This window comes from Galbibacter kalidii, from assembly GCF_026241135.1.
GTDB lineage: Bacteria > Bacteroidota > Bacteroidia > Flavobacteriales > Flavobacteriaceae > Galbibacter.
This window is the reverse complement of sequence record NZ_JAPFGA010000013.1, coordinates 1-57,671: the sequence shown is the minus strand read 5'-3', so window position 1 is coordinate 57,671 and position 57,671 is coordinate 1. Positions and strand designations below refer to the sequence as shown.

The window sequence follows — 57,671 nt, the reverse complement described above, 5'->3', positions numbered from 1 at the left end:
GTTGTTTATAAGTAGCGAGTATATAAGAAGATGTTAAATCCAGTGTCCGGGGCGAGACCGCTTGCGCCAATAGGCTTTTAATTCTTCTGGCTTCACACCTAATCTTTCCTCTGCCAATCGTATTGCGCGATCAGTCAAATAGTTAGTTTCATTTTTTAATGTTTCCACAACCTTGGATTTGCCGTAGTAACGAAGCATTTCTTCCCATTCTTCCTCGTTCCCTCTTTCTACTACACGGCCAATAACTGTCCGATAAGCCTTAACCCAATCCATTTTTTCGTAGCGGAACTCCCAAAACAACCGCCGAGGCAGATTTGGTCCTTTCTTATCTGAAGATTCTTGTGTCATAATCTTTGTTCTACAAAAGATTTCTCTATTTCGTTCTTGATTACAGATCAAAAAACTTGGTTGTCAAGCCTTGGTTTAACACTAATCAAATTAGCCAAGAGCATTAATTCTTCAATGAATTGGTTCGACAATAGTCCGGGGAGCTCCATGTTCAAATCCAGTGTCCAGGTCGAGATCGTTTTACCCTAATGGGATGGTCTTCTGGGCTAATCTTTCCCCCACCATCATCTTACATATAGTGTTAAAAGGTCGTAGTTTGAGGATCAAGCAAGCCTGCTAGAAGTGCCAATTCCTCAAAAAGTTGGTTCGATTTTTGTAACGTTGACTCTACTTTAAAATCATCATTTGGTTGATAGGGGACATTTTTTATAGATTTAAGCTTCCACTTGCTAAATGATCTAAAAAAATATTCTTCAATTCTAATTTTTTTGAATTCATTCAATTTGAGATAATTGTTGTGGATTCTTCAATCGATTATCTGCGATATTAAAATGAATTTATTTTCTTACATATAGTGTTCTAAATCCCTGTTAATGGACATGCCGTTTGTGGTTTGTGACCAGAACACAATAGCATATAACATTGTTTTTTTACTGAAAAATGATAGAGCTGTTCTATCGATATATAAGGATTTTTTCTCATTCAAAATTTATTTAAAGGTAAAATATACTTTTTATTTATATAACAATTTTAACATTAAAAAATTAAAAAAAATACATTTTTAGTTTAGTCATCTTTATAATTTCATATATATTTGGGAAAATTTAACATTTTGATATTGTTTTTTAACCAAAAATTAAGTCAACTAAAAATGGTTGAAACATAGAGTAAATGTTGAATAATACTAACTATAAACTAACATATATGAAGAACACCTTACCTAAAAGTTTGTTGTTCCTGTGTGCACTATTGTGTATAGGAATGACGCAAGCTCAAACTGTTAGCGGAAATGTTTCCGAAGCAAATGGACCACTGCCTGGAGCAAGTGTAGTGGTAAAAGGAACAACTAATGGAACACAAACCGACTTCGACGGAAATTACACATTAAACAACGTCCCGTCTGATGCTGTGCTTGTATTTAGTTATGTAGGAATGTCAACTCAAGAAATTCCTGTAGACGGCAGATCCACGATCGATGTGGTTATGCAAGAAGACGCCCAAGCCTTAGATGAGGTTATAGTGGTAGGTTATGGAACACAAACAAGAGGGGACGTTACCGGTTCTGTTGCCTCTGTAGATGTGGACGAAGCCACCAAAGTCCCTATGGTTAATGCAGCTGAAGCCCTTCAAGGACGGGTTTCCGGGGTCACAATAACAAATAATGGAACGCCAGGAGCCTCCCCTGTAGTACGTATAAGGGGTTATGGAACTGGTAACAGCAATGATCCTCTTTACATCATTGATGGTGTGCAAACGGATGATCCTAGTATCCTAAACTCCATAAATCCTGCGGATATCCAGCAAATGAACGTGCTTAAGGACGGTGCCGCGGCCATTTACGGCGCCCGGGCATCCAACGGTGTTGTGATCATCACCACCAAAAGTGGCGGCTATAACATGGATACGGCAAAAGTATCGTTCGATATGTACACAGGGTTTTCAACACCGACCAATGTACCTGAGCTACTCGATACACAACAGCATGGGGAAATGCTATGGCAAAGTATTTTAAATGATGACGGAACCCCTTCACATGCCCAATATGGCAATGGTGCAAGCCCGGTTGTTCCCTCAAAAATACAAAGCGTTCCTGTAAGCATGACCGTTAAGCCAAATGGAGGAACCGATTGGTTGGATGAAATTTACAGAACTGCAATTACCCAAAATGCTTCCATTACCTTGGAAAATGGTAATGAAAAATCTAAATTCCTTTTTTCTGCAGGTTTTCTAAACCGTGAAGGTATTCAAATTAAGACTGGATTTAAAAGAGGTTCGGCTAGATTGAATTCCGAATTTAAAATTGGGGATAAAATCCGGATCGGGGAACACACCAACATTTCTTATGACAGAAGAGGCGGAGGGCAATCTTGGTTTAATTTTGCAACAAGGATGTCTCCTTTGGTTCCCGTATATGACGATGAAGGTAATTTTGGAGGTAACTACAGTAATGATACTGGTCTTTCCAACCCGAACAACCCGGTGGCGGAAGCTACCCGACAAGCTGATGATTTCAGGAAAACCTTAAGGGTGTTCGGTGATATCTATGCCACATGGGATATTTTGGATGGACTACAGTTAAAAACATCCCTGGGTGGTTCCATCCGGGCGTACAACGATAGACGCTTTAGGGCATTGATACCTGAGTCTTCTGAGCCCATTGCGACCAACACCCTAACCGAAGCCGATCAAGACATATACGAATGGGTATGGACCAATACGTTAAGCTACAATAAGTCGTTTGGTGATCACAATATCAATGCGCTTGTTGGTATTGAGGCGTTGGAGGTACATAGTAAGGGTAAGGAAATTTCCAGAACAGATTATTTCTTCGAAACACCCGACTACTACTTATTGAGCAATGGAGGTGGTGCAGCCAATGTGGCATACGCCTTTGACAATGCATCGTCTTTGTTCTCTTTGTTTGGAACGGTGAATTACAATTATGATGGTCGTTACTTTTTAACGGCAACTGTTCGACAAGATGAATCATCCAGGTTCGTTGGTGACAACAAGAATGATATTTTCCCCTCATTCAGTGCAGGATGGGTAGTGAGCAATGAAGCCTTTTGGCCTGAAGATTCTTTTGTTAGTAGATTGAAGTTCAAAGGGTCTTGGGGGCAGATGGGCAACCAAACACTCCCCGTGGATAACCCTACCATCAATATATCAACTTTAAGCGAGCAATATGCTAATTACGTATACAGTGGTAGTGGGGGAGCCACCCAAGGAGCGATTTTATCGGCTGCGGGTAACCCAAATTTAAAATGGGAAACCAGTGAAACCACTAACTTTGGTGTTGAACTCGGTTTCTTTGATAATAAACTGAATCTTGCTGCGGAATATTTTACGATCACCACAAAAGATTTGATCAACCAAGACGAATCTTTGTTTAGTTCAACATCCATTGATGCCGCACCTCCCTATGTGAACCTGGGTTCTATTGAGAACAAAGGTGTGGATGCTATCTTAAGTTATGCAGACCAGACAGATTCAGGCTTCAGCTATGGTATAGATGTTAATTTTTCCAGTTACAAAAATGAGGTGATTGACCTAATCAGTGCCTTCCAGGGCGGATTCGACAACTTCAGAACTACGGGTACCGTTACCAGAACGCAAGAGGGGCAACCTATATCATCTTTCTATGGTAGAGTGGTTGAAGGCATTTTTGCTTCTGAAGCTGAAGTATCAGCTGCCGCAGACCAAGGATTTGCTACCCCGGCCGACGGGGTTGGAAGATTCCAATACAGGGATTTGAACAACGATGGCGTGATCAATGATGACGATAGGACCTTTATCGGTTCACCCCACCCGGATTTCACTTATGGGGTCAATTTAACCTTGGGCTACAAAGGTTTCGACATGTCGGCATTTTTTCAAGGTTCCCAAGGAAATGAAATATTTAATAACGATAAGGTGTATACCGACTTTCCATCCTTCTTCAATGCCAATAGAAGTGTAAGGGTATTGGATTCTTGGACACCGGACAATCTAGATGCCGAATTACCGGCTCTGAGCCAAAGTATAACGAACAATGAGGGTAATGCAAATTCATTTTTTGTTGAAGATGGATCGTATATGAGGTTAAAAAACCTACAGATTGGTTACACCCTTAATGAAGAAGTTTCTAGCTATTTAGGTATGGATAGTGTGCGGTTCTACCTTCAAGGGACCAATCTATTCACGATAACCGGTTATGATGGAGTAGATCCTGAACTACAGCCAAGATTTTTAGATAATGGGGCAATAGATAACCTTACCATAGGGGTTTCTGATAACAACTATCCTTTAGCTTCAATTTATTCCTTCGGAATTAATTTAAAATTTTAAAAAATGAAAAAGAAAATAATATATTCAATAATACTGGTAGGTCTATTACTATGGGCCTGTAGTGATGATTTCACGGAAAAAGCAGCGACAGGAAATATTCCTGATGCAGATTTGCAGACTGCTGTAGGTGTTGACCTTAAGTTGACAGCGGCTTATTCTGCTATGGATGGAGAGCGTGTGAATAGACAAGGAGAAGCTGTCGCAGCCGGGGGAGATAATTGGTGGACCGATGTGGTCTCCGATGATGCCCACAGGGGAAGTACCGATGGAGATAACACGGAATTATTTCAAATTGAAACTTTGGACTGGCAAACCGGTAACGGATGGTTTATGGCAAGGTGGAGTGCAATCTTCGGTGGAGTGAACCGATGTAACGCCGTTCTTGATTTGATCAATCAAATTCCTGAGGGTGATTTTACCCAACAGGAAGGCGAGGCTCTTTTTCTAAGAGGGTATTATAATTTTGAGCTTCAAAAGTTTTATGGGAATGTGCCGTTTATTTCTGTTGAAAATTTGGTGAACGAAGAATTTAACCAACCCAATCCAGGTCCAATCTGGGATAAGATTGAGGAAGATTTTCAGGCAGCGATTGATAGATTAGATGATGAAAAAGTTCCAGGCAGGGCCAATTCTTGGGTAGCCAAAGCTTTTTTGGGCAAAGCCTATTTGTACCAAGGAAAATATGACGAAGCGCTTCCACTGTTCAACGATGTAATTAATAACGGACCCTATTCGCTAAATGCTGAATTTGTAGACAATTTTAATCTAAAAGGTGAAAATGGACCAGAGTCCATATTTGCCATTCAATTTTCTGCAGATGATGGACGTTCTTTTAACGGAAATGGTGCTGGTACCTTAAACTTTCCCGGGGGTGGACCTTTGGGTACGTGTTGTGGTTTTTACCAACCTACCCAAGATTTAGTGAATGCTTTTCAAACCGATGGTTCCGGACTACCGTTGTTGGACTCATATACTGCAACTGATGTAACCAGCGATTATGGTATAAATTCGTATTATGATCATGATGGAGATGAAGAGACCCCCGAAATCCCAACTGATTATACACCTCATACAGGGCCCTTAGATCCTAGATTGGATTATACTGTTGGGAGAAGGGGAATTGATTACAACGGTTTTGGGCTAAATCCCGGAAAAGAGTGGATAAGGGCAACTTTTACCGATATTTCAGGGCCGTATCTTCCTAAAAAGAACATGTATCAAGTTGATGAAGTTGATGGCAACCGCGGCACAGGAGGTTGGGGCTCCGACTGGTCGGGGATCAACTATAACATTATGCGGTTTGCCGATGTATTGTTGATGGCTGCCGAGGCTGCTGTTGAAAAATCTACCCCGGATTTGGCTTTGGCCTTGGATTACGTAAACCGTGTTCGTAATAGGGCAAAGAATATGACTTACGAACAAGCACTTGATGAAGATAATAACCCTATTCCGGATACAGATGCTGCCAATTATCAAATTGAGCCCTATGATTCTTTTGGAAGTCAGGATTTTGCCAGAAAGGCAATCCGTTTTGAGCGTCGTTTAGAATTTGGTATGGAAGGACATAGGTTATTTGATTTAAGAAGATGGGGTATAACAACAGAAACCATTAATACCTATATCCAAAACGAAGGAGAAGATTTAAATCAATCCGGTTATGATACAAAATTTGGTGCTTATCAAGAGAAGCATAATTTATTTCCGATTCCAATCAACGCAATAGACCAAAGCGGTGGTATACTTGAACAAAATCCTGGATTTTAAATTTAAATTCATTTGATTTTTTCTATAACAGGGCGCTTTAAACGCCCTGTTTTTTTCATTAACACTCACAATTCATACCTTAGTTCACTCAATCAATGACTATGAAGTTAAAATATCCAATTGTCTTTTTTCTCGCATTATTATTAATAACTGCCTGTGAGAAGCAAACAGAGGAAAACACAGTTGCCAATACTGAGATTTTCAAAAAATCCTCTCCTTCTGAAACAGGTATAAACTTTATCAATAAGCTTACAGAAAACGACTCCCTCAATTATCACACCTATGGTTATATATATATGGGTGGTGGGGTTGCCGTAGGGGATATCAACAACGACGGACTCGTTGATCTCTACTTTACTGGAAATATGGTGCCCAACAAACTATACCTCAACAAGGGCAATATGGAGTTTGAAGACATTACCGAATCTGCAGGGGTTACCGGGGATTCGAGGTGGTACACCGGCGTCACTATGGCCGATGTGAACAATGATGGCTATTTGGATATCTATTGTTCGGTAGGTGGAAAATTTGACCCAAAAGAAAATCAATTGTTTATCAATAATGGTGATAACACTTTTACCGAACAAGCAGAAGAATACGGCATAGCTCTAAAGTCCAATAGCGTACAAGCTACTTTTTTTGATTATGACCTTGATGGCGATTTAGACTTGTACGTAGCCAATTATCCCCCAACATCTTTTAAAGCACCAAACCAATTTTATGCCTTTAAACAAAAATTCCCTAAAGAACTAGAAACAGATAGGCTTTTTAAAAATGAAAGCGGAAAATTCATCGATGTGACCGAAGAGGCCGGAATCAAAAATTTCGGGCTTTCCTTAAGCGCCACAGTAAGTGATCTTAACAAAGATGGCTGGCCGGATGTTTATGTGTCTAACGACTTCAGTAGTCCGGATTATATGTACATCAACAATAAAAACGGAACCTTTACCGATCATGTAAAACTAGCTACCAAAAACGTCTCTTTTTATGGGATGGGGGCTGACATAGCAGATTTTAACAACGATAATTTACCGGATATTTTTCAAGTGGATATGTCGCCCGAAAGTAACCGAAGGGCAAAAGCCAATATGGCAAGTATGAATCCTGATCTTTTTTGGAGCACGGTTAATTCCGGTTTCCATTATCAGTATATGCAAAACAGTTTGCAGTTGAACAACGGGAACTTGTTGGACAGTTTACCGGACTTTAGCAATATTTCCCGATTGGCAGGGGTTTCTTCTACAGATTGGAGTTGGGGCCCTTTATTTGCTGATCTGGATAACGATGGCTGGAAGGATATTTTTGTCACCAATGGTACCAGACGGGAGATTAACAACAGAGATTATTTTAAAAAGCTGGGAAAAGGCAAAATTCCCAAGGATAGTCTGTTGATAAAATCCTTGGAGATTCCTTCAGAACCTATAGATAACTACGTTTTAAAAAACAATCGTGACCTTACATTTACCCGAAAGAACAAAGAATGGGGTATCGAACATATAGGGTTTTCAAATGGAGGGGTTTATGCAGATCTGGATAATGATGGCGATTTGGATATTGTGACCAATAATATTGATGATATAGCTTCCGTTTTTGAAAATAAAAGCAGTGAATTTAACAACTATTTGATGTTTTCTTTCAAAGGCCCTGAAAAAAACCCCTTCGGCATTGGTGTTAAAACGACCGTTTATACAGATGGAAATCAACAATATCAAGAATTGACCACCACCCGGGGATTTCAATCTTCTGTGGCTCCACAATTGCATTTTGGTGTTGAAAAAAGTGAAGTCATTGATTCTGTAAAAGTGATCTGGCCGGATAGAAAAACACAAACCTTAAAAAAAATAAAGGCCAATACTTCACTTACAGTAAATTATCAAGAGGCTAAGCAATCAAAAGATATAGCAATGCTAAAAGAAAATATGCTTTTCCATACCGAAACAGACACCACCACTATTGTCCGACATCAGCACATTGAAAACTATTATGACGATTATGAAAAAGAAGTCCTCCTGCCCCACCAAACTTCTATGTTTGGACCGAATGTAGCTGTAGGAGACCTGAACGGTGATGGCAAAGATGATTTGGTAACCGGGGGATCATCCCGGAAAACCACAGCTGTCTATTTTCAACAGGAAAATGGTTTTGTAAAAAGTGATTCTAAAGCGTTTGAAGCAGATATTATGTCTGAGGACATGGGTATTCATATTTTTGATGCTGATGGTGACGGAGATAATGACATCTATATTGCCAGCGGGGGTAATGAATTTTCCCCCGATGCTAAAGAGTTACAGGACCGACTCTACATAAATGATGGAAAGGGAAGTTTTGAAAAATCCGTAGCAGCATTACCAGAAATGATTACCAGCAGTTCAAGGGTACAAAGTCACGACTTTGATAAAGACGGAGATCTGGATCTTTTTGTATGTGGTAGACTTGTTCCCGGGAATTACCCGCTGCCTGCAAACAGTTATTTGCTTGAAAACAGGAGTACAAAAGATAATGTTGAGTTTGTAGATGTTACTTCAGAAGCAGCTCCGTTTTTAAATAAGATTGGAATGGCGACCGATGTACTATGGACCGACTTTGATCAAGACGGGTGGACTGATCTGATTGTAGTAGGGGAATGGATGCCGATTACCTTGTTGAAGAATGATGAAGGTGAATTCTCGGATGTTTCAAATGAATATGGCCTTGATGAAGACACCCGTGGTTGGTGGTTCAGTATTGAAAAAGGTGATTTTGACGGAGATGGAGATATGGATTATCTGGTGGGAAATCTGGGACTTAACTACAAATACAAAGCCAGTGAAAATGAGACTTTCGATGTTTATTTCAATGATTTTGACAAAAATAATTCCGGAGATATTGTACTGAGCTATTTCAACGATGGTAAAAAATTTCCGGTAAGAGGTAGGGAATGCTCTTCTCAGCAAGTACCTGCGATCAAGAAAAAGTTTGAAGATTATGAATCTTTTTCTACCGCCACTATAACCGATATTTATACGGAAAAAGGTTTGGAAAATGCTTTACACTATCAGGTGAAATCGTTTGCCAGTGTTTATATGGAGAACAAAGGAGGGAGTTTTGTATTGCATCAACTTCCCAACCCGGCACAATTATCTTCCATAAACCAAATTTTGGTTGAGGATTTTGATAAAGACGGGCATTTGGATGCACTGATAGCCGGTAACCTTCATGCTTCAGAAGTGGAAACCCCAAGAAATGATGCCAGTAACGGACTCTTTTTTAAAGGGAATGGCAAAGGAAATCTTCAACCTGTCATCAGTCGTGAAAGTGGTTTCTATGCTCCGGGAGATGTCAAGGATATGACCACAATAAATATCAAAGGAAATGATTATATTGTTGTAGCGAAAAATTCGGATTATCTCCAATTTATAGCAATAGAAAAGTAGAGAAATTGTTAAAAAGTTAAGATGAGTTCATTAATAAAAGACCGTCTCAAAAACCTTGAGACGGTCTTCAATATGAAAAAGTCAATATGAGTTCATCATAAACTTACCCTAATGGCACCGTTCCTAAGAAAAAGTTCGGCGTCCAATCTAATTGGGCTTCGGGTTCTTCTTGAATAATACACATCATCTTCATAGTAATAATCATCGTTGTGATAAAACCCGTGATCACACCATTCACAATCGTGTAAGTGTTCCATGCGTGCTTTTCTCATTTCTCTGTAATACTCATGATCCATTTTAGCCATTTCACGACGGTATTCCCTTTCGTCCTTACGCATTTCCCTATAATACTCAGCCCTGTCTTTATCTCGTTCTTTGTGCCATTTCATCTGCTCTTTGTGCCATTTCTTTTCTTTCTTATACATTTTTTTCTGATGCTTCCACGCTTTATCATTTCCGCGTTGAGCCATTGAAAAAGTAAAGGCAAACAATACAAAAGCTATAAATAATACTCTCGTTTTCATCTGTTTAAAATTTTTAGTTAACTGAATGATTTTTAAATTCACCTAACTAGAGCCAAAAGCTGTGCCAAAAATGAGAAAAAGACAAAAATCAGGCTCAAAAAGAGCAATTTTATAGCCAATAAAGGAAAGTTTAAATCACTTCAATAAAAAGATTGTTATTTCTATCAACTCTACTATCTTTGAAATCGGATAAAATATTTGTCATTGAAAGTCATTAAATACATATTGTTACTTGCGGGTTGTTTTTTTCTTATCAATTGCGGAAACAAAAGTGATAAAGAGCAGGTAGAAGAAGAGGAAACCCAAGAGACCAGCTATGAAAAATTGCCCGATATCGTGGAGATCAGTGATGAAAAATTGATTACAATAAACAAATGGGCAAAATTCAAGGAACTTTCTGAATTGATGGTGAAATTTCAACGTCAAACTAGGGGTGATCTTAGCTACTTTTCAGAAGAATTCATCCGTTTGGATAAAGAAATGGATTCCGTACCACCCAAATTTGACATTCCCGAAGTAAAAAGCAGAATGGTGGTCTTTAAAACTTTCGCTTATCAGTTAGGATCTCGATTAAACGAAAACGCACCGGTCGATTCCATCAATGTGTCCCGTGCCCGGGTTTTTAATGCCTACAATGCTATCAGGATTCAACTTTCAGAATCGCTTAAAAGCAAAATATACCAAGAATTCCTAGAGGAAAATTGATGTTTTTCCCAGAACTTTCCATTGATGACGGTAATTTCTTAAAAAAAAGTTAATTAATTGAGTCGTTCCAAGTGCAGTGTGCATTTTATTTTAAATTGCGTTGAACTAATTCATAACTAAAACAATCAAAGATGAAGTTAACTATTAATCAGCCTGTACTGTACGGGCTATTTTCAGTTATTGCAATTATTTCATGTAAGACTGAAGAAAAAAAAGAGGTTGCCGAGGTAGTGGAAATCCCCGGAATTAACCTTGAATATATGGACACAACCGTGAGTCCGAAAGAAGATTTTTTCAGATTTGTAAATGGAAAATGGTTGGATAGCACTGAAATTCCGGACGACAAAACCACCTGGGGAAGTTTTAACGAACTAAGGGATCGTACCGATGCCGATGCACTTGCTATTTTAAATGCGGCAAAAGATGATTCAACATTGGATCCGAATTCAGACCAAGCAAAAGCAGTACGTTTGTTTGAGAGCATTATGGATGTTGATTCCAGAGACAAACAAGGCGTAGCACCTCTAAAATCGTATCTCGAAAAGATTGATGCGATTTCTGATATAAAAAGTTTGGAAGCTTATCTTACTGAGATGACACCTTATATCGGAGCAACATTTTTTAGTTTTGGAGTAAGGGCAGATGCCAAAGACAGTAATAAGAATACGGCTACACTTGGTTCCGGAGAATTAGGTTTACCCGATAGGGATTATTATTTGGAAGAGGATGATCGTTCTAAAGAGATTAGGGAAAAATATGTTGAACATATCACACGCATGCTTCAATATATAGATGTTGACGAAGCAACTGCTGCCGAGCAATCGGATCAAATCCTAAAATTTGAAACCAAATTAGCAGAAGAGACACTCGATAAAGTAGCACGTCGCGATCCAAAAACCAGATATAACCCAACAGCAATCGCCGATCTTCAAAAGATGGTGCCAGCTATTGACTGGTCAGCATATTTGAAAGCCATCGGAGCCGAGTCTGTAGATACAATCAATATTAGTGATGTGGGCTATACAAAGTCGTTAAAAAGTGTTTTCAACAATGGAAATGTAGACGATTGGAAAGCATACCTTCGTTGGTCGTTGTTAAATAATGCTGCCGGATTATTAACCCAGGAAATGGACAAGGCCAATTGGGAATTTTACAGTAAAGAACTTCGCGGAGCTAAAGAACAACAACCCTTAAACGAACGCGCATTGCAAACCGTAAACCGAATGGTTGGTGAAGCTTTGGGGAAACTGTATGTAGATGAAAAATTCCCTCCTGAAGCCAAAGCACAAGCCAAGGAAATGATCCAAAATGTAGTAAAGGCTTATGAAGCGCGTATCAACGCATTGCCATGGATGGACGAGGAAACCAAGAAGAAAGCGATCGAAAAAATCACTAAAACGACTATCAAAGTTGGTTATCCGGATAAATGGAAAGATTATTCCGAATTGGAAATCAAAACTGCTGAAGACGGGGGGTCGTATTTCCAAAACAGATTGAACGCTTCGCAATGGAGATTTAACCGTACCATTGATAAACTTGGAAAACCTGTAGATAAAACAGAATGGTTCATGTCGCCACAAACCGTAAATGCGTATTTCAATCCTTCGTATAACGAGATTGTGTTTCCTGCGGCTATTCTTCAACCCCCATTTTTCAATTTTACTGCTGATGCTGCGGTGAACTACGGAGGAATCGGAGCGGTGATCGGTCACGAAATTTCTCATGGTTTTGACGATAGCGGGGCAGATTATGATGCTGATGGAAACCTGAAAAATTGGTGGACTGATAAAGACCTTACACAATTCAACGCATTGGGAGATTCGTTGGCAGCACAATACAGCCGAATCGAAGTACTTCCGGATGTGTTTATCAATGGAAAATTCACCTTGGGGGAAAATATCGGTGATCTTGGAGGTGTAAATGCAGCATACGACGGACTGCAATTGCATTTGAAAGAACATGGAAATCCAGGAGAAATGGATGGATTTACACAGGAACAGCGTTTCTTTATGTCTTGGGCAACTGTGTGGAGAACAAAAATGAGAGATGAAGCCCTGCGAAGCAGAATTAAAACTGATCCACACTCACCGGGAATGTACAGAGCTACACAACCCTTGGTGAATATCGATGCGTTTTACGAAGTTTTTGGTATTGAAGAAGGAAATGCCATGTATTTAGAGCCTGGAAAGCGTATAAAGATTTGGTGATCAGATAAATATATGAGTAAAAAAGGTTGTTTAAAAAGCTCTTGATGAATTTAATTTGTCAGTCTGACATCTAAATTTGGAGTTTTTTAAACAGCTTTTTTTGTTATTGAACTTGCTTAATCTTCTTGATTCTGAGGTGTTGTTGTTTCCTGAGCAGCCGCTTGTTTTTGATTTTGTAAAAGTTCTTTTATTTGTTTTGCCAGCTTAAATTCCGGAGCCATGGTAATTGCTTGGTCAATAAATTTTAATGCTTCGTCTATCTTGGTTTTGTCTTGGTTGTATTTTAACAACCCTTGCTGATAAGTGAGAGCCGCTTTTAATGGCACTTGATATGGCGGATTAGCTTCATAGAAGGGAAGCATATCGTCCTCCTTGGTATTTTCCAAACCGTATTTTATATAGGTTTGGGCTTCGACGATCTTTCCTATTTGAAGATTGAGATCAGCTAGTTCATAAGCCAGAAATACATCGGGTTTTCTGCTGAACATAATATCAAATTGTTGAACGGCCAACTGAGGCTGGTTAAGCGCTTTTAACGATATTGCCTTTACTTCAATAGCTATATCAGAATCTGATGTATTCTTTTCAGTTCCCAAAATACTAAGCGCTTGTCGATATTGCCCGGCTTTACTATAGAAATAAGCCAAAGTATCCTTTCTTGCCTCACTGGGGCTAAGCACATTCAAATGGGTAAGCGCATTTATCACACCGCGCATATCGCCTTGCTCTTTCATTTGTTCATAATACGATTCAAAGTGTTTGCTAAGAGCTGTATTCGATTGAGAAAATGAAGTAAATGTCATCATTCCTATGACCAATAATGTGAAAATATTTTTCATCTGTGTAAATTTTGTGATCGTCGTTTTATCTGTTTGATTATAAGGCTTCAAAAGTACATAATTTTTTTCGTTGTAAAATCACGAAGTTTTTCCTGACTTCCCTTCTGAAGGGATAAGACAAAATAAAAAAGGAGTATTGGACATAAGATGAACAACACTCCTTTTAAATAAACTAATCTAAACTAACTTAAAAACCTAACCTAACTTTTCTTTTTCATTAAGCTGATTAAAATGAAAACAAATATTTCAATTCAATTTCTTTTACGATGTAAAATTACTGATTCAACATATTTCCTTCTATAGTTTTTGACTTGTTTAACCAATATTTAACTGCAAAAGCAGCCGTGTGTTAAGAATTTTAACTCACAATCTAATAATCGAGGTTGGGGTGGAGGAAATTATATGCTAAATAGGTGTTAACAAATGTCGAAGTAATGGTCTTTCCTTGGGTTTTTTGCTTGTGGTCAAATTTGGGTGGAGGAATGCCTTGTTTGTGAGTCTGAATTATGTAATATTCTTTTTTTGAAGGGTGGTGAGGTGCAGCTGCATTAAAAGTCTTTCCCCAGGCCTCTCTTGCTATTACGGCATTGATGATCCCGATACAGTCGTTGAGGTGAATGAGGTTTACCGGAGCTTCAGGGTTGAGAATATTCTTTTTTCCCGAGAGTTGGTTTACAGGATGCCTTTTCATGCCGTACAATCCGGCAAATCGAATAACGGTTGTTTCAAAATTCGAACTCTCCTTCAATAGGTTTTCTGCAGCCAGAATTTGCTTTCCACTTTCAGTTTGTGGTTGCGGAATCGTATCATCATTCACAATAGTATTGTCATTGGCATAGACTGAAGAACTACTGATGAAAATCACTTTTTTAACATCAGAAAGGGTTATTTTTTCTGATAATACGCGGATTTTTGACACATAATTACATTCTGAATGCTGCCGAACGCGGGGGGGAATACAAATCACCAATACATCAGTGTTTTGAAGGAAATAACTGATGTTACCCTCGATGTGATTCATATGAATCGCAATCAAAAAAGGGTTGATGTTGTGTTGTGCTAAATTCAGGATCTTGTCTACAGAAGTAGTGGCTCCATTTACTTGGTATCCTTTTTCGATAAATGATTTGGCAAGCGGAAGTCCCAGCCATCCGCAACCTAATACCGCTATTTTTCTTTGCATTGAACCCATTTTGACTTTTTAATTGAAGCGAAAAATAGGGATTTTTTCCCTAGATGAAGACTTTTTGCACCGCATAGCCTTAGCTACGGGGTAAGAAAAAGGCAAAATATAGGGAAAAAGACCATTTTGTAGCTAATTAGGAAAAGTCAAAATGGGTTCATTATAATTTCAGTGTTTTTTTAACCATAACAGCATCGTTGATGACAAAAGGCATGGGAATAGCATTGTCAGGTCTATCAGGAATGCTGAACAGTTCATGCTCCAGCAGATCGTATGAAGCTTCATAAAAGATCAATACGGGCTTTTCAGAAACATCAAAAGTTAAGGAAATTTCTGTATAATCGTTGTTGCTGATGTAGTGTGTAAAAAGCCTGTCCTTTCTGTTTTCTATAAATTTTTTGGAAAGAAGAACATTGTTTACGGCACACGACAATACTTCAACTTCGTTGGTTCTCACTTCAAGCCGATTTACATTTCGATATGGGACAACACAAATACCAACATGTCTTTCATTGCCAATCACGGTATCTTTTACTATTGAAATATCGGGTGTTTGGATGTTTTTCACTGTAGTTTCCGATACGTATGAAAATCCAGTGCCGTATTTACTGCTAAAATGGCTTAAGTCTTCAGGACTGCGCTTGTTGTCACCTAAATATTGTGAAGTCCAGTTGTCCAACGATTTGTTGTATGTAGCCCAATTTGCTGTGTTGTTATCGCTGTCAAATAGATACAACAAACTAGTGGGATGTGGTCGTTCTTCAGTGAAATCAGATTGAAAATGTGCTGAAATCAAGAAAATAGCACACAATACAAAACCTAACAAAGCCAATTTCTTTTTTTGTTTGTAGAAACCGAAAACAGGAATGAGCAACCCGAAAAGAAACACACTTATTATACATGATGAAGCCAGTGTTTTTAATCCGAGGCCGACCGGAAGCATTTGAATCAAGGGTGAGAGCATCCATAATCCGGGAAAGCACAAAAGCAGTAAAAACAACAGTGAAGGTTTTTCTTTTTTTGTACTGACCAAAATCAGCAAAGCGGCCAAAGCACCGTAAACCTGAATGATAAAAAAGCTCGCACCTTTTAGATAAACAGCAATAGCCGTACAGATAAGCAGCCAAACAAAAATAGGAGCGATCAACAAATTGGCAGTTTCTGTTTTTTTGAATTTGGAATACACATAAAAACACAAAGCGAAGCTTAATGCTGTAAATCCGGCAATATACAAATGTCCGTTATAGGTGAATCCGTGGAGAATATCAAGATATTGAGGATAGAGCGCTGTAATGGCTGTCCAACTGAAATAACCGATAATACCAGTAAGGGTAAGTGTAATGAAAAAGGCTCCAAATCCCTGAAAAATCCCTCTAAGAGTGAGTTTTTGATTCTTTATTCCATATCCAATCAGAATTAAAAAGAGAAGTACAGCGAGAATAAGCATGGGGAAAACCCAACTGTATGGGTAGTAAACAAAATTGAATATAGGGAAGTCAAAATATATATAATCGACTTCGCTTTTCAGTTTTGTAAGGTCGTGTGTGCTGTAATATTCCAGCAATGGAATGAGATATGAAATTTGATGTTGTAAAGAATTGCTGTCCAGATTTTCATAGCTGTCGTTAACGGTGTGATAGTCGTAGTGGTCGTCTATAAAAGCAAAATTAAACCCTTCGATATCGGCATCTTCCCTAAAAACGGTCAGATCGGTATCGTTGGGAAGCATTTTGTAAATACTGTAAGCAAGTGAATTGGCAACAGGAAACTCCGGATTGGCTTCATTAAAAGTTTCGATCAGGTTTTTGTTACCACCATTGGTTTCGATCAGCATATAACTTGGTCCGCCACTTCCTCGTGCTTCAAAATTTAATATGAGTCCGATGTCTTTCGCTAATGGATGCTCGTCTACAAAGAGTTGCGCTCCGTTCAACCCCAATTCTTCAGCATCTGTAAAAAGGATGATGATATCGTTCTTCGGATTGTTCCCCGCTTCTAAATAGCCTCTAATGCTTTCAAGGATAACAGCTACCCCTACGGCATCGTCACTGGCACCTTTTGAAGAATGTGTGTTACTGTCGTAGTGTGCCATCAAAACGAGGGCTTTGCCGTTTCCAGAGCCTTCTATTTTAGCAATTATATTGATGGCCTTGCTCACATTCCCCCAATCGCCACTGGTGTATCCTTCTTGGGTTTCGACCTCAAGGCCCATTGTGGATAATTCTGAAATAACATATTTTTTTACCTCTTCGTGTTTTTTGGAACCAACATAATGAGGGGCTTCAGCTATGGTTTTTATATGCTTTAGTGCATTTTCTGTTGAAAATTGCCCGGGGGCATATTCTTTTTGAGGCATCATATCATAAAAACCCCATGCCGCCGCCGCTATGAGGATGATGAACGATAGAATAAGGGAAAATTTTTTCAATTGCTTGGAGTTTTTTGTTGAACTGTCATAAAAATAGCCATAAAATAATGAAGTGTATGTTTAAACTCCATGTTAAGTAAGATCAAATTACTTTTTAAATTTACAAAAAGAAGAAAAATTAACAATTATATTGAAAATAATTAATTTTATTAAATTGATAATGACTAACTTTATAATATTAGGATTGTTTTTAAAAAAGTTCAACTTATGGGAATTAAAAGTTTTCAAGGGGCAAGGGAAGAGCAAAAAAAGAAGTACAATGCCCCTATTTTGGTAGAGGATTATATGACTAAAAATTTGGTGATCTTTAGGCCGGATCAGTCAATTTTGGAGGTGATGGAGCTTTTTATCAAGCATCGAATCTCCGGGGGGCCTGTATGTAATAAGAACGGTCATTTGGTGGGGATTATTTCTGAAGCGGATTGTATGAAACAAATATCCGAAAGCAGGTATTTTAATATGCCTATTTTGAACAAAAGTACTGAAAACTTTATGACAACAGATGTGGAGACGATTCAACACGATATGAATATTTTTGACGCTGCTTCACAGTTTTATAAGGGAAACCGCCGAAGGCTTCCCGTTATGGAAAACGGTAAATTGGTAGGGCAGATCAGTAGAAAAGATATTGTGGTTGCTGCGTTGAAATTGAGTAGTCACAACTATTAACCTGAGTTCGATTATTATCACAAAGTCAAAATCAATAAAAATACTCAGTTACAAGGCAAATTTTTGAGGGATAGCCATAGCTATCGCAATAAAATTTAACGCAGTAAATGGGTGTTTTTATTGCTAGAGTATAGCATGTTCAGTTTTAAACAGCAATCTACTTCACTTTTTTAATCCGCAATATCCCGATATTGCGTCATAAAAAAGTTTGTACCTGCCTGCCGGTAGGCAGGTCTCACTATTTAAAACCGTTTTGACAAAGTGAGAATAATCGAACTCAGGTTATTAATCTTAATGTTATTTTCTTACCAACATGTAATAGTCATTATCCAGCGGTAAATAACCAATATCATACAAAAAATAATAGGTCGTTCCTTTTTTTGTGGTATAGGTATTAGTGATATATTCAAAGTCAAAACCCTTGTTGAGCAATCGGGTCTTGGTAGTTTTTGTCTTCTTGTCCGGATTGAGTTCTTCGAGGATGCGATAGTTTTTTCGAAGCCGGTTGTTAATGTTACGAATCAGGTTTTTACTGTCTTTGTTTAGCTTGTTGTTGTAAGCGTTTCTGCAATAATCACTGCAAAATTTTTTATCGGCTCGGCCAATCAGTTTTTCATTACATTCAAGACAGGTTCTTTCCATTGTATTTATTTTCAGGGGTTAACACTCCCCCAATTTTCACCCGACTTAATTCTGTACAATTGCATTTCTGAAATTCCGAATTGTTTTGCTATCATTTTAAGGCGTGTCCGTCTGTTGGGGTCGTTGATTTTTCTTTTTATCAGTTTTACTTTTGCTTCTGTTAGTTTTGTATAGGTTCGATGTGTTTTTCTTTTTTCTTTGGCGGCAATCATTTTCGGACTTTTACTGTTGTGTTCAGTCAGTTCTTTTCTGTTTACCCAGGCCAAATTGTCCATTCGGTTACTGGTTTTGTTGAAATCTTTATGAATTACAAACCGCTTTTGAAAAGGGTTTTCAATAAACAACTCTGCAACGGCACGGTGGATGTAGACCAAATCGTTCTTCCTGTTCTTTTTAATGGCTGTGATGGCACTATAACCTCCCACATTGCCGGGAGTAATCAATTTGCCATCCTTATCGTGCTTGTAGCTGATGACCCTTCCAAAATTTGATATTTTATAGATTTCGTTTTCTCGCCATTCTTCTTTGTGGAGATCCTTCCAGACCTCTCCTTTTAAATTAATAATCATCTTGTCTTATGTTTGAGGGGGTTAGACCCCATAAAAGTACTGTTTTTTTATCGTTTTTCATAAGGGATGGATGCTGACAGTGAATGTTTTAAGGGAAATCAATTAAGAAATCCTTTGTTTTTACTAAAGGGTTTTAATTGTTAAAAAAATGCTTTATCCCTTGTCTTTATGGGGTTTAAATCGATTTTAATACCCGTTTCCAAACGAATACAAACGATTACAACCGAAATTAAACGAAAGTAACCAAGTAAGAACCGAATAAAATTTGGAGTGTAGGCAATATTTGCAGTGTTGATTTGAATGAATGGATCAACGATTAATAAATAATAGTAATCTTTAAAAATTTTAATTATGAATACGTTAAGAAACCGAGTGCAACTGATTGGGAATTTAGGAAACGATCCAGAGATCATTAAATTGGAAAGTGGAAGGAAATTAGCAAAATTTTCTATCGCTACCAACAACAGTTATAAAAACAAAGACGGCGATGTGATCAAAGATACACAATGGCATAATATCGTTGCTTGGGGGAAGACTGCCGAAATCGCAGAAAAGTACATAAACAAAGGTAAAGAAGTGGCTGTAGAAGGAAAACTGACTACTAGAAGTTATGAAGACAAAGAGGGGGTTAAACGCTATATCACCGAAATCAATTGTAACGAACTGTTGATGTTGGGGAAGTAGGTTTCCAAAAGAGGCTGTCCAAAAAGTTGCAAATCTAGATGTCATGCTGAGCCTGTCGAAGCATAATTTATTGAAGTTCAATATGTCTTCGACAGGCTCAGACTGACAAATCAAACTCGGTAAGGGCTTTTTAGACAGCCTCTTTAATATGTTTATGCTGCTTTGTCTTTCATCAGGTCAAAGCACGGGCATTTTTTACAGCGTTTGGATTCACCTTTCGTGTATTTTTTGCAGCATTTGGACTTCAAGTTGTTTAACTTGAGTTCCTTATGTTTTTTGTTTTTCTTCTTGTCTTTTTTCTTTTTGCCCACTAGAAAAATGATTATTTCGCGGCAAATATATCTATTTAAATTAAATCTAAATAATTTTTTAACATTTTACCGCAATCAGACCAAAACCTCTTTTTTGGCTAAAAACAGCTTGAATATGCCTAAAAAGGAAAAAGGGTTATATTTGATAAGAATATATGCCGTTGTGCATATCCAACCGGTTTTAGGGGGATATGCGGTATTATATTGGGGGTATAAATAAGTTGTGTGTAATGTAAAAGAAACATTGTGGACAAATTGAAAGTTGTTTTGGAATAAAATTTGTTATATATTTATTGTTATGAGTTGGAAAGTTAAAAATTCAGTACTATACAAAGTTATTATTGGTAACACTAGAACTAAGCAAGTTTCAGGTGCATCCAAAAGAATTGTCGTAAGTAAAGACTTATCAAAAAAAGTTTATTCTAAAATAGATAATTCAGATAACTTTACCGTTAAAGGGGAGAATGGAAAAGTTTATAAAGTTAGACAATTAGTCCCTGCTAAATAATGAATATTGCTATAGTCAGTTTAGCTATTTTTTTAATAGTTTCACCAGCTATTATTGCAAGAAGGGCTTACTTCACAAAAGAGTTATCTAAATCTTTTACTTATAAAAATACCTTACAAGAAATTTTTAGTTCTATATTTCTTGCAGGATTATTACATTCCGTATGGATTGTGATAGTAGAGGGATTTGGTCATAAAATTGATTTTGATATTATATTCAAGCTATTGTTCAACCCTAATGCGATAGATGACTATGGGAATATTACTGATAATATTTATAACATAATATGCTATTTCATCTCTTTAACACTAATAGCAACAATACTATCTTACCTGTTTAGAAATATAGTAAGGTATTTTAAATTAGATAGAAAATTTAGTTTGTTAAGGTATGACAACAATTGGTATTACCTTTTTACGGGAGAGGTGTTAGATATAAAAAAGTACAGTAAAGATAAAACCATATCATCTGATGATGTAAATCAACGTGTTGTTGACATTTTGGCAAAAACAGACGAAGGGGAAATAATTTACAGAGGTAATTTAGTTGACTTTCAACTACACAAAGATAATACAGTCGAATATTTGGTTCTAAGTTACCCTGAAAAAAAGATAGGCAGTAAAACAAAGGTAATAAATAGCAGTTATTTTGTAGTTCCTTACAATGGAATACTTAATCTAAACCTTAGATATTTATCTACTACAGAGGAAAAAGAAGAGGATAAGGAGAACCCATCTGAATAAACACTACACATGACAACGGTAATCGGTTGCACAAGCTCATAAATTGTAAAATATTGATTTCCCCAGCTTCTATAAACTATAAAAAGCCACAAAATTTGGGTGATTCTACCTTAACAAAACCCAAAAAAGACCATAAAAAAGTGTTGTCATCCCGAAATGTGAAGGGATAAAAATGTATTTTAGTAATCATATAACGAATTGGGAACAATTTGACCAAAAAAAAATGAGTAACGATATAAATATAAAATCTTCAACAATTGAAAAAGGAGTCGAATTGGCAAAAGATTTCCTTGACAAATTAGTGATGCCTGCTGTTGAAGAAACAGGTTTGCTTATAAAAGAAAAAGTTACCTATTGGAAATTTAAAAATCAAGTAAAAGTATTAAACAAAGCAAAAGAGTATTGTGAAAAACACGGAATAAAACCCCATACAATTTCTTTTAAATTACTTGTTCCACTATTAGAAACTTCTTCTCTAGAAGAGGATGAAGTCCTGCAAGATAAGTGGGCAATTTTACTTTCAAATATGGTTGATTCAGAACAGAATGTTGAAAATCACGTTTTCCCTTACATATTAGGGCAAATTTCGATAAATGAATTTCTAAATCTTGAAAAAGTCGTTGCTGAAAGAAAAAAGAACGTGATAAGAAGAACTGAACTATTACATTTATTTCAAAAAGAGAGACCACAAAGAGAAATTGATTTAAAACAAAAAATTGAAACAAGGAAAGAGGAAATAGAGGAAGAAAGAGGGAATTCTAAATATGGATTTTCGGACAAATTATGGAAATTACAGAGAGAAAAATCTTCTCTTGAAATGGAATTAAGAAATATGCCGTACTCTGAAAAATCCCTAATAAGAGAAATCAACGAACCTGAAAGTGTTCCAACAGATAATCTAAAAGAATTTGAAATTTCCAACTTGATTAGGTTGGGCTTAATAAAATATGTACAAGAAGCTTTTAGTGGTTATCAATCATTAGAAATACCTAATAACAAGGAGGACGATTATTTATCTGTAGATTTTGATATTGATGTTGACTTTGAAGAAAATTATATTTTAACTGAACTTGGTGAGCTTTTTATAGATGCCTGTACGGAGAAAAAAACTGCACCCAACAATGGATGCTATAAGTAATTGCTTCTACTCGCCTACTTCTGAAAATTACTGCGGAATTTTCAGCTTGGTGTGTTCCGCCTGAGGCGGATAAGTGCTAACCCGCGCAACTACCCATGACCGAGACCGCTGCGTGATACCTCCAAAAATAAACAACCACACCCAATTACCCCTGGAGAGAAAATAAAGCAACATACACTTATCCCCACAAAACATAAACCATCGGGCAACCAAGCCCAAACAACAATGCCATACAACTGATGTAAAAGAGCCTTCTGGCAATTTTACGGTAAAGTTGGGCGGTACTGTTGTAATATGAGATCTCTTCCAACTGTACTATGCTTAAGCCTTTTTTACCATTAGGGACTTGCTTTTCCAACAGATGGTTGTAATATTTCGCTTGCCTGTCACAAATTTTAGAAACCCCTTTAAGAATTACACTTAAGGGAAAAAGCAAATAAAGATACTTTAGCCCATTATGGTAAAAAAATGATGCGGGTACATTGTTATCTGCCTGCAAAGCATAAAAGCACACATTGCCGGCTAGCATAAGTAGGAGCATTATATTATAAAGACGGTACAACCACAGTTGCCGCTCGTGTCTTTGCAATTCTTCTATAGCTTCCATAGCCGCTTTGGTTTTGATATAAATAAACTACCTCGGAGCAAGTCCTGTGAAATCCCTTTGGGAATATTTCACATGGACAAGCTCGCAAGGCATTAGAAGGAAAAACTAAAAAACATTTCGACGCAAGCCTGCCTGTTCGGCAGACAGGCGTCGGAGCATTCAAATCTCGATTATCGAGTTAAGACCGTCTTTTTTTAGCGACAGGATATGGCTGAAGCTTAGTATCCAATATTTCTTCCTTTAGTTTCTTATTGGCATTATGTAACAACTCGTTTTGGTGTTTCATGATACTTAAAAGGTCGTGCATGGCATTGAGGTTTTCCAATTGCATATAAACTAAGGCTTCTAAATCGGCTTTGGTGTATCTTTTCATTTGTATAAAAATTTAGATATTATAAATTATTGAACTAAAAATGATATATATTGCTGTATAAAGATAATAATGAATCGTTTTACGAAACTAATATAGCATTATTTACACAAATATAAAAGAAATAAATAAATTAAATTAGTGCTGAATGCAATTTAATTAGTGTAATACTATATAGATGATATCTAAAAAACACATTAATAGAATAAGAGTAGTGCTTGCCGAAAAGGATAGGACAAATAAATGGTTAGCCGAAAAAACAGGTAAAAACAGAACCACTGTTTCCCGTTGGTGTACCAATGATATGCAACCATCCCTGGAAACGTTGGTAGAGATTGCTAAAGTTTTAGATGTAGATGTAAGAGAACTATTGGTGTCTACCAAATAATGAATAGACGTATGACACCTTTAGGACAATATTTAACTAAAAAGTCGGCTAGTAAAGCAGAGATATCAAGGAAAACTGGTATTAGCAAATCCAGAATAAGTGAATTGACCCTAAATACTTCTACACAACTTAGGGCGAGGGAACTATACTTAATCGCCCTGGCCATAGATATCGATCCGGGCGAAATGTTTAAAGCGATTTTTAAAGACCTGAAACTCGAAAACAAATAAGGGGCAAAAATGGTCATAATTTGTATTTAAAGGAATTAAATTTGTACAAAATGCAGCTCATATATTCCGTTGGTCGATTATTTTAGATGTATTTTTGTTTTAAAAGAGTTTATTTTATATGTTTGGTGGTATTAATCTTAAAATTTTAATATTATGCGAAACGTAATTCAATCAAAACTCACCCAAGAAGACCAAACGGAAATCGACAAAGCCATTGACGATCTGGAAACCGTGATTAAGGGTAAACTTTCCGCACTTACAGAAGAAGAGCGGGTAAAGTACGGCTCCATTAACGAGATGAACAAGCTTTTTGTAAACAAGGTCTTTGATTATCATCAGAGCAATGCCGAATTGAGTGCCACTGAAGTGGATTGGAGTGATTTTGAAAAAGATTATCACGCCAGAATCTTTCTTGAAAGTCGATTGCAACGTTTAAGAAGTATTGCCTTCCAGATGGAAAGCACCAAGATACTTCACGATTATGACAACTATCAGGATGCACTGACAGATTATGGGCATGCCCAGTACAAAAAAGGAGCCGGGGGAAACGGATTTACCGAAAAAGTAGCGGAATTAAAACAGTTTTTTCCACGTACCCGTAAAAAAACTGATATCCCTGAAAATTAATAGTTGTTAAACACTATATGCCTCTATATCACCAACCAGGTATAGAGGCTTTTTTAGCTTCAATACCCAAACGTTTAGGTCTTTCACCCAAATTTTTAGGTCCAAACATGATATTTTTAGGTTATTTAGCAATAGCGTCCAAAACGTTTAAAAAATAAGAGGGGAGTTTTGTAACCCAAAGTTTTACCTTTGGGGTAGCAACACAAACCTCCCCTCTAATGGCAAATCTAACGTTATTTTCCCAGATTATATCAAAACTGGAAAGGCACCAGTTTAAAAAACTCGTAGACAAACACCAAAGCGATAAGCACCAAAAAGGTTTCAACAGTTGGGCCCACCTAGTGTCGATGCTGTTCTGTCAATTGGCCAAGAGTCAGTCCGTCAGGGATATCAGTAACGGGTTGCGCTCAGCCACAGGCAATCTGAACCACTTGGGGGTGCAAAAGGCACCTTCCAAGTCCAGCGTGAGTTATCAAAACAAGCACCGCAGTTGGGAACTGTTCCGTGATTACTATTATGCCCTGCTTCAGGGTTTGGGACAGCATCCGGGCTATGGACGCACAAAGTTCCGCATCAAAAGTAAGATATTCCTTTTGGACAGTAGCTCCATAGACTTGTGCCTGTCAGTATTCGATTGGGCCAAGTACAAGACTACCAAGGGCGCAGTCAAGATGCACACGCTACTGGACTATGATGGCAATCTGCCTGCCTATGTGAACCTGACCGATGGTAAAACCGGAGACAACAGAGGGGCTTACGACATCCCTTTGGTTAAGGACAGCGTGATTGTGGCCGACCGTTATTATAACGATTTCAACCTGTTGAATATTTGGGACAGCAACAAAGCCTTTTTCGTGGTCAGGCACAAAAACAATCTCAAATTTCATACTGTAAAGGAGCTGGAACTGCCTGAGAACAGATATCAGAACATCTTAAAAGATGAAATCATCGAACTGGGACGGAGGGATTCCAAGGATAAATATAAAGGAAACCTCAGACGGGTGGCTATTTGGGATCAAGAAAACAAACAGGTCATACAGCTGATCACCAATCATCTGAAATGGTCGGCAAACACCATTTCTGAACTTTACAGGGGACGTTGGCAGATAGAGGTTTTCTTTAGGGAAATCAAGCAGTTGCTGCACATCAAATCCTTTATAGGCACAAGCCCCAATGCTGTATGGATACAGATATGGACAGCCTTGATAACCATACTCGTCCTAAAGGCCCTCAGGGCCATGGCCAAACACAAATGGCACCTGTCCAACCTAGTGGCCTTTATCCGTTTAAACCTGTTCGTGAAGATTGAGCTACAACGATGGTTGGACAGACCTTTTGACAGGCCTCCGGAACCGCCTCCAAAATATGCACAGGGGGTTCTTTTTTAAAAACAGCCATTATCTCATAACAAGCCTATTAAAATCACCTGTTTTTATCGTATCGAAAAACGTTTTGGACGCTATTGGTTATTTAGCTAAACGTTTAGGTTCGGGACCCAAACGTTTAGCTCCGTAGCCTAAAACTTTAGGTCTCTTTGTTAAAACTTTAGCTCCGGAACCTAAAACTTTAACGATGGAACCTAAAAGTTTAGCCTTTTTACCTAAATGGGACATCTTTTCACCTAAAAACAGCTTGAATATACCTAAAAGGAAAAAGGTTATATTTGATAAGAAATATATGCTATTGTGTATATCCAGCTGGGTTTTTTGGGTATGCGGTATTATATTGGGGATATAAACGAGTTAGCAGCAAGCAGAATAGAAACATATTGAAACATTCAAAGAATTGAAAACCTTATTAGAACTTACACATACCGAAGCGAGAGATTATTTTCTTAAAAAAGAAAATTACTCAGACATTGACCTTCCAAAATACTATAATTTTCAGCCTTTATTAGATGCACTTTCAAATGACTCGAATGTTGACAATATCCCCTTAGATAAAGCAAAAAGACTTAATAATGTAAATTACAAGTTGCTGACAAATAAAGATGGGAAGTATGCTTGGAGACCTCTACAACTTCTAAACCCTGTAATTTATGTTAATTTAGTTAACAAAATCACTAATGAGCATAATTGGAAAATCATCGTAAAAAGGTTTCAAAAATTTCAAGAAAACAAAAATATTAACTGCTATAGCATACCGCTAATATCAAAGAAAAATGACAGAAATGACAAAGCAATTACAATAATAAATTGGTGGCAACAAATAGAACAAAAATCTTTAGAGCTTTCATTGCATTTTGACTGTTTTATGAATACAGACATCACGGATTGTTATGGTTCAATCTATACACATACAATTCCTTGGGCATTACACGGAGAGAAAGTAATAAAAAACGATTTTTTAAATCCTTCTAAACCCAAAATAAAATATTTGGGAAATGAGATTGATAGAAGAATACAGGCTATGCAATTTTGCCAAACAAATGGTATTCCTCAAGGAAGTGCATTAATGGACTTTATAGCAGAAATAATTTTAGGATATGCTGATGCTAAATTATCTTATAAAATAAAAAACTATAATAGGAAAGAATCAACAAACAGAATTGAAGATTATCACATTCTAAGATATCGTGACGATTATAGAATTTTCGCAAATAATCAACAAACTTTAATAAAGATTGCAAAGCTCCTAACAGAAACTTTATTTGAGCTGAGTTTCAAGCTCAATTCTCAGAAAACTTATCTTTCAGATAACATTGTTAAAGATGTAGTCAAACCTGACAAATTATATTGGAATGAGGCGAAACAAGGTGAAAAATCCTTGCAAAAACATTTATTTCTTATTCACAACTTAGCAGAAAAACATCCTAATTCAGGTAGCTTAACAACTGCCTTGGTGAAATTTTTAGAAGAGCGAGTTTATCCTATAAAATTATTCAAGGAAGAAAACTCAAAAGTTTTGGTTAGTATTTTAGTAGATATAGCATTTAAGAATCCAAGAACTTATCCTGTAATAACAGCGATTTTAAGTAAAATTTTGTCGTTGGAAATTAATAAGGAAATAGTAGATGAGATATTTGATGCAATCGAAAATAAATTTGATAAAATACCAAATGTTGGACACTTGCAGGTTTGGTTACAGCGATTAACAATCAAAATTGATAGGAACAAAAATTATACAGAGAAGCTTTGTAAAAAAGTAGTAAATGATAATTCTAATATTTGGAATATCGAATGGATAAGTAATTCAAAAACCAAGGATGCGTTTAGCGAAAATTCGATAATTGATGAAGGTAAAATTGATGAGATGGAACAAGTTATAGAACCAAAGGAAATTAAAATATTTGGATATTAAAAATGCCAGCAGATAACAATGGTAACCGATTACACAAGCCCATAAATTGTAAAATATTGACAGCCATAGCCATTTTTTAAGACCTGTTGGTTAAATTTGAAATGCCACATGATACCCCGAAGGATACGGGGATTCGGCAGCGGGGATTTAGGCGATTTATAAGGAATATATGCCATTGTGTATATCCAACCGATTTTGGGGGGATATACGGTATTATATTGGGGATATAAACAAGTTAGCTATAATTATAAATGAACATCGAGAATACATTAGACACAAATACTTCTCAACTCTTATCTGAATTAAGAAAAGAAGTTGAAATCGATTTTCAACAAAAGGATATCAATTATTGCGAAGTCTTTACTCAAAACGGAAAATCAACAATTTTTTATAATCCGAATATTATAGACAATGAATCAATTGCTCACGAATTACTTCATATTTGGTTGAATAAATTCAATTACGTTATTGGTAATCATATATTCTTATCGTTTCAATCTGATTGGAAATTAAGTAAAGTCTTTAATAAGTTTCTTTGTGATTACATTGAGAATTGTTTCGACCATTACAAAATGTATCCGAAATATTTGGAAATGGGTTTTAGTCCTGAGAAATTTATAATGAACGGACTTGATGTAAAGTGCTCAATTGATGATATTAAAAAACTACATCTAAAATTTTTGAGTAAATATAAACCTGACTCAATAAATCGATTTATTGGATATCTTATCTCAATTTACGCTGACCACGTTGATAACAACTATGATGAACATCTTAAACTACTTGAGAAAAAAGAGCCTGAATTATTTAGAATAGTAACTGATTTTTGGAATAAATGGGTTGAGTTTGATATAGAAGATATAGATGCAATTTATAATTCTGGCATTGGACTTGCGGAAAGTTTTATGTCCGAAATGGAAGATTGGATTAAGTTTAAAAAACTAAAATAACTATAGCTAACATCGGTAACCGTTGCACAAGCCCGTAAATTGTAAAACATTGACTCCCATAACTTCTAAAACTATAAAAAGACACAAGCATGGGTTGGTTCTTCCTTAACAAAACCCAAAAAAGACAATATGAAAGTGTTGTTGTCCCGAAATGTGAAGGGATAAAAATGTATTTTAGTAATCATATAACGAGTTGGGCACAATTAAAACCGAATGAACAAACTTCTCATTTTACTTTTCTGGATTTTATTAGTTGGTTGCTGTCGAGAACCAAAGTTGTTGAAAAACGGACTGACTAAAAGTGCAAGTCAAATAACCGAATACACAATCCTTATAAAAAGAGATTCTCTAAACAATGAAAGTCAAGATACTTTGATGTTAAGAGAAAAAATATATAACGATAATCATCAAATAATCAACCTTTTTCAAAGAACGTTTTTTGACAATGAAAAAATGGAAATTAATTACAGCTATAACGAATTAAATAAAATCAAAAAAGAAGTTGTTAAAATGTCTACCGATAGTTTACCATTTATGGTTAATTACAATTACAAAGACACTCTACTTTATCAATCAAAAGCGATAGTAAATTACCCAAATGAGAAATTCGAACAAATCGAAACTTACTATTACCGAAAAGATAACACGAAAGAAAAATCCAAAACAACTCAACTTTTTATCGATTTAAAATCTTCAGACACAATAAGAAATTCTGTTTCAACGACCTACTTTGACAAAAATGAAATAGCCACTAAAGTTGAAACTGTTCATAAACCTGACTCAAAAAGAAACCGAAAAATAGTGTACGAATACGATTGTCAAAAACTAATCGGACTAAAAGAGTTTAACGAAAACGACTCATTAATTTCAACATTTAAATATGAGTACGACTTGGACAAATTTGACAATTGGATTGCAAAAAGAATTTACGAAAACGGAAAAATAGATAGACTTTTAACCCGAGAAATTGAATATAAATAACTTTGCTAAACTAAGGGTTGCACAAGCTCGTAAATTATAAAATTTTAACATCCATAACCACTTTATAAGACTTGTTGGTTAAATTTGATGTGCCACATGATACCCCCAAAGCTTCGGGGGAGCGACAGCGGGGGTTTGGGTGAAAAAGGGTTATATTTGATAAGAAATATGTACTATTGTGTATATCCAACCGGTTTTGGGGGATATGTGGTATTATATTGGAGATATAAACAAGTAGGCAACAACCAAAACAGAACTTATGCAAAAAACAATATTCATCGGAATTTTAGCCTTATTTACTCAATTTGGTCATTCTCAAGAAAGAACCGAACCAAACCCAACTAAAAAAAATATGGAAAAAACATCAATTTTAGGTCTAAGAACCACCATTTACAAAGTTAATGACATCGAAAAAGCACGAGATTGGTACGAAAAAGCATTTGAAACAAAAGCCTATTTTGACGAACCTTATTATGTTGGTTTCAATATTGGTGGCTACGAATTGGGACTTCAACCAGAAGAAGGAGCAAAAGGCGAAAAAATAGAAAGTGTTGTTTCTTATTGGGGAGTTGAGAAAATCCAAGAAGTTTACGACCGACTTATAGCATTGGGAGCAACGGAAAACGAAAAACCGTATGATGTGGGAGGCGAAATAATGACCGCAACGGTAAAAGACCCATTTGGAAACGTAATCGGACTGATTTACAACCCACATTTCAAACTAAAAGGGTAATTAAATACGGAGTTTTGAAAAGCAAAACAAACATAAAGTTGGAACTTTCCGAGACCGAAAGAAAAAATCTGCGTCAGAATAAGATTAAAAAGTATGAGATTTTAGAATATGCTTCAGACGAATTAGCAGTTTTGTTAAATGTTTCAGAGGTCAGAGCAAAGGAAATTTATGCTATAGCCGACTTTCAACAAATTCCCTCAATCGGAATTGAGTTTGCGAAAGATTTGGTTTTTTTAGGTTATTACAGCATTGAGGAATTGAATGGAAAAAGAGGTGCTGAATTGACTGACCTCTATGAAAAAAAGAAAGGCTACCAAACCGACCCTTGTGTTGAAGACCAATTTAGATTGGTAGTTGATTTTGCTAAAAATAGGAATTATTCAAAAAAATGGTGGGACTTTACCAACGAAAGGAAAAAGTACAGAGACGAGTTCGGATACCCAAAAGACAGACCTGAAAAAATTGGACAAAAGTATTAAACGAGGGAAATGGCAGTTGCCAACAGCGGCTATAAAAAATAGCTCCTAAAGGCTTAACCCGAAGTTTTTTGTATTTTTAAAACCAATATGGCAACTCGGAAAAGTTTGCGTGTACTTGCACGCTACTTTTCATAGCCGCAACCCGTTACCAAAAATTTAAAACGAAAATGAAAAAAACTTACTTTATATATTTAATAATTATCGGAAATATTGTGCTTATGATTTACAATATTTCGAAAGTTGACTTTGACAATCTTCAGGAAATACCTTTTAGTATTATTTCGAATGTCATTTTAATTATCGCAATGATAATTACAATGCTAGTTATAATGAGAGATGCAGAGAAAAATAATAATCAAAATTAAAAAGTTAATAAAACGAAATGCCAACATTGGCAACCGCTGCACAAGCTCGTAAATTATAAAATTTTAACATCCATAACCACTTTATAAGACTTGTTGGTTAAATTTGATGTGCCACATGATACCCCAAAGCTTCGGGGGAGCGACAGCGGGGGTTTGGGTGAAAAAGGGTTATATTTGATAAACAATATATGCCATTGTGTATATCCAACCGGTTTTGGGGGATATACGGTATTATATTGGGAATATAAATAAGTTGTACCACATTAATACTGAGAAACACATAGTAAATGGAAAAAATATTCTTAAAAAACTATAAAGGATTCAAGCATCAAATTGTAAACCTTGTTGATATGAATTTTTTAGTAGGAGAAAATAGTACTGGAAAAACATCATTTTTAAAAGTAATTAATCTATTATCGAGTACTGAATTTTGGTATTCTTATGAATTTAACAATAATGAGGTAGAGCTTGGTTATTTTGAAGAGATAATAAACAAACAAACTGAAGATAATTTTTTTCAGATTGGTATTGAAAAAAACGTTGAAATTAATGATGAAGGAGAACAGGGCTTATTTAGAGTAATTTTTGAGTTTAATCAAATCAATTCAGTTCCCACATTAAAACAAATTAAAGTCAATATTCTAGAATTTGATGTTCTAATTAAGTTCACAAAAAAACAGATTAACTACAGATTTAAAAAGCAAACCAATTTAGATTTCGAAAATTGGGTTATAGATTTTAATTTTCAAAAAAAATATAAAATTCTATCTCTACCAAGGAATATGCTTCCAGTATCATTACTTATTCATTTCATAGAAAGAGAAATTCAAAATAATCGTAATAAGCTAATTTCTAGGAGATCATTTGGTAACGATCTTCTCTATTCTAATTATAAATGGTTAGCTCCTATTAGAGCAAAAGCGAAGAGAACTTATGATTCTTATAAAATTAAGTTTTCACCTGAAGGAGATCATATTCCCTCTATTTTAAGACAAATTCTAACAAGTAAATCAAATCGAGAAAAAAATAAAATAATAAGTGCATTGCAAAAATTCGGTAAAACTAGTAACTTATTTGATGAAATTGAAGTTAAAGAATTGGGTAAAAGAAACAGCTCACCATTCGAAATTATTATTAAATATGATAATATTGAGGTAAAATTACCTAATGTTGGTTATGGTGTTTCACAAGCTCTTCCATTAATAATTGAAATTTTATCTACAGAAGATACTTGTTTCTCAATACAACAACCAGAAGTACATCTTCATCCTAAAGCACAATCAGCTTTTGGGAGTTTTTTATTTAATGCTATAAAGGTTGATAAAAATAAATTTATTATAGAAACTCATAGTGATTTCACAATTAATCGTTTTAGATATAAATTACACTCAGAAAAAAAAGAAGTGAATTTTAATTCAAAAGTTTTGTTTTTTGAGAGAAGTAAAGATGGAAATAAAATTACGGATATATCTATTAATAAAGATGGTTCATATAAAAGCAAAGTACCAACAAGTTATAGAGATTTCTTTATTGACGAGGAACTTAAATTATTAGAATTATAATATGGCTATAATAATTGATACTAATTCAATCGCTAACGTTTTTTCTCCATCATCACATAAACATACAGAGTTCAAGCCGGTATTAGAATGGATTTTAACAGGAAAAGGTATAATGATATATGGTGGCACTAAATACAAAAAAGAGTTAAGCAAAACACCTAAATATTTACCAATTATTAGACTTTTAAAAGACGTGGGAAAGGTTATTGAAGGATGTAATGAAAATATAGATAAATTACAGAAAGAAATAGAAAATAAAAATGACGATACTGACTTTGATGATCCTCATCTCCCTGCAATAGTAGTAGATACTAAATGTAGAATAATATGCTCTGAAGATACTAGATCGATTAATCACGTAACAAATAGAAAGTATTATCCAAATAATTTTAAATTACCTGTATTTTATACTTCAAAAGTAAACTCTAACTTATTGCAAGACAAGTATGTTGACAAAAGTTTAAAACCACTTTGTAAATTAAATAAACTACATAGTGAAAGAATAAAAAGAATATTAAAATAAAACGTGGTACAACAACGGGTTGCACAAGCCTGTAAATTGTAAAATATTGGCACCCATAGCTTCTATATGCTATAAAAAGGCACAAGCATGGGTTGGTTCTTCCTTAACAAAACCCGAAAAAGACCATAAAAATGTATTTTTAGTAATTATATAACGAGTTGTAAAACATTTACCAAACCAACTAATGGAAAAGACCTTTTTTAAAAATCAAACATTTCAAATTTTGATAATAGTAGCACTTGGACTTCTAATATGCTGGAATTTATACACTTTTTTAATTTCTAAAAGTCTGATTGCACTAATCCCTACGATTATACAAATAATAGTTCTAGTTTTAGTATTGATGAAACATAAGCATGCCAAAATGGGGATAAATGTTTGGGCCGTAATATTAATGCTAGGAGGCGGACTTGTAATTATTGGAAAGACAATAAAATTATTGATTGGTGATGATATTTCTGATGGGATCGCAAAGTTGGCCTTGAACGTGCTAATATTTATAGCTGGACTTGCCATCTATAATTTCAATCAAAAAACTGTGGAGGTAAAACAGACGGACGAAAAATGACGGAGTAAAAACGTTTTACAACAAAACCTATATATAACCCGATAAAGCGGATTTGCAATCCGTGTATGGATAATGCATGATGCGAAAAATATTTCTGCGCTATATGGAATTTTTATAACCTCGCCTACGCTTGTACTTAACCGTTATAATAACACCCCTAAAAACAAGCCACCACCCCCAATTGCCCCGGGGAGAGTTTAAGGTTCCAACTCACATTTTTATGTTGCCGGTTGTATTTTTCACTGTATCGGGAATCCAAATACCGATCAATAGCCTCAACGGTAAAGATGCTAATGGCAATACTTAAGGTCATATCACTAAGCCAATGTGCTCCTTCCCATAATCTGGATACTCCCGGAACCAAGCCAACGGTATATAACCCGGCTTTTACCCACGGATTTTTAAATTGTTTGGCGATGGCATAAGCATTGGTAAAAGCGAGAATAGCATGTCCGGAAGGAAAAGAATGATAGTCTTTATCGCTGGAAAAGGGATGAAAAGTGTTTTTATCGTCACCACTTCTTGGCCTTGCCCTTCCGAAGGCATATTTGCTGGCTTGTTGTAACAATCCGGCAGTGGAGGCAGAGGAGATAAGAAGCACCCCTGCTCGTCTTAGTTTTTCATTTTTGGTGATCAGACCGGTTAAATAAACAGCGCCGGTGAGCATATAATTGTTTTGCGGACTCCCGTAGTACCATCCGTAATCCCGCACAAGCTCAGGGATGTCTTCTTTTTGGTTTTCAAAAAAGGTTTTGGCATTGCTGTCTATGGTGTAGGCAAGTAGTGTTCCTGTGGCTACCCCTCCAAATGTCGACCAATTATCAGAATCCCAATGAAAAGGACGGCTGTATGCATATCCTATTCCACCAAAAACACTTCCCATATCATAGGTGAACTCTTGCCAGGTATTTTTGTCGGTCGTTGTTTTTACATTGGATTGTGAAACGACCAAAAACGGAAAAAGTATAATGATGATGATATTGATAATCAGTTTCATCTGTTCATATTTATTTGTTTTTCAACGGTCAGATGTAATGCCCCGATTATCATATCGGTTGGTGTTTGAAAAACCGGTTATGGGCATTTCATAATAACGTCAGGTTGTACACCTTTTTTAGTTAATGGTTACCCCATTTTGAGTGCCGTCTTCATCCGGATTGATGAAAACAAGTTTTCCATCTTTGTTTTCGGTCATTAAGATCATACCTTCACTTTCTACACCTCTTAGTTTTCTCGGGGCGAGATTGACCAAAACGCTTACTTGCTTTCCTATAATATCTTCGGCATTAAAACTTTTTGCGATCCCGGAAACAATGGTGCGTACATCAATACCAGTATCAACTTTCAAAACGATAAGTTTATCGGCTTTTGGCATTTTTTCAGCTTCAAGAATAGTCCCTACACGGATATCGAGTTTAGTAAAATCGTCAAAAGTGATGGTGTCTTTTTGTGGTTCAGTCATTGCTTTCTCAGTTTTTGTTTCAGCTTCATTTGCTTTTTTGGTGGCTTCAAGTTTTTCCAATTGTTTCTGAATCTCTGCATCCTCAATTTTTGAGAAGAGCAAAGATGCTTTTTCAATCCTGTGCCCTGCCGGAAGTAACACTTCTTTTTCAACTACATCATTCCATTGTGGAGCTTCACTAAGTGTATTGAAAGCTAGCATTCCTTTTAATTTTTCTGAAGTAAAAGGTAAAAAAGGTTCGCTTAGCACGGCAAGTCCTGACGCGATTTGCAACGCCACATACATAATCGTTTTTACACGCGCCTCGTCTTCTTTGATGACTTTCCAGGGTTCTTCATCAGCCAGATATTTGTTTCCGAGTCTGGCGAGGTTCATCAACTCCTGGGAAGCTTCCCTGAAACGATATTTTTCAATAGAAGTGGAAAGGATTTCCGGATATTTTTTCAATTCCTGAAGAGTTTGCTTGTCAATCGTTGACAGTTCCTCTGGTTCGGGAATAATACCATCGTAATATTTGTGTGATAAAACAACCACCCTGTTGATGAAATTTCCGAAAATGGCCACCAACTCATTATTATTCCTCGCCTGGAAGTCTTTCCAGGTAAAATCATTGTCTTTGGTTTCTGGAGCGTTAGCGGTGAGTGTGTAGCGCAATACGTCTTGTTTTTCAGGAAATTCTTCCAAATATTCATGCAGCCACACCGCCCAGTTTTTGGAAGTGGAAAGTTTTTGGCCTTCCAGATTTAAAAATTCGTTGGCCGGTACGTTTTCGGGCAATATAAAATCGCCGTGAGCTTGTAGCATAGATGGGAAAATAATACAGTGGAAAACAATATTGTCTTTTCCAATAAAGTGGATCAGTCTGGAATCCTTCCAATAAGCTTCCCAGTCTTTTCCTTCTTTTTCTGCCCATTCTTTTGTGGAGGAAATATAACCGATGGGCGCATCAAACCAGACATAAAGTACCTTGCCGTCAGCTCCTTCTACGGGAACGGGAATCCCCCAATCGAGGTCGCGTGTCACCGCACGTGGTTTCAATCCTTCGTCAATCCAACTTTTTACTTGTCCGTAGACATTGGGTTTCCAATCATTTTTATGTCCTTTGATGATCCATTCCCTTAAAAAAGTGTCGTATTGGTCTAAAGGAAGGAACCAGTGCTTTGTTTGTTTCAGGGCAGGGATTGAGCCTGTGATAGCCGACTTCGGATCGATGAGGTCGGTAGCGTTCAACGAACTCCCGCAATTCTCACATTGATCGCCATAGGCACCCTCAAAAGAACATCTTGGGCAAGTACCGGTCACGAATCGGTCGGCGAGGAATTGCTGTGCTTCGTCGTCATATAATTGTTCAGTGACTTCTTCAATAAAATTCCCGTCTTCATAGAGTTTTTTAAAGAAATCGGATGCTGTTTTATGATGAATTTCTGCTGAAGTACGCGAATAATTGTCAAAAGAAATCCCAAAATCCTGAAACGATTTTTTGATGATCCCGTGATATTTGTCGATGATCTCCTGTGGTGTCACCCCTTCTTTTTTAGCTTTCATGGGAATGGCAACACCGTGCTCGTCACTTCCGCAGATAAAGGCCACATCTTTTCCTTTCAATCTCAGGTAGCGCGCATAAATATCTGCCGGAACATAAACACCCGCCAAATGACCAATATGGATAGGGCCATTGGTGTATGGCAATGCGGCAGTAATCGTAAATCTGTTTTTGTTTTGGGGAGTATCGTTGTATTTCTGTGACATTTTCAAATTTTGATCAAATGACAAAAATAAGGATTTTCAATGGAGTAGAATGATATTTGATTGAGTGAAATTTACCCGTATTTAATTTTTTAATTTGAGGGATGCCAATGCATAACTTTTGAATGAAAAACAAGATTGAAATTGAACTCATTTTGCAGGCGATAGGGAAATCTTGAATGAGTTCGTTGATTAAAGTCGGTTATTTTTATCGCATTTAAAACGAAAATTATCTATCTTGATCGCTGAATTTAATCTATTTAAAGCGATGAATTATGGCAGAACACAACGATTTTGGTGAAAAAGCAGAACAAATGGCAGCCGATCATCTTCTGAGTCAGGGATACGAAATCCTGGAGCGAAATTATCGCTTTGGTAAAGCAGAGGTCGATATCATAGCCCTTAAAAATGATTGTTTGGCTGCTGTAGAGGTAAAAGCGCGGAGTTCGACTTATTTTGGTGAACCACAGAGTTTTGTGAGCAAGAAAAAGATACGTTTACTGGTCAAGGCCGTTGATCATTATGTGGTAAAAAATGATCTTGATGTGGAGGTACGTTTTGATATCATAACCGTTTTGAGGATCAATAAGATGCATGAAATAAAACATATTGAAGATGCTTTTTATCATTTCTAAATGTTATAAATAAAACATTTAGTGTTATTTTTTGCTTTTAAGGAAAAGATGGTTTAATTTTACCCCTGTAAAAAACCAAAACCAGACAATGAAAACAATTTCTTCAGTAGTTGAAAACTACATCAAGTCCAAGCCTTTTTTACAAAGTGCATTGGCGCAGGGCATCATTAACCTCACCTCACTTTCCAGAAATATCAAACCGGAAATTGAAGAACAATTAGGGAAAGAAGTCCGAAACGGAGCCATAGTCATGGCTTTAAAAAGATTATCTTCTGAACTTGAATTCAGGGCTACACACCGAATTTTAAAAGTGCTGAAAAATATTGGGGAAATTACGGTACGTTCTTCCTTGACCGATTACACCTTTTTGGTCTCAGACACCATACTCAACAAGCAGGCAAAACTTTTACAGGAGGTGACCGAGAATAAAGATGTCTTCTATACGTCTTCACGTGGGGTAAACGAAACCAATATAGTGGTGAGTAATTCAATGAACAACGTGGTAGAAGAGATTTTTAAAGATGAAAAGCGCACTCAAAAAGTGGATAAACTATCTTCAATTAGTGTAAAACTTCCTGAAGAAAATGTGATTATTCCGGGGATTTACTATTTTATTTTTCAACGATTGGCATGGGAGGGTATTATTTTACACGAAGTAATATCCACCACTAATGAGTTTACCATTATTGTAGGGGAAGAACAAATAGACAAAGCCTTTAAAGTGATAAAAGATCTAAAATCTTTGTAGAGCATTGTTTTTTGAATAAGGCATAATTACTAGCTTTAAAAATCAATTTAAAAACCGCTTTCTTTAGCGGTTTTTTATTTTCTTCAATGAAATGATATTCAAAACGTTTTATTGAATTTTTGATTGCTGAGACTTGAATGAAATATCAATGTTTGGGATTTGGTTCCGGCCTACGATAAAAACATTGAAAATCAAGGAAGCAGCGGTGGCATGAAGATAAAAATCTGTTTGAGTTCCGCCCTAAGGTGGAATGAGTTATTTTTATCTGTGGCTGGGGGTTCCGTAGTATTTTCTTATGTTTTTATCGTCAGCCTAGACTTTTTTGGGCGATGCAAAAAAGAATAAATGAAAATTTATTTATGTCGGAATTGGTTTCTCTCAAGGAGAGTTGTGATAATAATAGAGGGATCCCTTCTATTCTTAAAATTATACCTCCCGTACAAATAAAATCCAAAAAAGATTCAAAAATTGTTAACTTTTTGATGTTTATAAATTTTTATTTTTCTGATTATCAATATCTTGTTCATAAAAATGTGTTAACTTTAGAAAAATAAACACAAGTTGTGTTTAAATTAATTGTAGCTTTATACTCCCTTATCTGTACCATACTTCACTTTTTTCACTTTTTAACTCATAAATATTAGTTATGCAGGAAACTACTATTACAAAACCACAAAAAACATATACGCAAGAAGAAGCGGTGGCGGCTTCTTTAAAATATTTTAAGGGCGATGACCTGGCGGCAACGGTCTGGGTAAATAAATATGCATTAAAAGATTCTGATGGCAATATCTACGAACGCACACCGGACGATATGCACCGTCGTATTGCTAAAGAATTGGCTCGGATAGAAAAAAAATATCCAAACTCGTTAAGCGAAGATGAACTTTTCGACTTGATGAAAAATTTCAGATATATAGTACCGCAGGGAAGTCCGATGGCCGGCATCGGGAACCCGTATCAAATTGCATCCCTGTCCAATTGCTTTGTGATTGGAAACGACGGGAAGTCTGATTCTTATGGTGGGGTCTTGAAAATAGATCAGGAACAGGTACAGCTGATGAAACGCCGTGGAGGTGTAGGTCACGACCTGTCCCATATCCGTCCCAAAGGTTCTCCTGTAAAGAATTCGGCCCTGACTTCAACCGGAATAGTACCGTTTATGGAACGTTATTCAAATTCCACTAGAGAAGTAGCCCAAGACGGACGTCGCGGTGCATTGATGCTTTCAGTGTCGATCAACCACCCCGATTCAGAAGATTTTATAGACGCCAAAATGCAAGAAGGAAAAGTGACCGGAGCTAATGTTTCCGTTAGAATTGACGATGCATTTATGAAAGCAGTGGAGTCTTCAGGTAAATATACCCAAAAATATCCTATCCATAGTGAAGTACCCAAATATAGTAAAGCGATAGAAGCTTCAGAACTTTGGGGAAAAATCGTTCACAATGCATGGAAGTCAGCCGAACCCGGAATTTTATTCTGGGATACCATTACTAGGGAATCGGTGCCGGATTGTTATGCCGATTTGGGATACCAGACAGTTTCTACCAACCCTTGTGGTGAAATTCCGTTATGTCCTTATGATTCCTGTCGATTGCTGGCCATCAATTTGTATTCATATGTAAATCATCCGTTTACCGATAAGGCTGTTTTCAATTTTAAACTGTTCAAAAAACACGTGGCATTAGCACAGCGTATGATGGATGATATTATAGATCTCGAACTGGAAAAAATAGATGCTATCTTAGCAAAGATTGATGCCGATCCCGAGGGTGAAGAAATAAAAGGTGCGGAGCGAAGTCTGTGGTTGAATATCCGCAAAAAAGCTCAAGAAGGGAGAAGAACCGGAATTGGAATCACTGCCGAAGGCGATATGCTTGCCGCTTTGGGATTGCGTTACGGAACAAAAAAAGCCAATCAATTTTCTGTTGAAGTACACAAAACTATTGCATTAGAAACCTACCGGGCGTCGGTACACACAGCCAAAGAGCGTGGGGCATTTTCAATTTTTGATGCTGAAAGAGAGAAGGACAACCCTTTTATCCTTCGCCTTAAAGAAGCTGATGAAAAATTGTATTATGAAATGTTGGAATACGGCCGAAGGAACATTGCTTTGTTGACCATTGCGCCAACAGGAACTACCAGTTTAATGACTCAGACCACTTCCGGGATCGAACCTGTTTTCTTGCCGGTTTATAAGCGAAGAAGAAAGGTAAATCCTAACGATAAAGACGTGCGCGTTGATTTTATAGATGAGGTAGGCGATTCTTGGGAAGAATACGTGGTTTTCCACCATCGTTTTAAGGAATGGATGGAGATCAAAGGTATCGATACAGCAAAAAATTATGACCAGAAAGAATTAGATCAACTGGTAAAAAAATCACCTTACTACAAAGCCACTTCCAATGATGTAGATTGGTTGAGCAAGGTGCAATTGCAAGGAGCAGTGCAAAAATGGGTGGATCATTCGATCAGTGTGACCATCAATTTGCCAAATGATGCTTCTGAAGAATTGGTAGGAAAACTGTACTTGGAAGCGTGGAAAGTGGGCTGTAAAGGCGTAACGGTATATCGGGACGGATCGAGAAGTGGTGTTTTGATTTCCAATGATGATAAAAAAGATGAAGCCGACGACAATACAGGGGATATTTTCCCAACAAAGCGTCCGCAGACCCTGGAAGCTGATGTGGTCCGTTTTCAAAACAACAAAGAAAAATGGATAGCCTTTATCGGATTGATAGACGGAAAACCTTATGAAATATTTACCGGACTTGCCGATGATGAAGATGGGATTTTATTACCCCGTTGGGTCAACGATGGATTGATCATTAAAAACCGAGACGAAAATGGGGTTTCCCGCTATGATTTCCAGTACGAAAACAAAAGGGGGTATAAAACCACTATTGAAGGTTTGTCGCATAAGTTTGATCCTGAATTTTGGAACTATGCAAAACTGATCTCCAGTACGCTTCGCCACGGAATGTCGATAGAAAAAGTAGTGGATCTGATCAATAGTTTGCAGTTGGATAGCGAATCGATCAATACATGGAAAAACGGAGTGGCACGGGCCTTAAAGCGTTATGTGCCCAATGGAACAGAGGCCAAAGGACAAAAATGTATGAATTGTGAAGGCACAAACCTGATGTATCAGGAAGGATGTCTGACATGTAAAGATTGTGGGTCGTCCAAATGTGGGTAAATTAAATAATGATTTCAAAAAACGGGCTTGTCTAGGTCTAGTCCTTAGTGAATTTGATTTGTCACCCTGAGCTTGTCGAAGGGTCATCGAAGGCATATTGAACTTCAATAAATTATGCTTCGACAGGCTCAGCATGACATCTGGATTCACAACTTTTATACAACCCCGTTCTTTATTTGGTTCCTATCGAAATTTAGGATTTGATAAGTGTTTTAAGCTTCTTTTTCAAGTCGTCCAGACTTTCCGGTTTTGCTACGATTTTTTTGTCAACATCAAGGATGATATAAGTCGGCGTTTGCATCACCCCGTAGGTGTTAGACACCGGATTTTCCCATTTTCCTTCTCCAAATACGTGAATAAAACGGGGATAGGCTTTGATACTTTCTTTCCACGGAAGATCGCCATCCTCCAATCCGAATGCAATGACCTGTACGGTGTCTGTATCGGTTGTTTGTAAAAAAGTTTTTACTTGAGGGAGCTCTTTCAGACAATGTGAACAAGTACTGCTCCAAAAAATGAGAAGGTAATGTTCAGCATTGTTCAATTCGCTCATCATTTCGGAATCTCCAAGATCAAAGTCGGGGGCTGTAGCTCCGATAGCCGTATTTTGATAGGTGTTGATATCAATCAAAAGCTTTTTGTCCCCAAACTCTTCTGTCAGCGATTTCAAATAATTGTCTGCGATATAGTTGGCAACCGGCATATTGTTGTCTTCAGAAAAATGATACCACATTTTTTCAAAGATGGATTTTTTCAGTAGTGGGTTATCTCCGGCTTTGGCCGCAATACGATCGATATTTTCAAAATAAGTTTCCGATTGCGTACTGTCCGCAAATCGAATGGTATAGATCAGAGAAGCGTTTTTCAGGTAATCTGAATTTTGAAGAAAAGGATCGTTAAAGTCAATATGGTCAAAAAAGTGTTCCTTTTCCAGGTTTTTAAAGGTTTCCAAATCGATTTTATGCAAAGGAATGGGAAGCCTTCCGGTTCTGATATAATGATGGACGATCATGCCTTCACTTTGTTTTTCATAATCGTTCTGTATGTTTTCAATAGCTTGAAATGCGTTTAAGAACGTTTTTTTGGATATATCAGGGTCGAAAGTGGTATTGATTTCCTTTTGAGCTTCATCAATCTTTGCCTTGTATTCCTGAAGGATCATATTTTCTTTTGAAGCGGAAAAAGAAGCTCCTTTTTCATATTCAAAATGGAAGACAACATCTTCACTTCCGTTATATAAAAAATCAAAATAATATTCGTCTTCGGGAAGGCCACATACAATGCGGTACATGCCGGGTTCCAATGATTCCGGAAGCGTAAGGGAAACCGTGCCGTCACTTTCAATAGAGGTATAAGAGACATATTGTGGGAAACTCACCTCAACCTTATACAAAAAGGCTTTGCTGTATTTTTCCGCCGGGGCAAAAGTTCCGGAAATGCTATGTTGTGAGAGGGTTATAAATGGTATGAAAAGTAAAAAAAATACAATTTTTTTCATCATGATGGATGCGTTAATGACTTAAAGTTAATAATTTATGCTTCCTGTAAATTCATAAACGGTTTTAAAACCTGTAATGCTTTGTCAACTGACTTAATATTTTTAAATGTGATAAGCAATCTTAATCCGTTTCGGGTTTGCTTTTCTTTCATTTTGCATTTATCAGAATGCTGCTGAACATATTGAAGCACATGACGAAAACGAGTACTTTGATAGAAACTGCTTTGCTGATCGGAAATAAAATACCCGACCATCTGGCCTTGTTTTAACAAAATCCGTTCCAAACCCATTTGGGTGGCCGCCCATTTTAAGCGAACACTGTCCAGAAGTCCCTTGGCTTCTTCAGGGAGCTCACCAAACCTATCGATCAATTTGGACTGGTAGACTTGCAATTCTTCTTCATTTTTTATAGTGCTCAGTTCATTGTACAATTTGAGACGCTCTGTAATAGCATTGATGTAATCGTCCGGGAACAAAAGTTGCAAGTCTGTGTCAAGTTGTGGCTCTTTCACATACACTTTATCTTCTTCTGAGGTATTGTAAAGCTCAGAAAATTCATTTTCCTTCAATTCTTCAATGGCCTCGTTGAGGATTTTCTGATAGGTGTCAAAACCAATTTCGTTGATAAATCCGCTTTGCTCACCACCCAACAAATCACCGGCACCGCGTATTTCCAAATCTTTCATGGCGATGTTGAATCCGCTGCCCAATTCGGTGAATTGCTCTAATGCCTGGATTCGTTTACGGGCATCTTCAGTCATGGCAGAGTAAGGCGGCGTGATGAAATAGCAGAACGCTTTTTTGTTGCTTCGTCCCACACGTCCACGCATTTGATGAAGATCGGAAAGTCCGAAATTATTGGCGTTGTTGATGAAGATAGTGTTTGCGTTAGGCACGTCCAATCCACTTTCGATGATTGAAGTAGCGACCAAAACATCAAATTCGCCATTCATAAAAGCAAGCATGAGCCTTTCCAGTTTTTTCCCGTCCATTTGCCCGTGTCCGATACCTAATTTAGCATCAGGAACAAGACGTTGTATCATTCCCGCTACTTCCTTGATGTTTTCAATGCGGTTATGAATAAAGAAAACCTGTCCACCCCGTTGAATTTCATAGGAAATAGCATCCCTGATAGTTTCTTCGCTGAGTTGGATAACATGACTTTCTATCGGATAGCGATTGGACGGTGGTGTGGTGATCACCGAAAGATCCCGGGCAGCCATCAAACTGAATTGAAGTGTCCTCGGAATAGGTGTAGCCGTAAGGGTGAGGACATCCACGTTTTCTTTTATGGTTTTGAGCTTGTCCTTAACCGATACTCCAAATTTTTGCTCTTCATCGACAATCAGTAAGCCCAGATCTTTGAGTTTCACATTTTTGTTCACCAGTTGATGTGTCCCGATGATGATATCTACCTTTCCGTTTGCCAAATTCTCCAAGGTGTCCCTTTTCTCTTTGGCGGTTCTGAATCGGTTCAGATAATCAACAGTAATAGGCATATCAGCCAGTCGTTCGCTAAAGGTTTTGTGGTGTTGAAAGGCCAAAATGGTGGTGGGAACAAGTACAGCCACTTGTTTGCCGTTGTCAACAGCTTTGAAAGCAGCGCGGATGGCCACTTCGGTTTTTCCAAAGCCAACATCACCGCAGACTAAGCGATCCATAGGCTGTTCGCTTTCCATGTCGCTTTTTACGTCTTCGGTGGCTTTACTTTGATCGGGCGTGTCTTCATAGATGAATGAAGCTTCCAGTTCGTTTTGCAAATAACTGTCGGGTCCGTATTGAAAACCTTTTTCTGTTTTTCGCTTTGCGTATAATTTTATCAGGTTGAAAGCGATTTCCTTGACCTTGGTCTTGGTTTTCTTTTTGAGGTTTTTCCAGACATTGGAACCTAACTTGTATATTTTGGGAGCTTTGCCGTCTTTTCCGTTGTATTTGGTGATTTTATGAAGCGAATGGATGCTTACGTATAAAATATCGCGTTCGCCATAGATCAATTTGATGGCCTCCTGTAGCTTACCTTCGACCTGTATCTTTTGCAAACCACCGAATTTTCCAATGCCGTGATCCATATGGGTTACATAATCTCCGATTTCCAGATTGGTGAGTTCCTTTAGGGTAATAGCTTGTTTCTTGGAATAGCCATTCTTTAGATGGAATTTATGGTAGCGCTCAAAAATCTGATGGTCAGTATAACAGGCTATTTTAAGGTCGTGGTCAATAAAACCTTGATACACGGGAAAAACTACCGTTTGATAATGCACTTCCTCTTCCATATCCTCAAAAATGTCGTGGAAGCGTTTCGCTTGTTGCTGACTCACACAGAGAATGTAGTTGGTGTATCCTTTTTCGTGTTTGCTATTCAAATCCTCGATCAACAAATTGAAGTGTTTGTTAAAAGAAGGTTGAGGAGCCGTGTTGAATGAGATAACCGTATCATTTTCCGCCTGCGGAAGATCGTTGCCTATGGTAACAGAGGTATACCCTTCCAGTTGTTTTTGGATAAGGTTTCCGGTGCAAAAAAGTTCTTCAGGAGGTGCATGTTTAATGTCTTTGGAGAGCGTTTCAAAGGTTTCTTCAGCTTTTTTGAAGAGTTTGTCGATCTTGGAAAGCAGCAATTCGCGGTTTTTTGAAAAAATAACCGTTTTTGAAGCAATGTATTTCAGGAAACTTTCGCGATCTTCTTCCAAAAGTTTGTTCTCAACATTTGGGATGATGGTAATTTTCTTTAGTTTTTCGGTAGAGAGCTGGGTTTCTACATCAAAAGTCCGGAGACTGTCCACTTCATCCCCGAAAAATTCGATACGGTAAGGTTCATCGTTGGAAAAAGAAAAGACATCCACAATTCCACCGCGAACTGAAAATTCGCCCGGTTCGGTAACAAAATCAACACGTTTAAACTGATATTCAAACAAGGTTTCGTTGATAAAGTCGATGGAAAGACTGTCGTTGAGGTTGATTTTCAGGGTGCTTTTATTGAGTTCCCTTTTGGTCACCACTTTTTCAAAAAGAGCATCAGGATAGGTGACAATAACCGCCGGTTTTTTCCGGGAATTGATACGGTTGAGCACTTCCGCCCGCAACAATACATTGGCATTGTCGGTTTCTTCAATTTGATAAGGTCTTCGATAACTTCCCGGATAGAAAAGTACGTGTTTTTCTCCAATGAGTTGTTCGAGGTCGTTCAGATAGTAAGCCGCTTCTTCCTTGTCATTAAAAATCAGTAAAAAAGGTAATTCTACTTCTGAAAAAGCATTGGCAATGACGACAGATAATGATGAACCAACGAGACCTTTTAATTGTATTTTGTGTTGCGATTGGGCAATAGATTCCCCTAGTTTCTGTTGTTGCAGAGACTCTTTATACGTTGCTATAACTTGCTGAAACCCGGATAGCGTGGCTGTGTTACTACTCACTAAAGCATTATTTTACCGCAAAAGTACATAAAAATTTCTCCTACCCACGTACCTTTTTTTCCCATTTCCATGCGGAAGCCATAGCGTCGTTGAGCGATGATTCTGCTTTCCAACCGAGTTCGTTATTGGCTTTGGTGGTGTCTGCATAGGCAGCAATCACATCACCAGGACGTCTGTCAACAACCTTGTAGTTCAAAGATTGACCAGCTACTTTTTCAAAACTGGCGATGACTTCCAAAACAGAACTTCCTGTGCCAGTTCCGACATTAAAGACCTCGTAATTGGCTTTGTTCTTGTTTTCCATCAGGCGTTCTAAAGCGATAACATGGGCTTTGGCCAAATCGACAACGTGGATGTAATCGCGGATGCAGGTACCATCTTCCGTAGGGTAATCCCCTCCGAAAACCGAGAGTTGTTCGCGCAAACCAATTCCCGTTTGCGTAATAAAAGGAACCAAGTTTTGTGGCACTCCAAGTGGTAATTCACCGATATTGGTACTTTCGTGTGCTCCAATCGGATTGAAGTAACGCAGGGAGATGGCTTTTATATTTTGATAGACTTTACAGGTGTCCTGAATGATCTCTTCACCTATTTGTTTGGTATTCCCATAAGGCGACTCTGCTTTTTTTACAGGGGCGTCCTCTGTGATAGGGAGTTTGTCTGCTTGTCCGTAAACGGTACAGGAAGAACTGAAAATAAAAGAAGCATCTTTTTTGGCAGATAATTCCTGAAGCAGATAAACCAAAGTACTGAGGTTGTTCTCATAATACAGTAATGGTTTTTCCACACTTTCACCTACAGCTTTAGAAGCCGCAAAATGGATAACGCCTTCAATATCATCGTGTTTTTTAAAAAAATCGGATACGGCCGCTTTTTCACGAAGATCCAGCTTTTCAAACAAAGGTTTTTTTCCGGTTGTTTTGGCAATTCCGTCGAGAACATCTATAGAAGAATTAGAAAGGTTGTCGATGATGATGACTTCAAAGCCTTTGTTTTGAAGTTCCACTACGGTATGTGAGCCTATAAATCCGAGACCGCCGGTTACTAGTATTTTCATTTCTTTAAAGTATGATGGTTAATTTTTCATTGATGTCATGCTGAGTAATGTCACCCTGAGCCTGTCGAAGGGCTGTCGAAGCATTTCGAGGTTGTTATGCACTTCGACAGGCTCAGGGTGACATTTGTTTTTAATATTTTAACTGATAAAAGCCTTTATTTTATCAGTAATAAATCCAATTTGCTCATCGTCCAATTCGGTGTGCATAGGGAGCGAGATCACTTCTTTTACCAATTGCTCAGTTACCGGAAAATCGGCTTCATCATATCGCTCATCCACATACGCTTTTTGTCGGTGAAGCGGAATTGGGTAATAGACTCCGCATGGAATCCCGTTTTCATTTAAGAACTGCACCAGTTCGTCCCTTTTTCCGTTGGTAATTCTAAGGGTATATTGATGAAAAACATGATGGCTGTTATCCTCAGTTAGGGTTTCATTTCCTGCCAAGACTGGTGTTATGATGTGTTGGTGGTCTTTCAAGGCTTCTGTATATTTTATGGCCGCTTTTCTTCTTTCGGTGTTGTATTGGTCTAAAAGTGGAAGTTTAGCCCGTAAAATAACTGCTTGAAGGGAGTCTAACCTTGAATTCACCCCTACAACATCGTGGTGGTAACGCTCGTACATACCGTGGTTAACGATCCCACGAATGGTATGTGCCAGATCATCATCGTTGGTAAAAATAGCACCACCATCGCCGTAGCATCCCAAATTTTTGGAAGGAAAGAAAGAGGTAGCGGCTACATCGCCTATATTTCCTGATTTCTTTTTGCTTCCGTTCTTAAATGTATAATCGGCACCAATACCCTGGGCATTATCTTCAATGACATAAAGGTTGTGTTCCTCGGCAATTTCCATAATGGCATCCATATTGGCACACTGTCCGAAAAGATGCACCGGGACAATAGCTTTTGTTTTTGGGGTAATGGCTTTTTTGATCGCTTCCGGATCAATATTGAAGGTATCCGGTTCTACATCCACCAAAACAGGCGTCAGATTCAATAGGGCGATGACCTCTGCGGTCGCTGCAAAGGTAAAATCGGCTGTAATGACTTCATCACCAGGCTTGAGTCCGAGTCCCATCATGGCGATTTGTAGCGCGTCTGTTCCGTTTGCACACGGAATAACGTGTTTCACATCCAGATAATTTTCTAATTCTTTTTGGAATTTTTGAACTTCAGGACCGTTGATAAAAGCAGCAGATTCTAAAACTTCATTTATGGAATTGTTAACTTGGTCTTTTATAAAATTGTATTGACTTTGCAAGTCAACCATTTGTATTTTCCTCATGGAGATCGTTCTTAATGTATGAGACAAAATTACAAAATTAAGCATGCCCTTCCAATGTATTAACCTGAGTTTAATTATTATCACAAAGTCAAAATCAATAAAAATACTCAGTTACAAGGCAAATTTTTGAGGGATAGCCATAGCTATCGCGATAAAATTTAACACAGTAAATGGGTGTTTTTATTGCTGAAGTTTAAAATGTTCAGTTTTAAACAGCAATCTACTTCACTTTTTTAATCCGTAATATCCCGATATTGCGTCATAAAAAAGTTTGTACCTGCCTGCCGGTAGGCAGGTCTCACTATTTAAAACCGTTTTGACAAAGTGAGAATAATTGAACTCAGGTTATTAACAGAAAGTAACGTATTTTAGCGACAAACGGAATAAAGTGCTTTTTTTATATAACATTTTGATGTATTTAGCCGCTTTTGGAGTAAAAATAGCGGCCTTGTTTAGTGAGAAATTCAAACTTTTTACTAAAGGTAGAAAGGGTGTTTTTGATTATATAGCTGAAAATATATCGGATACCGATCAAGTGATTTGGTTTCACACCGCTTCTTTGGGTGAATTTGAACAGGGGCTACCTGTTATCAAACAAACAAAAGAGGATTTTCCCGATTATAAGATTTTGGTCACTTTTTTCTCCCCATCGGGTTATGAGGTGAAAAAAAATACGGATGCTGCCGATCTGGTGTGCTATCTTCCATTGGATATAAAACGTAATGTTATTCGCTTTTTGAGTTTGGTCAAGCCCAAATTAGCAGTTTTCGTTAAATATGAATTCTGGCCAAATTACCTGAATATGTTGAAGGAAAAAGAGATCCCTACACTCTTGGTTTCAGGGATTTTTAGGGAAGATCAGGCGTTTTTTCACAGTTATGGAAGTTTTATGAGGAAATCATTGAAGGCTTTCGATCGTTTTTTTGTTCAAAATGAAAAATCAAAACAGCTTTTGGAAAAAATTGGCTTCGACAATGTAGAGGTTAGTGGTGATACACGATTTGACCGGGTGGCGGAAATTTTGGAGCGGGACAATACCCTGTCTTTTGTTGAGGACTTCAAGCAGGATAAAATGTGTTTTGTAGCGGGAAGTACCTGGCCGGAGGATGAAAATTTGATTACAGAATACATTAATAAGGACAATTCAGAAAAGATAAAATATATCATAGCACCTCATGTTGTTGACAGGGAGTCGATAGATAAGCTGTTGGAGAGTATCCATAAAAAAACAGTCCTTTTTTCTGACAAGGAAGGGAAACAACTTCAAGATTTTGACGTTCTTATTATAGATACCGTTGGACTGCTGACCAAAATATACAGTTATGCCGATATCGCTTATGTAGGCGGTGGTATGGGAACCAAAGGATTACACAACACACTGGAACCGGCGGTTTTTGGGATTCCGGTGATTATTGGGAAGCGTTATAAGGGCTTTGAAGAGGCTGAAAATCTAGTTGAGTTAGGAGGGATTATATCTGTTTTCGATAAAAAAGAGTTTGCATCGGAAATGACAAACCTTATTGAAAATCAATCGGTTTTGAAGGAAAGGTCAGAGATTAACAAGAAATTTATTAATAAAAATAAAGGCGCTAAAGTCCAAATAGGGTATTATATTCGTAAATTAATTGAATAATTTTTAGCTTTTTTATAATTATCAGAAAACTGTTAAAAATTTATTTGTGTACGAATGAAATATATTGTTACATTCGTATTGCACAATTTAAGTAAATCATAAAACTAAAATCATGAAAAAAGTAATTTTAAGTTTAGCCCTTGTATTGGCATTAGGATTTTCTGTTGTTTCTTGTAAGGAAACCACTAAAGAAAAAGCTGCTGACACGGTAGAAAGTACTACTGAAGACGTAAAGGAAGCTGCTGAAGAAACTGGAGAAACAGTTAAAGAAGCTGCAGAGAAAACAAAAGAAGCAGCTGAAGAAGCGGCTAAGGAAGTAAAAGAAGATGTAGAAGGAGCTGTTGAAGAAGCCAAAGAAGAGGTTGAAGGCTAAAACCTAAAAAACTCTTTTAAAAGAAAGATTAAAATCCCTGCTTTATAGCGGGGATTTTTTTGTTGGAAAGAGGGGGCTAAAAAGTTTTAAATTCGGATGTCATACTGAGCTTGTCGAAGTATAGTCAATTGAAAAACAATAAGTCTTCGACAGGCTCAGACTGACACAAATCAGATCAATCAAGATCTTTTTAGACACCCTCTTTTTGATTAAAACATATACCTAAGCGCAATATTAGGAGTTAAAGGCAAGGCATTACGGTCTACTTGAACGGCATTTTGATCGTCTTCAGGATCAACGGTATAATAACGACTGATGATATTCTCCCGGTTGAGAACATTCAAAATTCCTGCTTTAACAGACAGGGAGCTGTCTTCAGAAAACGGAAAAGTAAAAGCAGTGCTAAAATCCAAACGGGCGTAGGTGGGTAAGTTATAGGCATTTGTTTCACCGTAGTTTACCCGTGTTGTATTTCCATCCAAAACAGTTTCTTCACCCGCTACAGGCTGTGTATAAGGTCTTCCCGTTTTTTGGATAAAACCTGTGGAAATACTCCAAAATTCATTGAAATAAAAACTCATTCCAGCAGAAAAACTGTGATCGACATTAAAATTTCCGGGGAATGATTCGTCGGACAAGGTTTCAAATAGATATTTCTGTTTGCTAAAAGTATAGCTGGTCCATAAATGAGCTTGATTCAATTTTTTGTTAATCAGGAATTCCGTTCCGGCGATTTCAGCCGAACCAATGTGACCATCGTACTGCGCTTGTCCGTTAAAACCCTGACTTTCCGATATCAGATTCTCTGTTTTTTTATAAAAACCGTTCAATTCCACATACCAATTATTGTTTTTGTAATCCACCCCGGCAGAAACTTGCTTGCTTTTCACGATGGGGATGTTGCTATCGCTGTTTACCCATCTCCTGTTCTCAACGCCTAGAAAGTCCTCGTTTAAGTCTATAAATTGTGTGGTGGTTTGGTGTTTGAATTCCCCTTGGATTTTAAAAGCAAAGGTGCTTGATAATTTTTGATTGAAACTCAATCGGGGTTCTGCCAGAAAACTTCCGAAGCGTTCAAAATAATTCAACCGCATACCAGCCCGAAGGAAATTACTTTCCCCCGAATAGGTAATTTCTGAATAAAGCGCATGTTTTCTGTTGACCTTTTTTTGGATGATCTCATAGGTAGGGTTGATCACATACGAGGCATTTAAAGTTCCGGTTTCCGAATAATCATATCCGTTGAGCCATAAAAAATGATCGCTTAATTTGGTAAAGGTATTGAACTTGATCCCGGTTTCTTCTACTTCATTTTCTTGCTTCAGACTCTGATCTGATTCCAGGTCGCGGTCTTCCGTTTCCAGATTGTATTTTGAAAAATAGGTGTGCAATTCCGTTTTAAAAGTATCACTCCACTCACTGATCGCTGAAAAGCCTACGCCCAAATTATCTTGTGATAAAGTGCTCAATCTGTTTTCGTTATGACTTTCATCTGTTTCTGAATAATCCAGCGTGTTTTTTACATTGATAAAACTGAGTGATAATTTGTGACGATCTACAGGGGTGTAGATTAATTTGGAGGTAATATCGTGGAAGACGAAATCAGATTCGGAATCTACCTCTGCATTGTTCAGTTCGCTTTCCTGAAAACTCCTTTCAAAATAATTTTTATAGGTAGGCGATTCATAGATGTCGGTAAAAGATCGTCGTCCGGTCAAGGAAAGGGATAATTTATCAGAAAGTGGGATGTGCGTCAAAAAATCGGCACTTAAAAAATCGGAGCCTACGCTTCCGTTGAAGCGTTTTTGGACTTTGTCGTCGGCTTTCATGATAATCGTGCCCGAAACACCATCAGTATATTGAGAACTGGTTCCGTTTTTGATGATTTTAACTTCTTTGGTAACCTGCGGATTAAAAGCAGAGATCAATCCGAAGAAATGCCCGGAATGATACATTTTTATTTGATCCCACAGCATCAGGTTTTGATCGTGTGAACCTCCTCGGATGTTGATATCGGCCACCGATTCGTTGACACTTTCAACCCCGGGCAATACCTGTATGGTTTGTAACACATCGGGATTGACCATACCGGGAAGGATACCGAAATCGTCGTTGGAAATCTCAATGCTTCCATCAGCTTTTTTAGACAACCCGCTGGTGAATAAGTTGGTGAGGATGATCTCATTCAGCTCAAAACTTATACTTTTCATATAAATTTCAGGACAATTGCTTCCTTTACTCACCAAAGCTGAAACTTTTTCTATGATTTTTCCATACCCCAAAAAACTAATGGTGAGGATAGCGTTACTGCTTACGTCATTGAGTTCAAAGCGCCCGTTTTCATCCGTGATCGTCGATCCGCCGGATCGTGTTGTGATAGTGGCTCCTTCAAGTGGAAAGGTAGATTCAGTATCTTTTACAATACCACAAATACGTTCCAGTTGTTGACTGCGTTTTATCGCTATCTGGTCATCGGCAATTTTTTTGCACTCAAGCAATGGGTGTTGATTGATAAAGGCGATAAGGTCATCCAGAGTAAGGTCTTTGGAAGGAGATGAAAGGGTAATGCCTCGCATATCGTCTTCTATGTATGAAATGGAAATTCCGTATTGGTTTTCAATCTCACTAAAAACTTCCTTGATGGGCGTTTTTTCTTGGGCATAGCAACCATAAAAAGTAATGCCGAATAAAAATGATAAAAGAAAACAAAAACAGACTTTAGTTTTTCGCATATAGTTTTACGACTTTCTTGTCGGTTATTTCATATTCCAAATTCATTAAAAAACCGATGACCTCTATAGCTTTGTCCAGATCGTTGTTGACAAAACTTCCTGTGAACTTTTTATCCAGTAATGTTTTATCGGGAATAACTACTTCAACATCATATTGTCTTTGTAGCTCTTCCACAACAACGTGAAGAGGCGTGTTGTAAAAAGTACTTTCGTCTTGTAGCCAACCCGGCTGTTCAGCATCAAAGTTAGCCATTTTACCGGAACTGTTGTCTGTAACGGAAACATAAGTTCCCGGAGTCAGCACAAAAGTATCTTCCGATGTTTTTACTTCCACTTTTCCTTCATAACAATATACCTCAAACAGGTTTTTGCGTTCCCTTACATTAAATTGGGTACCCAGAACCTTGATATTTCCTTGTTCGGTTTTTACGGTAAATGTTTTTCCTTTTGCTACTTTAAAGTAGGCCTCTCCCTTTAACGTAGCTTCCCGTTTTTTATTCCATTTTTTTTCAGAATATTTCAATTGGGATTTGGCGTTTATCACAACTTCTGAAGCATCGGGAAGTGTGATCAGGGTTTGTTCAGCTATACCGGTTTCTACAGTGGTAAGCCTGTTATTAAAAAATAAGAAAGTGGAAAATATCAAAACGATAGAAGCCGCCACAGCTGCAACTCGATACCACTTGGATGAGAGCTTGATAACGCGACCTTTTGAACGTTTCGACTTAAGGTAGGCCAATTGTTCTTCAGTATCAAAATCAGGCGCACTGAATTTTTCGATTTGCCGAATGATAAGTTTGAGGGACTTAAAGTCTTCGGTTTGTCTCAATTCAGTAAGCTCATCCTGAGATAAATCTCCGTTGAGCCATTTTAGTATGTTTTCTTCATTTTTCATTTTACCACTTTCTCATTTATAAGACACTTAAAAGCTAAAAAACCCCACCTATCATCTTCTAAAATATTCAAACTCTTCCCTCAATTTCTTTAAGGCGCCCATCATTCTTTTTTCTACTGCTTTTGTTGAAACCCCCAACATTTCGGCTATTTCTTTATACTTTTTTCCGTCAATACGGTTCAGTAGAAAGACCTCTCTTTGTCCATCACTTAAATTGGCAATGGCATTTTGTAATTTCTCGTTGAATTCTTTTTCCCTCAAGATAAATTCGGGATCCTGTTGAGTGGATTCTTTTACCGGATGGAGTTTGTTGTATTCCAAAACCACTTTTTCATGCCTGGCTTCATTAAGGAAGAGGTTATTGGCGGTTTGAAACAAATAACTCTTTGCTTTGTTTAGTGAAACTTCGCTGCATTTGTCCCACAACTTTATAAATGCTTCCTGTACCAAGTCGAGTGCACGCTGCTTGTCGCCACACCTGTAGAACATAAAGTTGTGTAAGGATTGAGAGTTTTCCCGGTAAAAACTATCAAATATAGTGTCCTTACAAAGACTGTCTTTTTCTTTTAGCATAAATAACGATTACATACATTTAGTCAACTACATCAATACAATTCATAGGGCAATAAATCAAATGTACAAATTCATTTAAGTAAATTTAAAAAAAATTAATTTTGGGGTAGGGTAATTTGAAAGAGAAGTGTCTTACCAATAGAAAGGCACAATTTTAAAAACAAACATTGAAGTGCTTATGAGAACAAAACTCATATATATATTATTAGGAATGGCTGTGATGGCTTGTCAGGATGATATCGATGTTGATACATCCAACGGAGACACCAACAACAAAGAGTCTGTGTTTACGTCCAAGGCAGAAAGAAATACCATGTTGAAGGGACAAGTAGACGATTTGCTTGATAGCATGCCGTGTAGTATGGTGAATTTGCCGGTGGATGTTACGATCAATAATGACAATCTGGTAACTATAAGTACTTTAGCAGACTTGGAGGTGATTCTACCGGGGGATATTATTAAGTTTACGTTCCCTATTACGGTAACCAATTATAACTATGAAACCGTGACTATAAGCAATCAAGGAGAGTTTATAAAATTGCAGGAAGAATGTAGCACACGTATCGATAATGGAGAAGGTCCGATCACTTGTGTCGATATTGAATATCCCATCTATATTTTTTCGGCCTTGGGAGACAATGCCCAGACGAGCCATAACTTAGAAAGTGATGAAGAATTTTATTTATATCTAACCAATCTGTCAGAAAATGAAAATTATAGTATCAACTATCCAATAAATATAAGTGTAAACAATTCTACCACAGTAACGATAGAAAATGATGCGTCATTTACGGAATATCTTGATGGATGTGACAATTAAATAACCCCATTTAAAATATTAATAACAAACGACTTAGAAGGTGGCGACTTTCTGAGGGTGGATAACTACGCAATAAACAGAAAATTGGAAATTAATTTAAAACAAATTATTATGAAAAATCGAGTATTGAATTTAAAATTAGCAGTCTTGGCCATAGCAGTCCTGTTTATGTCTTGTTCAAAAGACGACGATAGTGGAGCCGGGACAGAAGAAGAGGCCTATAACACAGAGGTAGCTATTACCGATGCGCCTATCGACAATGCAAATATTCAAGCGGCAGTTGTAACTATTACCGGAGTGGAAGTAAACGGAAATGCTGTTGAAGGATTTACAGCAACTACGGTCGATTTGATGACTTTGCAGAACGGAACTACTGAACTTTTAGGGAATATCGACTTGAAAGCTCAGGAAAATGCATCTGTAAGTTTGATCCTGGATTATGAAAGTGATGTTGACGGAGATGCTCCCGGATGTTATGTAGAAACTGTAGATGGAACAAAACATGCACTAGTGGCAGCATCCAATAAGATCGATATTGCTCAAAAAGTAGAGGTATTTGCATCTACTGCCAATAAGATCATTGTTGATTTTGACTTGAGAAAAACAATTATAGCGGCAGCTGAAGCTGGTGATGAGTTTGATTTTGCTACTGATGCCGAGTTGTCTTCAGGATTACGTTTGGTAAATGAAGTTGAAGCCGGGAAAATTTCCGGAAATGTGAACGACAGCCAAAATACTTCAGAAACAATTGTTGCTTATGCTTATGAAGCAGGAACCTATACTGAAGCTGAAGCCGAAGGACAAGGGGCGAGTAATGTGACTTTTGCCAATGCGGTGACCAGTGCCAAGATAAACAACACCACAGGTGCTTATGAATTAAACTTTTTGAAAGAGGGAGATTATGAGGTTCATTTTGCCTCATATAGCGATACCGATGCTGATGGAAAACTGGAATTCAACGGAGAGTTGCAAGTAGAATCAGCTACCGGAATTGACCTAAGTATGATTGAAATCACCTCACAAATTAATTTGAGTCTTAATGTTACGGTTGTAGGTTTCGTTGGACAATAGATTAGGTTTTGTTGGACAATGATTTGGTTGTAGTTTGTTTGTAAAAGGGCTGCCTTCGTTTTGAAGGGGCCTTTTTCTTTTGATTTGGTAGCATCTCATAAACTGTGTAAATAGAAAATATCGGGGGTCATGACCCCCGATATTTTTTTATTAATTTTAAATTTTACACAGTATGAAGAAA

Annotated in this window: 47 protein-coding genes; 29 read left to right on the top strand and 18 right to left on the bottom strand. The window is 37.2% G+C overall.

What is annotated here, in order from left to right; all coding sequences use genetic code 11:
* Window positions 1–33: 33 nt before the first annotated feature.
* Window positions 34–348, bottom strand: coding sequence for a DUF6922 domain-containing protein (locus OOZ15_RS13480; RefSeq protein WP_265956949.1), 315 nt, complete (start codon window positions 346–348; stop codon window positions 34–36).
* Window positions 349–1,212: 864 nt separating this feature from the next.
* Here OOZ15_RS13480 and OOZ15_RS13475 point away from each other — a divergent pair.
* From OOZ15_RS13475 to OOZ15_RS13465, 3 genes are all read left to right on the top strand, one after another.
* A complete protein-coding gene (locus tag OOZ15_RS13475; RefSeq protein WP_265956948.1) occupies window positions 1,213–4,335 on the top strand; it encodes a SusC/RagA family TonB-linked outer membrane protein in 3,123 nt (1,040 codons plus the stop codon).
* Between the two features lie 3 nt (window positions 4,336–4,338).
* The gene (locus OOZ15_RS13470; protein ID WP_265956947.1) at window positions 4,339–6,099 is read left to right on the top strand and encodes a RagB/SusD family nutrient uptake outer membrane protein; all 1,761 of its coding nucleotides are present in this window, start codon (window positions 4,339–4,341) and stop codon (window positions 6,097–6,099) included.
* A gap of 101 nt (window positions 6,100–6,200) precedes the next feature.
* On the top strand, window positions 6,201–9,512 hold the full coding sequence (locus tag OOZ15_RS13465) for a VCBS repeat-containing protein (protein ID WP_265956946.1): 3,312 nt from the start codon (window positions 6,201–6,203) through the stop codon (window positions 9,510–9,512).
* A gap of 95 nt (window positions 9,513–9,607) precedes the next feature.
* Here the strand turns inward: OOZ15_RS13465 and OOZ15_RS13460 are convergent, their stop codons facing one another.
* On the bottom strand, window positions 9,608–10,036 hold the full coding sequence (locus OOZ15_RS13460; protein ID WP_265956945.1) for a hypothetical protein: 429 nt from the start codon (window positions 10,034–10,036) through the stop codon (window positions 9,608–9,610).
* Between the two features lie 204 nt (window positions 10,037–10,240).
* Here OOZ15_RS13460 and OOZ15_RS13455 point away from each other — a divergent pair, with 204 nt between their 5' ends.
* Together OOZ15_RS13455 and OOZ15_RS13450 are read left to right on the top strand one after the other, a co-directional pair.
* Window positions 10,241–10,741 (top strand): hypothetical protein, encoded by a 501-nt coding sequence (locus tag OOZ15_RS13455; protein ID WP_265956944.1) that lies wholly within the window; start codon window positions 10,241–10,243, stop codon window positions 10,739–10,741.
* Window positions 10,742–10,872: 131 nt separating this feature from the next.
* Complete coding sequence (locus OOZ15_RS13450; RefSeq protein WP_265956943.1) at window positions 10,873–12,948, top strand: M13 family metallopeptidase; 2,076 nt, start codon at window positions 10,873–10,875, stop codon at window positions 12,946–12,948.
* A 116-nt stretch (window positions 12,949–13,064) separates the two neighbouring features.
* On the opposite strand, the gene OOZ15_RS13445 is transcribed toward OOZ15_RS13450, so the two are convergent.
* The 3 genes from OOZ15_RS13445 to OOZ15_RS13435 all read right to left on the bottom strand — a co-directional run bounded on the left by OOZ15_RS13445 (window position 13,065) and on the right by OOZ15_RS13435 (window position 17,398).
* Entirely contained in the window at window positions 13,065–13,787 is a 723-nt protein-coding gene (locus OOZ15_RS13445) for a tetratricopeptide repeat protein (RefSeq protein WP_265956942.1), read from the bottom strand.
* Between the two features lie 370 nt (window positions 13,788–14,157).
* Window positions 14,158–14,970 carry an NAD(P)-binding domain-containing protein gene (locus OOZ15_RS13440; RefSeq protein ID WP_265956941.1) on the bottom strand — a complete coding sequence of 271 codons (813 nt, stop codon included), beginning with the start codon at window positions 14,968–14,970 and terminating at the stop codon, window positions 14,158–14,160.
* Between the two features lie 160 nt (window positions 14,971–15,130).
* Complete coding sequence (locus OOZ15_RS13435) at window positions 15,131–17,398, bottom strand: M28 family peptidase (RefSeq protein ID WP_265956940.1); 2,268 nt, start codon at window positions 17,396–17,398, stop codon at window positions 15,131–15,133.
* A gap of 207 nt (window positions 17,399–17,605) precedes the next feature.
* On the opposite strand from OOZ15_RS13435, the gene OOZ15_RS13430 reads away from it, so the two are divergent.
* On the top strand, window positions 17,606–18,067 hold the full coding sequence (locus tag OOZ15_RS13430; protein ID WP_265956939.1) for a CBS domain-containing protein: 462 nt from the start codon (window positions 17,606–17,608) through the stop codon (window positions 18,065–18,067).
* Window positions 18,068–18,364: 297 nt separating this feature from the next.
* Here OOZ15_RS13430 and OOZ15_RS13425 read toward each other — a convergent pair whose 3' ends face one another.
* Window positions 18,365–18,709, bottom strand: coding sequence for a hypothetical protein (locus OOZ15_RS13425; RefSeq protein WP_265956938.1), 345 nt, complete (start codon window positions 18,707–18,709; stop codon window positions 18,365–18,367).
* An 11-nt stretch (window positions 18,710–18,720) separates the two neighbouring features.
* On the bottom strand, window positions 18,721–19,278 hold the full coding sequence (locus OOZ15_RS13420; protein WP_265956937.1) for an NUMOD4 domain-containing protein: 558 nt from the start codon (window positions 19,276–19,278) through the stop codon (window positions 18,721–18,723).
* Between the two features lie 351 nt (window positions 19,279–19,629).
* Here OOZ15_RS13420 and OOZ15_RS13415 point away from each other — a divergent pair, with 351 nt between their 5' ends.
* From OOZ15_RS13415 to OOZ15_RS13400, 4 genes are all read left to right on the top strand, one after another.
* Entirely contained in the window at window positions 19,630–19,962 is a 333-nt protein-coding gene (locus tag OOZ15_RS13415; protein WP_265956936.1) for a single-stranded DNA-binding protein, read from the top strand.
* 609 nt (window positions 19,963–20,571) lie between these two features.
* Entirely contained in the window at window positions 20,572–20,781 is a 210-nt protein-coding gene (locus tag OOZ15_RS13410; RefSeq protein WP_265956935.1) for a hypothetical protein, read from the top strand.
* Complete coding sequence (locus OOZ15_RS13405; protein WP_265956934.1) at window positions 20,781–21,524, top strand: hypothetical protein; 744 nt, start codon at window positions 20,781–20,783, stop codon at window positions 21,522–21,524. The genes OOZ15_RS13410 and OOZ15_RS13405 overlap by 1 nt, the downstream gene beginning before the upstream one ends.
* A 223-nt stretch (window positions 21,525–21,747) precedes the next feature.
* Entirely contained in the window at window positions 21,748–22,662 is a 915-nt protein-coding gene (locus OOZ15_RS13400) for an Abi-alpha family protein (protein WP_265956933.1), read from the top strand.
* Window positions 22,663–22,840: 178 nt separating this feature from the next.
* Here OOZ15_RS13400 and OOZ15_RS13395 read toward each other — a convergent pair whose 3' ends face one another.
* Complete coding sequence (locus OOZ15_RS13395) at window positions 22,841–23,269, bottom strand: hypothetical protein (protein ID WP_265956932.1); 429 nt, start codon at window positions 23,267–23,269, stop codon at window positions 22,841–22,843.
* Between the two features lie 178 nt (window positions 23,270–23,447).
* On the bottom strand, window positions 23,448–23,642 hold the full coding sequence (locus OOZ15_RS13390) for a hypothetical protein (protein WP_265956931.1): 195 nt from the start codon (window positions 23,640–23,642) through the stop codon (window positions 23,448–23,450).
* Window positions 23,643–23,817: 175 nt separating this feature from the next.
* On the opposite strand from OOZ15_RS13390, the gene OOZ15_RS13385 reads away from it, so the two are divergent.
* The 12 genes from OOZ15_RS13385 to OOZ15_RS13330 all read left to right on the top strand — a co-directional run bounded on the left by OOZ15_RS13385 (window position 23,818) and on the right by OOZ15_RS13330 (window position 34,345).
* Window positions 23,818–24,027: a helix-turn-helix transcriptional regulator gene (locus OOZ15_RS13385; RefSeq protein WP_265956930.1), complete on the top strand. Its 210-nt coding sequence runs from the start codon at window positions 23,818–23,820 to the stop codon at window positions 24,025–24,027.
* Window positions 24,027–24,257 carry a helix-turn-helix domain-containing protein gene (locus OOZ15_RS13380; RefSeq protein WP_265956929.1) on the top strand — a complete coding sequence of 77 codons (231 nt, stop codon included), beginning with the start codon at window positions 24,027–24,029 and terminating at the stop codon, window positions 24,255–24,257. The genes OOZ15_RS13385 and OOZ15_RS13380 overlap by 1 nt, the downstream gene beginning before the upstream one ends.
* A gap of 153 nt (window positions 24,258–24,410) precedes the next feature.
* Window positions 24,411–24,884, top strand: a complete 474-nt coding sequence (locus OOZ15_RS13375; protein ID WP_265956928.1) for a hypothetical protein — start codon at window positions 24,411–24,413, stop codon at window positions 24,882–24,884.
* A gap of 218 nt (window positions 24,885–25,102) precedes the next feature.
* Window positions 25,103–26,272, top strand: a complete 1,170-nt coding sequence (locus tag OOZ15_RS13370) for an IS4 family transposase (RefSeq protein WP_265956927.1) — start codon at window positions 25,103–25,105, stop codon at window positions 26,270–26,272.
* A 397-nt stretch (window positions 26,273–26,669) separates the two neighbouring features.
* Window positions 26,670–28,184: an RNA-directed DNA polymerase gene (locus OOZ15_RS13365; RefSeq protein WP_265956926.1), complete on the top strand. Its 1,515-nt coding sequence runs from the start codon at window positions 26,670–26,672 to the stop codon at window positions 28,182–28,184.
* 251 nt (window positions 28,185–28,435) lie between these two features.
* On the top strand, window positions 28,436–29,134 hold the full coding sequence (locus OOZ15_RS13360) for a hypothetical protein (RefSeq protein ID WP_265956925.1): 699 nt from the start codon (window positions 28,436–28,438) through the stop codon (window positions 29,132–29,134).
* Window positions 29,135–29,347: 213 nt separating this feature from the next.
* Entirely contained in the window at window positions 29,348–30,115 is a 768-nt protein-coding gene (locus OOZ15_RS13355) for a hypothetical protein (protein WP_265956924.1), read from the top strand.
* Window positions 30,116–30,374: 259 nt separating this feature from the next.
* A complete protein-coding gene (locus OOZ15_RS13350) occupies window positions 30,375–30,848 on the top strand; it encodes a VOC family protein (protein WP_265956923.1) in 474 nt (157 codons plus the stop codon).
* A 14-nt stretch (window positions 30,849–30,862) separates the two neighbouring features.
* Entirely contained in the window at window positions 30,863–31,327 is a 465-nt protein-coding gene (locus OOZ15_RS13345; RefSeq protein ID WP_265956922.1) for a helix-hairpin-helix domain-containing protein, read from the top strand.
* A 652-nt stretch (window positions 31,328–31,979) separates the two neighbouring features.
* Window positions 31,980–33,254 carry an AAA family ATPase gene (locus tag OOZ15_RS13340; protein WP_265956921.1) on the top strand — a complete coding sequence of 425 codons (1,275 nt, stop codon included), beginning with the start codon at window positions 31,980–31,982 and terminating at the stop codon, window positions 33,252–33,254.
* 1 nt (window position 33,255) lies between these two features.
* Window positions 33,256–33,777: a hypothetical protein gene (locus OOZ15_RS13335; protein WP_265956920.1), complete on the top strand. Its 522-nt coding sequence runs from the start codon at window positions 33,256–33,258 to the stop codon at window positions 33,775–33,777.
* Window positions 33,778–33,961: 184 nt separating this feature from the next.
* Window positions 33,962–34,345, top strand: coding sequence for a hypothetical protein (locus OOZ15_RS13330; RefSeq protein ID WP_265956919.1), 384 nt, complete (start codon window positions 33,962–33,964; stop codon window positions 34,343–34,345).
* A gap of 157 nt (window positions 34,346–34,502) precedes the next feature.
* On the opposite strand, the gene OOZ15_RS13325 is transcribed toward OOZ15_RS13330, so the two are convergent.
* Window positions 34,503–35,342 carry a phosphatase PAP2 family protein gene (locus OOZ15_RS13325; protein ID WP_265956918.1) on the bottom strand — a complete coding sequence of 280 codons (840 nt, stop codon included), beginning with the start codon at window positions 35,340–35,342 and terminating at the stop codon, window positions 34,503–34,505.
* A 117-nt stretch (window positions 35,343–35,459) separates the two neighbouring features.
* On the bottom strand, window positions 35,460–37,556 hold the full coding sequence (gene metG / locus OOZ15_RS13320) for a methionine--tRNA ligase (RefSeq protein WP_265956917.1): 2,097 nt from the start codon (window positions 37,554–37,556) through the stop codon (window positions 35,460–35,462).
* Window positions 37,557–37,828: 272 nt separating this feature from the next.
* Here metG and OOZ15_RS13315 point away from each other — a divergent pair, with 272 nt between their 5' ends.
* The 3 genes from OOZ15_RS13315 to OOZ15_RS13305 all read left to right on the top strand — a co-directional run bounded on the left by OOZ15_RS13315 (window position 37,829) and on the right by OOZ15_RS13305 (window position 42,138).
* Window positions 37,829–38,188: a YraN family protein gene (locus tag OOZ15_RS13315; protein ID WP_265956916.1), complete on the top strand. Its 360-nt coding sequence runs from the start codon at window positions 37,829–37,831 to the stop codon at window positions 38,186–38,188.
* An 88-nt stretch (window positions 38,189–38,276) separates the two neighbouring features.
* Window positions 38,277–38,936: an aspartate kinase gene (locus OOZ15_RS13310; RefSeq protein WP_265956915.1), complete on the top strand. Its 660-nt coding sequence runs from the start codon at window positions 38,277–38,279 to the stop codon at window positions 38,934–38,936.
* Between the two features lie 646 nt (window positions 38,937–39,582).
* Entirely contained in the window at window positions 39,583–42,138 is a 2,556-nt protein-coding gene (locus OOZ15_RS13305; protein ID WP_265956914.1) for an adenosylcobalamin-dependent ribonucleoside-diphosphate reductase, read from the top strand.
* Between the two features lie 193 nt (window positions 42,139–42,331).
* Here OOZ15_RS13305 and OOZ15_RS13300 read toward each other — a convergent pair whose 3' ends face one another.
* From OOZ15_RS13300 to OOZ15_RS13285, 4 genes are all read right to left on the bottom strand, one after another.
* Window positions 42,332–43,639 (bottom strand): TlpA family protein disulfide reductase, encoded by a 1,308-nt coding sequence (locus OOZ15_RS13300; RefSeq protein WP_265956913.1) that lies wholly within the window; start codon window positions 43,637–43,639, stop codon window positions 42,332–42,334.
* 32 nt (window positions 43,640–43,671) lie between these two features.
* Entirely contained in the window at window positions 43,672–47,049 is a 3,378-nt protein-coding gene (mfd, locus tag OOZ15_RS13295; RefSeq protein ID WP_265956912.1) for a transcription-repair coupling factor, read from the bottom strand.
* A 40-nt stretch (window positions 47,050–47,089) separates the two neighbouring features.
* Complete coding sequence (gene galE, locus OOZ15_RS13290; protein WP_265956911.1) at window positions 47,090–48,106, bottom strand: UDP-glucose 4-epimerase GalE; 1,017 nt, start codon at window positions 48,104–48,106, stop codon at window positions 47,090–47,092.
* A gap of 138 nt (window positions 48,107–48,244) precedes the next feature.
* Window positions 48,245–49,393: a DegT/DnrJ/EryC1/StrS family aminotransferase gene (locus OOZ15_RS13285; RefSeq protein WP_265956910.1), complete on the bottom strand. Its 1,149-nt coding sequence runs from the start codon at window positions 49,391–49,393 to the stop codon at window positions 48,245–48,247.
* Between the two features lie 412 nt (window positions 49,394–49,805).
* Between OOZ15_RS13285 and OOZ15_RS13280 the strand changes: the two genes are divergently transcribed.
* Both OOZ15_RS13280 and OOZ15_RS13275 read left to right on the top strand, forming a co-directional pair.
* The gene (locus OOZ15_RS13280; RefSeq protein ID WP_323053906.1) at window positions 49,806–51,026 is read left to right on the top strand and encodes a 3-deoxy-D-manno-octulosonic acid transferase; all 1,221 of its coding nucleotides are present in this window, start codon (window positions 49,806–49,808) and stop codon (window positions 51,024–51,026) included.
* Between the two features lie 112 nt (window positions 51,027–51,138).
* Window positions 51,139–51,399, top strand: coding sequence for a hypothetical protein (locus OOZ15_RS13275; RefSeq protein ID WP_265956908.1), 261 nt, complete (start codon window positions 51,139–51,141; stop codon window positions 51,397–51,399).
* A 209-nt stretch (window positions 51,400–51,608) separates the two neighbouring features.
* Here the strand turns inward: OOZ15_RS13275 and OOZ15_RS13270 are convergent, their stop codons facing one another.
* Genes OOZ15_RS13270 through OOZ15_RS13260 form a run of 3 tightly spaced genes read right to left on the bottom strand, consistent with a single transcriptional unit; the run spans window position 51,609 to window position 55,599 of the window.
* The gene (locus OOZ15_RS13270; protein WP_265956907.1) at window positions 51,609–54,131 is read right to left on the bottom strand and encodes a TonB-dependent receptor; all 2,523 of its coding nucleotides are present in this window, start codon (window positions 54,129–54,131) and stop codon (window positions 51,609–51,611) included.
* Complete coding sequence (locus OOZ15_RS13265) at window positions 54,118–55,026, bottom strand: FecR family protein (protein ID WP_265956906.1); 909 nt, start codon at window positions 55,024–55,026, stop codon at window positions 54,118–54,120. The genes OOZ15_RS13270 and OOZ15_RS13265 overlap by 14 nt, the downstream gene beginning before the upstream one ends.
* 51 nt (window positions 55,027–55,077) lie before the next feature.
* Entirely contained in the window at window positions 55,078–55,599 is a 522-nt protein-coding gene (locus tag OOZ15_RS13260) for an RNA polymerase sigma factor (RefSeq protein WP_265956905.1), read from the bottom strand.
* Between the two features lie 178 nt (window positions 55,600–55,777).
* Between OOZ15_RS13260 and OOZ15_RS13255 the strand changes: the two genes are divergently transcribed.
* Window positions 55,778–56,419, top strand: a complete 642-nt coding sequence (locus OOZ15_RS13255; RefSeq protein WP_265956904.1) for a hypothetical protein — start codon at window positions 55,778–55,780, stop codon at window positions 56,417–56,419.
* Window positions 56,420–56,530: 111 nt separating this feature from the next.
* Window positions 56,531–57,490 carry a DUF4382 domain-containing protein gene (locus OOZ15_RS13250; RefSeq protein WP_265956903.1) on the top strand — a complete coding sequence of 320 codons (960 nt, stop codon included), beginning with the start codon at window positions 56,531–56,533 and terminating at the stop codon, window positions 57,488–57,490.
* The last annotated feature ends 181 nt before the right edge of the window (window positions 57,491–57,671 follow it).

Excerpts from the sequence above, each read along its gene's own strand:
- OOZ15_RS13480 (WP_265956949.1), bottom strand. The coding sequence starts at position 348 with ATGACACAAGAATCTTCAGATAAGAAAGGACCAAATCTGCCTCGGCGG.
- OOZ15_RS13475 (WP_265956948.1), top strand. The coding sequence starts at position 1,213 with ATGAAGAACACCTTACCTAAAAGTTTGTTGTTCCTGTGTGCACTATTG.
- OOZ15_RS13470 (WP_265956947.1), top strand. The coding sequence starts at position 4,339 with ATGAAAAAGAAAATAATATATTCAATAATACTGGTAGGTCTATTACTA.
- OOZ15_RS13465 (WP_265956946.1), top strand. The coding sequence starts at position 6,201 with ATGAAGTTAAAATATCCAATTGTCTTTTTTCTCGCATTATTATTAATA.
- OOZ15_RS13460 (WP_265956945.1), bottom strand. The coding sequence starts at position 10,036 with ATGAAAACGAGAGTATTATTTATAGCTTTTGTATTGTTTGCCTTTACT.
- OOZ15_RS13450 (WP_265956943.1), top strand. The coding sequence starts at position 10,873 with ATGAAGTTAACTATTAATCAGCCTGTACTGTACGGGCTATTTTCAGTT.
- OOZ15_RS13445 (WP_265956942.1), bottom strand. The coding sequence starts at position 13,787 with ATGAAAAATATTTTCACATTATTGGTCATAGGAATGATGACATTTACT.
- OOZ15_RS13440 (WP_265956941.1), bottom strand. The coding sequence starts at position 14,970 with ATGCAAAGAAAAATAGCGGTATTAGGTTGCGGATGGCTGGGACTTCCG.
- OOZ15_RS13430 (WP_265956939.1), top strand. The coding sequence starts at position 17,606 with ATGGGAATTAAAAGTTTTCAAGGGGCAAGGGAAGAGCAAAAAAAGAAG.
- OOZ15_RS13425 (WP_265956938.1), bottom strand. The coding sequence starts at position 18,709 with ATGGAAAGAACCTGTCTTGAATGTAATGAAAAACTGATTGGCCGAGCC.
- OOZ15_RS13420 (WP_265956937.1), bottom strand. The coding sequence starts at position 19,278 with ATGATTATTAATTTAAAAGGAGAGGTCTGGAAGGATCTCCACAAAGAA.
- OOZ15_RS13415 (WP_265956936.1), top strand. The coding sequence starts at position 19,630 with ATGAATACGTTAAGAAACCGAGTGCAACTGATTGGGAATTTAGGAAAC.
- OOZ15_RS13410 (WP_265956935.1), top strand. The coding sequence starts at position 20,572 with ATGAGTTGGAAAGTTAAAAATTCAGTACTATACAAAGTTATTATTGGT.
- OOZ15_RS13405 (WP_265956934.1), top strand. The coding sequence starts at position 20,781 with ATGAATATTGCTATAGTCAGTTTAGCTATTTTTTTAATAGTTTCACCA.
- OOZ15_RS13400 (WP_265956933.1), top strand. The coding sequence starts at position 21,748 with ATGAGTAACGATATAAATATAAAATCTTCAACAATTGAAAAAGGAGTC.
- OOZ15_RS13395 (WP_265956932.1), bottom strand. The coding sequence starts at position 23,269 with ATGGAAGCTATAGAAGAATTGCAAAGACACGAGCGGCAACTGTGGTTG.
- OOZ15_RS13390 (WP_265956931.1), bottom strand. The coding sequence starts at position 23,642 with ATGAAAAGATACACCAAAGCCGATTTAGAAGCCTTAGTTTATATGCAA.
- OOZ15_RS13385 (WP_265956930.1), top strand. The coding sequence starts at position 23,818 with ATGATATCTAAAAAACACATTAATAGAATAAGAGTAGTGCTTGCCGAA.
- OOZ15_RS13380 (WP_265956929.1), top strand. The coding sequence starts at position 24,027 with ATGAATAGACGTATGACACCTTTAGGACAATATTTAACTAAAAAGTCG.
- OOZ15_RS13375 (WP_265956928.1), top strand. The coding sequence starts at position 24,411 with ATGCGAAACGTAATTCAATCAAAACTCACCCAAGAAGACCAAACGGAA.
- OOZ15_RS13370 (WP_265956927.1), top strand. The coding sequence starts at position 25,103 with ATGGCAAATCTAACGTTATTTTCCCAGATTATATCAAAACTGGAAAGG.
- OOZ15_RS13360 (WP_265956925.1), top strand. The coding sequence starts at position 28,436 with ATGAACATCGAGAATACATTAGACACAAATACTTCTCAACTCTTATCT.
- OOZ15_RS13355 (WP_265956924.1), top strand. The coding sequence starts at position 29,348 with ATGAACAAACTTCTCATTTTACTTTTCTGGATTTTATTAGTTGGTTGC.
- OOZ15_RS13350 (WP_265956923.1), top strand. The coding sequence starts at position 30,375 with ATGCAAAAAACAATATTCATCGGAATTTTAGCCTTATTTACTCAATTT.
- OOZ15_RS13340 (WP_265956921.1), top strand. The coding sequence starts at position 31,980 with ATGGAAAAAATATTCTTAAAAAACTATAAAGGATTCAAGCATCAAATT.
- OOZ15_RS13335 (WP_265956920.1), top strand. The coding sequence starts at position 33,256 with ATGGCTATAATAATTGATACTAATTCAATCGCTAACGTTTTTTCTCCA.
- OOZ15_RS13330 (WP_265956919.1), top strand. The coding sequence starts at position 33,962 with ATGGAAAAGACCTTTTTTAAAAATCAAACATTTCAAATTTTGATAATA.
- OOZ15_RS13325 (WP_265956918.1), bottom strand. The coding sequence starts at position 35,342 with ATGAAACTGATTATCAATATCATCATCATTATACTTTTTCCGTTTTTG.
- metG (WP_265956917.1), bottom strand. The coding sequence starts at position 37,556 with ATGTCACAGAAATACAACGATACTCCCCAAAACAAAAACAGATTTACG.
- OOZ15_RS13315 (WP_265956916.1), top strand. The coding sequence starts at position 37,829 with ATGGCAGAACACAACGATTTTGGTGAAAAAGCAGAACAAATGGCAGCC.
- OOZ15_RS13310 (WP_265956915.1), top strand. The coding sequence starts at position 38,277 with ATGAAAACAATTTCTTCAGTAGTTGAAAACTACATCAAGTCCAAGCCT.
- OOZ15_RS13305 (WP_265956914.1), top strand. The coding sequence starts at position 39,583 with ATGCAGGAAACTACTATTACAAAACCACAAAAAACATATACGCAAGAA.
- OOZ15_RS13300 (WP_265956913.1), bottom strand. The coding sequence starts at position 43,639 with ATGATGAAAAAAATTGTATTTTTTTTACTTTTCATACCATTTATAACC.
- galE (WP_265956911.1), bottom strand. The coding sequence starts at position 48,106 with ATGAAAATACTAGTAACCGGCGGTCTCGGATTTATAGGCTCACATACC.
- OOZ15_RS13285 (WP_265956910.1), bottom strand. The coding sequence starts at position 49,393 with ATGAGGAAAATACAAATGGTTGACTTGCAAAGTCAATACAATTTTATA.
- OOZ15_RS13280 (WP_323053906.1), top strand. The coding sequence starts at position 49,806 with ATGTATTTAGCCGCTTTTGGAGTAAAAATAGCGGCCTTGTTTAGTGAG.
- OOZ15_RS13275 (WP_265956908.1), top strand. The coding sequence starts at position 51,139 with ATGAAAAAAGTAATTTTAAGTTTAGCCCTTGTATTGGCATTAGGATTT.
- OOZ15_RS13270 (WP_265956907.1), bottom strand. The coding sequence starts at position 54,131 with ATGCGAAAAACTAAAGTCTGTTTTTGTTTTCTTTTATCATTTTTATTC.
- OOZ15_RS13265 (WP_265956906.1), bottom strand. The coding sequence starts at position 55,026 with ATGAAAAATGAAGAAAACATACTAAAATGGCTCAACGGAGATTTATCT.
- OOZ15_RS13260 (WP_265956905.1), bottom strand. The coding sequence starts at position 55,599 with ATGCTAAAAGAAAAAGACAGTCTTTGTAAGGACACTATATTTGATAGT.
- OOZ15_RS13255 (WP_265956904.1), top strand. The coding sequence starts at position 55,778 with ATGAGAACAAAACTCATATATATATTATTAGGAATGGCTGTGATGGCT.
- OOZ15_RS13250 (WP_265956903.1), top strand. The coding sequence starts at position 56,531 with ATGAAAAATCGAGTATTGAATTTAAAATTAGCAGTCTTGGCCATAGCA.